General features: G+C 41.6%; 37 protein-coding genes and 2 pseudogenes. 18 read left to right on the forward strand and 21 right to left on the reverse strand.

What is annotated here, in order from left to right:
- Positions 1-92 (forward strand): annotated as a pseudogene (locus tag FTU79_RS14515) (IS5/IS1182 family transposase); the annotation flags it as partial.
- 71 nt (positions 93-163) lie between these two features.
- Here the strand turns inward: FTU79_RS14515 and FTU79_RS14520 are convergent.
- Positions 164-865 (reverse strand): NAD-dependent deacylase, encoded by a 702-nt coding sequence (locus FTU79_RS14520; RefSeq protein WP_180004398.1) that lies wholly within the window; start codon positions 863-865, stop codon positions 164-166.
- Between the two features lie 104 nt (positions 866-969).
- Positions 970-1,905 (reverse strand): LysR substrate-binding domain-containing protein, encoded by a 936-nt coding sequence (locus FTU79_RS14525; protein ID WP_180050982.1) that lies wholly within the window; start codon positions 1,903-1,905, stop codon positions 970-972.
- Between the two features lie 246 nt (positions 1,906-2,151).
- Here FTU79_RS14525 and FTU79_RS14530 point away from each other — a divergent pair, with 246 nt between their 5' ends.
- The 3 genes from FTU79_RS14530 (at position 2,152) to FTU79_RS14540 (ending at position 6,298) form a co-directional block, all read left to right on the forward strand.
- Positions 2,152-3,372 carry an acyl-CoA dehydrogenase gene (locus tag FTU79_RS14530; RefSeq protein WP_180050985.1) on the forward strand — a complete coding sequence of 407 codons (1,221 nt, stop codon included), beginning with the start codon at positions 2,152-2,154 and terminating at the stop codon, positions 3,370-3,372.
- 209 nt (positions 3,373-3,581) lie between these two features.
- Positions 3,582-5,009, forward strand: coding sequence for an MFS transporter (locus FTU79_RS14535; RefSeq protein ID WP_180050987.1), 1,428 nt, complete (start codon positions 3,582-3,584; stop codon positions 5,007-5,009).
- Between the two features lie 50 nt (positions 5,010-5,059).
- Positions 5,060-6,298 carry a CaiB/BaiF CoA-transferase family protein gene (locus FTU79_RS14540; RefSeq protein WP_180050990.1) on the forward strand — a complete coding sequence of 413 codons (1,239 nt, stop codon included), beginning with the start codon at positions 5,060-5,062 and terminating at the stop codon, positions 6,296-6,298.
- A 126-nt stretch (positions 6,299-6,424) separates the two neighbouring features.
- On the opposite strand, the gene FTU79_RS14545 is transcribed toward FTU79_RS14540, so the two are convergent.
- The 7 genes from FTU79_RS14545 to FTU79_RS14575 form a co-directional block, all read right to left on the reverse strand.
- On the reverse strand, positions 6,425-6,709 hold the full coding sequence (locus tag FTU79_RS14545; protein ID WP_257224329.1) for a hypothetical protein: 285 nt from the start codon (positions 6,707-6,709) through the stop codon (positions 6,425-6,427).
- A 71-nt stretch (positions 6,710-6,780) separates the two neighbouring features.
- Positions 6,781-7,560 (reverse strand): 3-oxoadipate enol-lactonase, encoded by a 780-nt coding sequence (gene pcaD / locus FTU79_RS14550; RefSeq protein ID WP_180050993.1) that lies wholly within the window; start codon positions 7,558-7,560, stop codon positions 6,781-6,783.
- A gap of 67 nt (positions 7,561-7,627) precedes the next feature.
- Complete coding sequence (gene pcaF, locus FTU79_RS14555; RefSeq protein ID WP_180050996.1) at positions 7,628-8,833, reverse strand: 3-oxoadipyl-CoA thiolase; 1,206 nt, start codon at positions 8,831-8,833, stop codon at positions 7,628-7,630.
- A 126-nt stretch (positions 8,834-8,959) separates the two neighbouring features.
- The gene (locus FTU79_RS14560; RefSeq protein WP_180051000.1) at positions 8,960-9,610 is read right to left on the reverse strand and encodes a 3-oxoacid CoA-transferase subunit B; all 651 of its coding nucleotides are present in this window, start codon (positions 9,608-9,610) and stop codon (positions 8,960-8,962) included.
- 19 nt (positions 9,611-9,629) lie between these two features.
- On the reverse strand, positions 9,630-10,316 hold the full coding sequence (locus tag FTU79_RS14565) for a 3-oxoacid CoA-transferase subunit A (protein WP_078193765.1): 687 nt from the start codon (positions 10,314-10,316) through the stop codon (positions 9,630-9,632).
- Positions 10,317-10,470: 154 nt separating this feature from the next.
- On the reverse strand, positions 10,471-10,761 hold the full coding sequence (gene catC, locus FTU79_RS14570; RefSeq protein WP_168377484.1) for a muconolactone Delta-isomerase: 291 nt from the start codon (positions 10,759-10,761) through the stop codon (positions 10,471-10,473).
- A 20-nt stretch (positions 10,762-10,781) separates the two neighbouring features.
- On the reverse strand, positions 10,782-11,891 hold the full coding sequence (locus FTU79_RS14575) for a muconate/chloromuconate family cycloisomerase (RefSeq protein ID WP_180051003.1): 1,110 nt from the start codon (positions 11,889-11,891) through the stop codon (positions 10,782-10,784).
- A gap of 103 nt (positions 11,892-11,994) precedes the next feature.
- On the opposite strand from FTU79_RS14575, the gene catM reads away from it, so the two are divergent.
- On the forward strand, positions 11,995-12,918 hold the full coding sequence (gene catM / locus FTU79_RS14580) for a cis,cis-muconate-binding transcription regulator CatM (RefSeq protein WP_180023667.1): 924 nt from the start codon (positions 11,995-11,997) through the stop codon (positions 12,916-12,918).
- 77 nt (positions 12,919-12,995) lie between these two features.
- Here the strand turns inward: catM and FTU79_RS14585 are convergent, their stop codons facing one another.
- Both FTU79_RS14585 and FTU79_RS14590 read right to left on the reverse strand, forming a co-directional pair.
- The gene (locus tag FTU79_RS14585; RefSeq protein WP_180051006.1) at positions 12,996-13,991 is read right to left on the reverse strand and encodes an ABC transporter substrate-binding protein; all 996 of its coding nucleotides are present in this window, start codon (positions 13,989-13,991) and stop codon (positions 12,996-12,998) included.
- 3 nt (positions 13,992-13,994) lie between these two features.
- Positions 13,995-14,582 (reverse strand): ANTAR domain-containing response regulator, encoded by a 588-nt coding sequence (locus tag FTU79_RS14590; RefSeq protein WP_078190882.1) that lies wholly within the window; start codon positions 14,580-14,582, stop codon positions 13,995-13,997.
- A 446-nt stretch (positions 14,583-15,028) separates the two neighbouring features.
- Here FTU79_RS14590 and FTU79_RS14595 point away from each other — a divergent pair, with 446 nt between their 5' ends.
- The 7 genes from FTU79_RS14595 to FTU79_RS16625 all read left to right on the forward strand — a co-directional run bounded on the left by FTU79_RS14595 (position 15,029) and on the right by FTU79_RS16625 (position 26,064).
- Entirely contained in the window at positions 15,029-16,378 is a 1,350-nt protein-coding gene (locus FTU79_RS14595; protein ID WP_180051009.1) for an MFS transporter, read from the forward strand.
- A 66-nt stretch (positions 16,379-16,444) separates the two neighbouring features.
- A complete protein-coding gene (gene nirB, locus FTU79_RS14600) occupies positions 16,445-18,991 on the forward strand; it encodes a nitrite reductase large subunit NirB (RefSeq protein ID WP_218945485.1) in 2,547 nt (848 codons plus the stop codon).
- Between the two features lie 113 nt (positions 18,992-19,104).
- The gene (gene nirD / locus FTU79_RS14605) at positions 19,105-20,715 is read left to right on the forward strand and encodes a nitrite reductase small subunit NirD (RefSeq protein ID WP_180051013.1); all 1,611 of its coding nucleotides are present in this window, start codon (positions 19,105-19,107) and stop codon (positions 20,713-20,715) included.
- A 291-nt stretch (positions 20,716-21,006) separates the two neighbouring features.
- Positions 21,007-23,799, forward strand: coding sequence for a nitrate reductase (locus FTU79_RS14610; protein WP_180051016.1), 2,793 nt, complete (start codon positions 21,007-21,009; stop codon positions 23,797-23,799).
- On the forward strand, positions 23,799-24,422 hold the full coding sequence (locus FTU79_RS14615) for a molybdenum cofactor guanylyltransferase (RefSeq protein WP_373683881.1): 624 nt from the start codon (positions 23,799-23,801) through the stop codon (positions 24,420-24,422). The genes FTU79_RS14610 and FTU79_RS14615 overlap by 1 nt, the downstream gene beginning before the upstream one ends.
- A gap of 356 nt (positions 24,423-24,778) precedes the next feature.
- Positions 24,779-25,816 carry a GTP 3',8-cyclase MoaA gene (gene moaA, locus FTU79_RS14620; RefSeq protein ID WP_180051022.1) on the forward strand — a complete coding sequence of 346 codons (1,038 nt, stop codon included), beginning with the start codon at positions 24,779-24,781 and terminating at the stop codon, positions 25,814-25,816.
- Between the two features lie 2 nt (positions 25,817-25,818).
- Positions 25,819-26,064, forward strand: coding sequence for a MoaD/ThiS family protein (locus tag FTU79_RS16625; protein WP_257224330.1), 246 nt, complete (start codon positions 25,819-25,821; stop codon positions 26,062-26,064).
- A gap of 11 nt (positions 26,065-26,075) precedes the next feature.
- On the opposite strand, the pseudogene FTU79_RS14625 reads toward FTU79_RS16625, so the two are convergent.
- Positions 26,076-26,711 (reverse strand): annotated as a pseudogene (locus tag FTU79_RS14625) (TolC family protein); the annotation flags it as partial.
- Positions 26,712-26,845: 134 nt separating this feature from the next.
- Between FTU79_RS14625 and FTU79_RS14630 the strand changes: the two are divergent.
- Together FTU79_RS14630 and FTU79_RS14635 are read left to right on the forward strand one after the other, a co-directional pair.
- On the forward strand, positions 26,846-27,448 hold the full coding sequence (locus FTU79_RS14630) for a TetR/AcrR family transcriptional regulator (RefSeq protein ID WP_180051030.1): 603 nt from the start codon (positions 26,846-26,848) through the stop codon (positions 27,446-27,448).
- A 283-nt stretch (positions 27,449-27,731) separates the two neighbouring features.
- Positions 27,732-29,057 carry an ISNCY family transposase gene (locus FTU79_RS14635; protein WP_180008153.1) on the forward strand — a complete coding sequence of 442 codons (1,326 nt, stop codon included), beginning with the start codon at positions 27,732-27,734 and terminating at the stop codon, positions 29,055-29,057.
- 303 nt (positions 29,058-29,360) lie between these two features.
- Here the strand turns inward: FTU79_RS14635 and FTU79_RS14640 are convergent, their stop codons facing one another.
- From FTU79_RS14640 to FTU79_RS14670, 7 genes are all read right to left on the reverse strand, one after another.
- Positions 29,361-30,698, reverse strand: a complete 1,338-nt coding sequence (locus FTU79_RS14640; protein WP_180008152.1) for an MFS transporter — start codon at positions 30,696-30,698, stop codon at positions 29,361-29,363.
- Positions 30,699-30,900: 202 nt separating this feature from the next.
- Positions 30,901-31,926, reverse strand: a complete 1,026-nt coding sequence (locus tag FTU79_RS14645; RefSeq protein WP_180008151.1) for an enoyl-CoA hydratase/isomerase family protein — start codon at positions 31,924-31,926, stop codon at positions 30,901-30,903.
- A 23-nt stretch (positions 31,927-31,949) separates the two neighbouring features.
- On the reverse strand, positions 31,950-32,723 hold the full coding sequence (locus tag FTU79_RS14650) for an enoyl-CoA hydratase (protein ID WP_180008150.1): 774 nt from the start codon (positions 32,721-32,723) through the stop codon (positions 31,950-31,952).
- A gap of 80 nt (positions 32,724-32,803) precedes the next feature.
- A complete protein-coding gene (locus tag FTU79_RS14655; protein ID WP_180035213.1) occupies positions 32,804-33,931 on the reverse strand; it encodes an acyl-CoA dehydrogenase family protein in 1,128 nt (375 codons plus the stop codon).
- Between the two features lie 121 nt (positions 33,932-34,052).
- The gene (locus tag FTU79_RS14660; RefSeq protein WP_180051033.1) at positions 34,053-35,708 is read right to left on the reverse strand and encodes an AMP-binding protein; all 1,656 of its coding nucleotides are present in this window, start codon (positions 35,706-35,708) and stop codon (positions 34,053-34,055) included.
- Positions 35,709-35,797: 89 nt separating this feature from the next.
- Positions 35,798-36,691 carry a 3-hydroxyisobutyrate dehydrogenase gene (mmsB, locus tag FTU79_RS14665; RefSeq protein WP_180051036.1) on the reverse strand — a complete coding sequence of 298 codons (894 nt, stop codon included), beginning with the start codon at positions 36,689-36,691 and terminating at the stop codon, positions 35,798-35,800.
- 15 nt (positions 36,692-36,706) lie between these two features.
- Positions 36,707-38,224 (reverse strand): CoA-acylating methylmalonate-semialdehyde dehydrogenase, encoded by a 1,518-nt coding sequence (locus FTU79_RS14670; protein ID WP_180051039.1) that lies wholly within the window; start codon positions 38,222-38,224, stop codon positions 36,707-36,709.
- Between the two features lie 163 nt (positions 38,225-38,387).
- Between FTU79_RS14670 and FTU79_RS14675 the strand changes: the two genes are divergently transcribed.
- Positions 38,388-39,269 (forward strand): LysR family transcriptional regulator, encoded by an 882-nt coding sequence (locus tag FTU79_RS14675; RefSeq protein ID WP_078193328.1) that lies wholly within the window; start codon positions 38,388-38,390, stop codon positions 39,267-39,269.
- Positions 39,270-39,390: 121 nt separating this feature from the next.
- On the forward strand, positions 39,391-39,549 hold the full coding sequence (locus FTU79_RS14680) for a hypothetical protein (RefSeq protein ID WP_168379604.1): 159 nt from the start codon (positions 39,391-39,393) through the stop codon (positions 39,547-39,549).
- Positions 39,550-39,764: 215 nt separating this feature from the next.
- Here the strand turns inward: FTU79_RS14680 and FTU79_RS14685 are convergent, their stop codons facing one another.
- On the reverse strand, positions 39,765-40,580 hold the full coding sequence (locus FTU79_RS14685; RefSeq protein ID WP_180051042.1) for a hypothetical protein: 816 nt from the start codon (positions 40,578-40,580) through the stop codon (positions 39,765-39,767).
- A gap of 197 nt (positions 40,581-40,777) precedes the next feature.
- Here FTU79_RS14685 and FTU79_RS14690 point away from each other — a divergent pair, with 197 nt between their 5' ends.
- Entirely contained in the window at positions 40,778-42,202 is a 1,425-nt protein-coding gene (locus FTU79_RS14690; protein WP_180051054.1) for a PLP-dependent aminotransferase family protein, read from the forward strand.
- 120 nt (positions 42,203-42,322) lie between these two features.
- A complete protein-coding gene (locus tag FTU79_RS14695; RefSeq protein WP_180051045.1) occupies positions 42,323-43,759 on the forward strand; it encodes an amidase in 1,437 nt (478 codons plus the stop codon).
- 107 nt (positions 43,760-43,866) lie between these two features.
- Here FTU79_RS14695 and FTU79_RS14700 read toward each other — a convergent pair whose 3' ends face one another.
- Positions 43,867-45,996 carry a TonB-dependent receptor domain-containing protein gene (locus FTU79_RS14700; protein ID WP_180051048.1) on the reverse strand — a complete coding sequence of 710 codons (2,130 nt, stop codon included), beginning with the start codon at positions 45,994-45,996 and terminating at the stop codon, positions 43,867-43,869.
- Positions 45,997-46,279 lie beyond the last annotated feature (283 nt).

Consider the following 46,279-nt stretch of genomic DNA (forward strand, 5'->3'; position numbering starts at 1 on the left):
TTAGAGGAATTGCCACAAGATACGATAAGCTAAAACGTAACTATCAAAGCACTGTTGCTTTAGCTTGTATATTTATATGGTTGCCTCTTTAGCTCAATTTATCGGCTGTAAATGTCAACACACCCTAGTTTTTTTTGATCAATACTGATGCTAAAATGTGCTTTTATGGCGCAATCAATTGCTGAAAAAGCATTTTCATGCCTTCACTGGCGCCTGCTTTAATCAATTGATATTGCTCAGGTACACGTTGATAATCTGCTTTCGGATCGATATAAAATGCACGGCAGTTGGCAGGGATTTCGTGAATCAATCTAGCCACAGGATAGACAGCCAGACTCGTGCCAATCACAATAAAAATATCTGCCGTTTGCACACTCACACTGGCATCTTCATAGGCAGGAACTGCTTCGCCAAACCAGACCACATGTGGCCGTAAAGGATATCCCTCAGGGCATTTGTCGGTGTCTAAGTTTAAATCTGCACCTTCAATGGGAAACAATTCCTGCGTATATTGCGCCTGAGGGCCAGAGCTTTTTGCGTAACGAATATTTCCATGCAGATGTAGTACATTTTGACTGCCTGCACGTTCATGTAGATCATCAATATTTTGAGTAATGACTTGTACATCAAAAAAATCATCGAGTTCAGCAATTAATTTATGCGCTGCATTTGGCTCTGCGGCTAAAATATGTTTACGGCGTTCATTATAAAAACGCTGTACTAAAGCGGGATCGCGTGCCCAAGCTTCAGGTGTGGCCACATCTTCAATACGATGCTGTTCCCAAAGACCATCACTGTCACGGAAGGTATTGATGCCGCTTTCTGCGCTCATGCCAGCACCTGAAAACACCACAATTTTTTGCATAGATATTTAGCCTTATATTTTAATTGATGAGTCCAATGCGTACGGTTGCATGTATTGAATGGATGATTCAGCGAATTTACTGTACTCAAAATATAGCGATTACTTCAACTTAGTTGATGCAATTCTTGTAGCACCCAATCGACAAATTTTTGTATTTGTGGTGAGCTGTCTTGGCTCGAGTGGACTAAATAATATTTTCGGCTACCGTGCAGTTTTTTATTTGATGCAATCACCAATTCTTTTTTTCTCAGTTCAGCTTCAATCAGCATTTGTGGAATAAGTGCCATACCCATGCCATGACTGGCTGCCACAGAAAGCATGGAAAATAATTCATGTCGCTGACCATCAAATGGTTTGGGATGCTGAAGCTGATGGGCTTGAAACCATTCTTGCCAAATACTTGGACGGGTGGTTTGCTGTAATAAGGGCAATTGAAGCAATTCTTCATCGCTTAAATTAAAACTGTGATCACCGGTCATTTCCGCATGGGGAAAGTTGCTTTTAATCAATTTGGGGGAACAAACGGGAACCACTTCTTCATCCATTAAATAATGCGCTTGAATACCCGGCCAATGCTCAATTTGCTGTTGCGTTCCTGCAAAAATCGCCGCGTCAAAGACATTTTCATTAAACAAAAAAGGTTTGGTACTGGTTTCTAAATGCACGGTAATTTCAGGATGCTGCGCATTTAATTTATGTAATTTTGGCAACAGCCAACGTGTGGCAAAGGTTGGCACAACGCCCAGCTTTAAAGTGCCGCCCAAGCCTTTGTGCATCATAATATCTGAAGTGCTTTTTTCGATACCTTGCAAAAAGGGTTTAATACTTTTTGCATATTGCTTGCCTGCTTCTGTGAGATCGACACCGTGACGTGTTCTGCTAAATAGCATTACACCTAAATATTCTTCAAGCTGTTGAATTTGGCGCGACACGGCACTTTGCGTAATAAATAACTCTTGGGAAGCATGCGTATAACTCGCGTGTTTTGCAGCAGATTCAAAGCAAATTAAGCTTTGCAATGACGGAATATTGCGCCGCATAGATAAAGTCCTTTTTATCGATAGGTATCACAAAATGGCATATAAGAATGATTTTCATATACCACTATAGTCTATAAATAAAGCAATCCGCAGTTCAAATCAGTGGCTAAAGTGCTTAACACGCTGTGAGCCAAGCTTAGGTATGCGAAAGGCGCATATCTACATGCAAATTAATCGTTTGAATGAATCACTTTTCACACATAGCATCAAATAAAACAACGAAAACCTGAAAAAGCAGAGGATGCGATGAATCAAATGGTCAATGTAAAAAAGGCAAAAGTACAATTTAACTGGCAAGACCCGTTTCTTTTGGAACAGCAATTAACTGAAGAAGAACGCATGGTCCGTGATACTGCACATGCTTACTGCCAAGAGCGTTTACAGCCACGTGTACTCGAACAATTTCGACATGAAAAAACTGATGCATCAATTTTCCGAGAAATGGGTGAGCTTGGCTTACTTGGCCCAACGATTCCAGAGCAATACGGCGGCGCAGGTCTAAACTATGTTAGCTATGGATTAGTTGCACGTGAAATTGAATATGTAGATTCTGGCTACCGCTCTATGGCCAGCGTGCAAAGTTCTTTGGTGATGGTGCCAATTAATGAATTTGGCTCTGAAGAGCAAAAACAGAAATACCTGCCAAAGTTGGCAACAGGCGAGTACATTGGCTGTTTCGGCCTGACTGAGCCTGATCATGGCTCTGACCCAGGTAGCATGATTACTCGTGCAAAAAAAGTCGAAGGTGGCTATCGTCTCACGGGTGCAAAAATGTGGATTACCAACAGCCCAATTGCCGACGTGTTTGTTGTTTGGGCGAAAGAAGTATCGCCTGAAGGTAATGTTGGTGACATTCGTGGTTTTATTTTAGAAAAAGGCTGGGAAGGTCTATCTGCTCCTGCAATTCACGGTAAAGTTGGCTTACGTGCATCGATTACCGGTGAAATTGTGATGGACAATGTCTTTGTCCCTGAAGAGAATGCTTTTCCAGAAGTACGTGGTTTAAAAGGTCCATTTACCTGTCTAAATAGTGCTCGTTATGGTATCGCTTGGGGTGCAATGGGCGCAGCTGAATTCTGCTGGCATACAGCGCACCAATACACCATGGACCGTAAACAGTTTGGCCGACCATTGGCAGCGAATCAGCTGATTCAAAAGAAACTGGCAGATATGCAAACTGAGATTGCCTTGGGTTTACAAGTTGCGCTTCGATTTGGACGTATGAAAGATGAAGGCATTGCTGCTGTAGAAGGCACATCACTCATTAAACGTAACAACTGTGGCAAGGCTTTAGATATTGCCCGTGTTGCGCGTGACATGATGGGTGGTAACGGCATTTCTGATGAGTTTGGTGTTGCCCGTCATCTGGTCAATCTCGAAGTCGTCAACACGTATGAAGGAACGCATGATGTACATGCACTGATCTTAGGTCGTGCGCAAACAGGCATCGCGGCTTTTAGTAACTAATTGAATTCAATATCAATAGGGCGCTCTGCATAGAGTGCCTTAGAGACTTTTTATGCAAAAATAAACTTAATCAATAAAGGATTCATCGTGAAACACTCTTGTAACTCTGTGCAATAGCCTGAGCAGTGATGAAATAAAAAGAATAAATAAGGCAAATGTGCAGACATAGGAATGCCGATGACTCATTTGGGAAAATGAGGAACAAGGAAATGAATAACGAAATGCAAAACGGAGCAGGAACGCTCAAATTGCCTTCTAACGTGGGCACGATGCATCGGATTACCAGCAATACTTGGAAAATGGCCTTTATTTTTGCCTTTATTTCCTTGGTGATTGATGGTGTAGACATCATGTTGCTGTCATTCAGTCTCACTAGTTTAAAGGCTGAATTTGGTTTAAGTACATTTCAAGCCGGAATGCTTGGTAGTTCTTCTTTAGCAGGGATGGCGCTGGGTGGTATTTCGGGTGGATGGGCGTGCGATAAATTCGGCCGTGTGAAAACCATTGCTTGGTCGGTCGTATTTTTCTCGATCATGACCTGTATCTTAGGCTTTACCCAAAGCTATGAACAATTTTTAATTTTACGTTTTATTGGCGCTTTTGGACTGGGTTCTCTTTACATGGCGTGTAATACGCTGATGGCAGAATATGTACCAACCAAATACCGCACAACAGTACTTGGGACTTTGCAAACCGGTCAAACCGTGGGTTATATCGTTGCAACGCTGATGGCGGGTGCCATTATTCCAGATCACGGCTGGCGGATGCTATTTTATGTCACCATTATTCCTGCTGCATTTGCCCTTATCTTTATGCGTTTTGTTCCTGAGCCAAAATCTTGGCAGGAAGCAAAAATTGAGCAGATAAAACGCCGTGAATTAAAGCTTGAACCTGTACAGCAGCAAGCTGCAGCCAAGCAAAACGCACCTTCTGAAAGCATTTATAAACGTATTTTTGGACATACCAATCATCGTAAAATGTTCTTCTTTTGGATGTCGACCGCTGCATTTCTACAATTCGGTTATTACGGTGTCAACAACTGGATGCCAACGTATCTAGAAACCGAACTCAGCATGAACTTTAAAGCCATGACAGGCTATATGGTAGGCGCATATACCGCCATGATTCTGGGTAAAATTTTAGCAGGCTATGCCGCTGACAAATTTGGACGTCGTATTACCTTTGTGTTTGGTACGGTAGCTACGGCAGCATTCTTACCGATCATCATTTTCTATAACACACCAACCAACATCGCCTATTTACTCGTAACTTTCGGTTTCTTATACGGTATTCCATACGGTGTAAATGCAACGTATATGGCAGAAAGCTTCTCGACGGATGTACGCGGTACGGCTATTGGCGGTGCTTACAATATGGGACGTTTAGGCGCAGCCATAGCACCAGCAACCATTGGTATGATTGCCGCTGGCGGATCATTCACTATGGCCTTTATTGTAATGGGTGCTGCGTACTTTATTGCAGGTGTTATTCCGGGCTTGTTCATTCGTGAACGTCAATATGATCCCCAGCAAGCATCACTTTCTTCAGATGCGGAAAAAGAAAAACTGGCAAGTGTAGATACATATGTTGATGATGCAGAACAAAAAGCATCTGCAAAAACTGCAACAGTAAAATAATTAAAAGATCTGTGCCATAGCTCAATACTATGGCACATCTGGAGTGAACTATGGGTGCATTAAAAGGAATTCGTGTATTGGACTTAAGCCGTGTTTTGGCAGGTCCTTGGTGCGGTCAAATATTGGCTGATTTAGGTGCAGAGGTAATCAAAATTGAGCGTCCTAAAGTCGGGGATGATACCCGCATGTGGGGACCACCCTGGATGCCAAATCAGCAAGGTCAAGCGACGAAAGAATCAGGCTATTACCAATGTGCGAACCGTAATAAATATTCTGTAGCCATTGATATTTCTAGTGAAGAAGGGCAAGCCCTAGTCCGTGAAATTTCCCAAACGGCAGATGTCGTGATTGAAAACTACAAAGCAGGCTCACTTGCCAAATATGGTTTGGACTATGCATCACTTAGTACGCTAAATCCAAATATCGTATATTGCTCAATTACAGGTTTTGGTCAGGATGGGCCGCGCGCGGAAGAACCGGGCTACGACTTTATTATTCAAGGTATGTCAGGTCTGATGAGTATTACTGGCGAAGCTGATGATATGATGGGTGGTGGAGCACAAAAAGTGGGGGTCGCTGTGGTCGATATTCAGACCGGTTTGTACTCAACCATTGCTATTCAGGCGGCACTGTTGGCGAGGCAGCATACTGGACGCGGTCAATATATCGATATGTCTTTACTCGATGTACAGGTGGCGGCTCTGGCCAATCAAGGTATGAACTATTTAACCTCAGGTAAAGCACCTAAACGTATGGGAAATAATCATCCGAATATTGTACCGTATCAAACTTTTAAAGCCAAAGATAAAGAATTTATTATTGCCTGTGGTAATGACAAACAATTTAAAGACTTGTGTATTGCGATTGGCTATACAGAACTACTAGATCAGCCGAACTATTTACGTAATCAAGATCGAGTGAAGCACCGTGAAGAATTAATTCCATTATTGAGTACTTATTTTCTCACTCAAGATGCTCAAGTTTGGGTCGATGCGATTCATGCGGTAAAAGTGCCAGTCGGTGTAATTAACTCTGTAGAAGACGCATTAAATGAACCGCAAATTCAACACCGTAACATGGTGGTGAATATTCCACATGCTTTAAATCATGATTTTAAAGTGATTGGTTCACCAATGAAATTATCCGATACGCCTGTCGAATACCGTCATGCGCCGCCACAGTTAGGGCAGCACACAACAGAAATTTTATCCCAATTTAGAACTGAAGCTGAACTAAATGAATTGGCAGTACAAGGCGTGATTGATCGACTCAGTCATTCAGCAGCTTAAAATTCCCAGAGATTATTCTTCAAACTATTCTTCAATATCTGGTCTTAAACACCTATGAGGAATGAGTGAAGTTAAAATTTTAGACCGAAGGACTCCAATACTTCGGTCTTTTTTCAATTTGGATATTCATCTATGGAATATTTTTAATATTAATCTTCTTGATAAAGTATAATTTTTAACCAAAGCTTGGGCCTGCAATACGGTCTTTATTTTTTCGTATGAAAGAGATGTCCATACTTTTGTGCCTTGATATTTTTTCTTTAAGCTATAACTTTCAAATTCTGGATTATACACAAACCAATTTCCGCAATGCTGCACGCAATAATCATTTATATACCAATTTTTGATATCTAGTAATTGCACAGAAAGATCATCGATACCACCTCCATTGATGAGAGTATAAGTCTTCAAACGAAATAAAGCCCTGCACAATGGCAAGGCTCTATTTTAATAACATTACATTGAATTTGTTCAGCTGCATATTATTGCTGTATAAAATTCTGCAAAGCCTGATTAAATGCATCTGGCTGTTCAATGTTTGAAATATGCGATGCATTAATTTCAAATAATTGGCTATTTGCAATGTGTTCTTGCATAAATTGACCATCTGCAACTGTAGTTACAGGGTCTTGTTGACCTGCAATAATTAATACAGGTACGTGAATAGACGAGATTTCATTGCGTAAATCCGCTTTAGCCAAAGCTTCACAACAACTTGCATAACCTTCTGGGCTGCCAGCTCCGAGGTCGTTACTCAAAGATTGTACAGTTGCCGTGTTACTTTGGATAAAGGGTTCTGTAAACCATCGTGATGCTGCCGTTTCTGCAATTGGTTTCAGACCTTGTTGACGGACTAACTGTGCACGTTCATTCCAAGCTGATTCTTGCCCAATTTTTGCAGCGGTATTGCATACAATGACATGGTTAAAGCGTTCAGGATGATGTATTGCAAGCCATTGACCTGTTAAACCACCCATCGATATTCCACAAAATGTGGCCTGTTGAATATTTAAATGATCCAATAAATGGATGACATCTGTACCCAATTGATCAAGGCTATATGGCCCTTGAGGGGCAGAAGATGCACCATGACCACGTGTATCATAACAAATGACAAAATAATCCTGCTGCAGCGCCTCTATCTGAGGCTGCCACATGTTGAACTTTGTGCCTAAAGAGTTAGAAAAGACAATCGCAGGTTGTGTGTGGTCACCAAAAGTTGCGTAATTAATCGTTGCATCATTAGATATAAATGTAGGCATGTTTTGAATCCTTAATTTTATAAATCCCCCTAAATCCCCCTATGAGAAGAAGGACTTTTATTGAGGATTAAACACGTTCAATAATCAAAGCGATGCCTTGACCGACACCAATGCACATCGAACAGAGGGCATATTGACCTGAAATTTCCTCAAGCTGATTTAATGCAGTCGTGACTAAACGTGCTCCAGATGCACCTAATGGATGACCCAAAGCAATAGCGCCACCGTTTGGATTAACATGTTTAGCACCATCTTCTAAACCTAATTCACGGGTAACCGCTAAGGCTTGAGCCGCAAAAGCTTCATTCAGCTCGATTACATCCATTTGTTCAAGGCTTAGACCTGTTTGAGCTAACAACTTTTTTATGGCAGGCGCAGGACCAAAGCCCATGATTTTGGGTTCAACACCCACCACCGTTGCCGCAATAATTTTGGCCCGTGGCTTTAACTTAAATTTGTTGACAGCATCATCTGAAGCAATCAGTAGTGCAGCCGCACCATCATTGATTCCTGAAGCATTGCCCGCAGTTACCGTACCATCTGCTTTCACCACAGGTTTGAGTTTTGCCAAACCTTCTGCTGTCGTCGATGCGCGTGGATGCTCATCTGTATCGACTATCAGTGGGTCGCCTTTACGCTGTGGAATGACGACAGGGATGATTTCTTTCTCAAAAAAAACATTGGCTTGTGCAGCAGCTGTACGGCGCTGACTTTCTAAGGCAAAAGCATCTTGATCTGCACGGTTAATATTGAATTGTTCTGCCACATTTTCAGCGGTTTGAGGCATGGTTTCCACGCCATACATTTGCTTGAGTATTGGATTGATAAAACGCCAGCCCATGGTGGTGTCTTCAATCTTTTGACTACGTCCATAAGCGCTTTCAGATTTACCCATTACAAAGGGCGCACGGGACATACTTTCTACACCACCAGCAATAATTAAGTCTGCTTCATTTGCCTTAATTGCACGGGCTGCCATCGCAATTGCATCAAGTGATGAACCACAAAGTCGGTTCACAGTTGTAGCAGGAACTTGAAAAGGTACACCTGCGAGTAGCGACGACATTCGTGCAACATTACGGTTATCTTCACCGGCTTGGTTCGCACAGCCGTAAATCACGTCATCAACAGACTCCCAAGCAATACTTGGATTTCGCTGCATCAGTGCCTTGATAGGTAAGGCACCTAGGTCATCGGTACGTACTGCTGCTAAACCGCCCGCATAGCGACCGAAAGGGGTACGGATTGCATCAATAATATAGGCATTTTTCATTTTATAAATCCTAAAAAACTCAGCTCCTCCCTTTTAACGGGAGGTTGGGAGGGATTTACAGGAAGTTAATTTTTGAATATTAATCCTCCCTAAATCCCTCCTTTAATCAAGGAGGGACTTTTTGCTTTATGCTGTCGTATCTATCAGCTTTGCACTGGTCATTGACTGTAATTCGTCAAAGCTCAAGCCCTCAACTTTTTCAATCACTTTCATGCCTTCAACCGTCACATCAATGACGCACAGATCTGTGTAAATACGATCGACACATTGCAGGCCTGTCGCAGGGTATGACAATTCAGCGACAATTTTCGGTTCACCTTTTTTAGTCACATGGTCTGTAGTAATAAAGACTTTTTTCGCCCCAACAGCCAAATCCATTGCACCACCTACAGCAGGAATTGCATCTGGCGCACCAGTATGCCAATTTGCTAAGTCACCATTTTGGGCAACCTGAAAAGCGCCTAATACTGCAATATCTAAATGCCCACCACGCATCATGGCAAAAGAGTCACCATGGTGAAAAAAGCAGCCGCCCGTTTGCATAGTAACAAACTCTTTTCCTGCATTAATTAACTCAGGGTCTTCTTCGCCTTTAGCTGGAGGAGGACCAAAAGCCAAAAGTCCATTTTCTGAATGTAGAAACACATCTTTGTCTGTTGGTAAATAATTTGAAATTTTAGTGGGTAAGCCAATGCCTAAATTGACATAAGCACCATCTGGAATATCTTGTGCAACACGTTCTGCAATTTGATCACGGGTTAATTTGGTATAGCTCATGGTTCTTTCCTCACGTGATTTATGCAGATTGCTCAAGCTGTGCAGGTTGAACAGCCACAACATGTTGTACAAAAATGCCAGGGGTAATAATGTGCTCTGGGTCCAATGCACCAAGTTCAACCACTTCTGAGACTTGAGCAATCGTCACATCTGCCGCCATGGCCATAATGGGGCCAAAATTACGCGCTGATTTGTTGTAAACCAAGTTGCCCCAGCGGTCGCCCTGATGTGCTTTGATTAAAGCAAAATCGGCCTTAATTGGATTTTCGAGAACAAAATCTTTGCCTTCATAATTGAGTGTAGGTTTGCCTTCTGCCAGCAACGTACCGAAACCAGTTGGTGTATAAATTGGACCCAACCCCATACCTGCAGCCTGAATACGGCAAGCCAAATTACCTTGTGGTACAAGCTCAAGTTCTATCTTTCCTGCACGATATAATTCATCGAACACCCAAGAGTCGGATTGGCGAGGGAAAGAACAAATCATCTTACGGACAGCACCAGCTTTGAGTAATTTAGCAAGTCCATAGTCACCATTACCTGCATTGTTGTTGACGATGATGAGATCTTTGATGCCAAGTTCAATCAGTCCATCAATCAGTTCAGCAGGCTGACCAGCCGTACCGAAGCCGCCGATCATAATGGTTGATCCATCCTTAATTTGAGAAAGTGCTTCTGTTAAGGAAGCGGTACTTTTATCAATCATGCTACGATCCTTCATCAAGAACGATAAAACTATTTACCTGACTAACCACTTCAGTCATGCAAGGCAGATAATCTTTTATTTCAAATATTTACAAATTTAAAAATGCAGATCAATGGATTCCAACTATGTGCTACACAATTGGAATCCAATCGCATCAGCTGTCATCACTACGAACAGAAGAGGGATGACGATTTAAAGCCAAAACTTCAATATTCATATACGGGTAAAGGGGCAACCCTTGTAAAATGTTGTGTAGCTCTTCATTACTTTCAACATCAAAAATACTGATATTTGAATATTGACCAGTAATCCGCCAGATATGGCGCCATTTACCTTGACGTTGTAGATCTTGTGAATAAGCTTTTTCTACAGCTTTAATTTCATTGGCTTTTTCGACTGGCATATCTAATGGAATATTGACATCCATGCGTACTTGGAAAAGCATTTCTCACTCCTAGCTAAATGTTATTTGCGACGTAAGTCATCAATTTTGTTTTCATCAATTTCAATCCCTAAACCCGCTGTGGTCGGAATCTTGAGTTCGAAATCTTGATATTGAAGTGGGGTTTTTAAAATTTCTTCAGTTAGCAGCAATGGACCAAAAAGCTCTGTGCCATAAGCTAAATTGTCAAATGTAGAAAATGCATGTGCCGATGCAATAGTGCCCACAGGGCCTTCAAGCATGGTTCCACCATATAAATCGATACCCGCAAGTTTGGCGATTTTAGAAACCTCACAGCCTTCGATTAAACCGCCAGACTGTGCAACTTTGACTGCAAAAACAGAAGCAGAATTCTGCCGCGCAAGTTGATATGCCGTTTGCGGACCCATCAGTGATTCATCTGCCATAATGGCTATATCAAAACGACGAGTTAAACGGCGCATCGCGTCAATGTTATCGATTGCGCAAGGCTGCTCAATCAGGTCAACACCACCATCTTGTAACAATTGAATGCCTTTAATGGCATCTAATTCAGACCATGCACGGTTGACATCTACACGTATAGAAATGTCTGAACCTAATGCTTTTTTAATGGCTAAAACATGCTCAACATCAGCTTCAACGGGGCGTGAACCGATTTTAAGTTTGAAAATATTGTGTCGTTTTGCCGCAATCATCTTTTGTGCTTCGGCAATGTCTTTTTCCGTATTGCCAGATGCAAGTACCCAAAGAACAGGTAAGCTGTCACGTAAGCGACCGCCCAATAATTCACTCAAAGGCAGATTTAAACGCTGCGCCAAAATATCGAGTAGCGCCGTTTGAATGGCACATTTAGCAAAGCGATTGCCGTTAATATTACGTTTAATAGCTTGCATGGTTTGAGCAACATTCAAACCAGTGAGGGTTTTCAGTAAAGGACTAAAATAAGTTTCAATATTGGTACGAATGCTTTCAGGGCTTTCTTCACCATAGCCTAGACCGCCAATCGTCGTCGCTTCACCCCAACCGATATAACCATCTTCGGTGGTGATTTTAATCAAAACAAGGGTTTGCGTTTGCATGGTTGCAACAGCCATCTTGTGCGGACGGATTGTTGGGATTTCCACGAGCAGGGTTTCAATCGACTTATACATCTTGCGTATTTCTTATCTATCCAACTATTTATATACCCTAATTTAATGTAATATCTTTAACTAGAGCGATTTTGGTATTTTTAGATACTTAAAAGGTATATAAATGGAATTAAGGCACTTACGTTACTTTGTCACCGTGGTTGAAGAGCAAAGTATTACCAAGGCAGCAGAAAAATTATGTATTGCTCAGCCACCTTTGAGCCGCCAAATTCAAAAACTTGAAGAAGAGCTGGGGATTACCTTGTTTGAGCGTGGTTCTAGACCCGTGAAAACCACAGAAGCAGGTATGTTTTTTTATGAGCATGCTGTGCAAATATTGACGCATACCGCCCAGGCCACAACCATGGCACAGCGAATTAATGCCGTCGATAAAACTGTCCGCATTGGTTATGTCAGTTCGCTTTTATACGCATTATTGCCGCAAATTATTTATTTATTTCGACAACGCAACCCAGATATTCATGTTGAACTCATAGAATGTGGTACACGCGACCAGATTGAAGCCTTAAAAACCGGTCGAATTGATATTGGTTTTGGACGACTTCGATTAACAGATCCGTCTATTAAACGTGTTTTATTACGAAAAGAAGCGCTACGTTTAGCTATACATAAAAATCATCATTTGGCTGAATTTAAAGACAAAGGCATTTATCTTTCTCAAATTTTAGATGAACCAATTTTTGCCTACCCTACGACACCTAAACCGAATTTTTCCACCCTCATCCAATCCATTTTTACCGAATTAGGACTTGTGCCTAAACATTTAACCGAAGTGCGTGAAATTCATATGGCTTTGGGCTTGGTGGCGTCGGGAGAGGGCATTTCTCTGATCCCTGAAAGTGCCAGTGATATTGGCATGAAAAATTTGATGTATATCCCAATCTTAGATTTAGAAGCCTATAGTCCAATCTCTTTGTCGGTGCGCAATATGGATCATAGTAATTACATTCCAAAGATACTGGATTGCATTCGTGAAGTCTTTGTTGAAGAAAATATCGATCTGCGCGCCATCGATGCAGATGCATAACTAAGTCAAGATTTCATGGTCGATGTAACACAAGATCCACTATTCAGATGATAGGGTCTTATGGGATATCAATCACTTCAGCCCAAAGCATCCTGATAAATACAAGACTGAGCTATTTCAAAAACCTTTTCATCTTCAATATTCAATTGATCATATTGCTGCATTTTTTGAATCATCCATTCAAAATCTGACGTTTGTGGCGCTTGGCTCTTGCCAAAATTTTGAATGATTCTTTTGATCCGATGAAAAGCCTCGACGTGAATCTGCTCAGAACAATCAAAACGGATGATGTGATATTGCTTTAACAAAGAAAATATTTCAGAAAAATGCGTTTGTTGAAGCAGATCGTTTTGGGCTTTTTGGATGGCAAGATTGATTGCGTTTAAGGTATTAGGATGTTTTTCTGCCCAATCATGGGTAAAAGCCAAAACTTTATCTGGAATATGATCAATAATATCTTGGCTATTGACGATAATACGACTATAGCCTTGTATTTCAGCTTGCGTATTCCACGGCTCTCCGACACAAAATACATCAATTCGTTGCGTTGATATTGCTTCGACCATATAAGGCGGTGGTAAAGTTGAAAACGTTTGCGTTTGAGCAATTTCTGTGTCTGCAAGTGCCAGCCATTCTCTTAGAATATAATGATGAATCGAATGCTGAAAAACATGCGCCAACTGAATCGTTTGATTCTGTTTTATCGCAGATACGATTTTCTCTGCTGAATTAATTGGTAGATCTAAAGCATGGATATTTAATTCATAGCACAGCTTTTGACTCAAACTAATATAAGCGCAGTTAGTACTGAGTGTAAGAGAGGTTTGTAAGGGAATGCCGAGATGGTCTTTGCCCGTCACAGACGCAGGCAGCATGGCCGATAAACAGTGTGCTACATCTAAAAAACCAAAAGCTAGACGGTCGCGTAAACTTGCCCAAGATGGTTCTTGAGTCAGTGTCACATTCAGCCCTTGTTCAGCAAAATAACCTTGATGTTCTGCCCAGAGCAAAGCAACACAGTCAAGTAAAGGAATATAGCCCAATTGAATATCTGTTTTTTCAAGCTTTTGCATGGTTTATTCCTTAAATTGAGACTGTAACAGCGCTTGCGCATCAAGCAGTCGGCGCGCCATTTCACCCATCGTCATACGGTGACTCATGGCATTTTTTCTCAGCAAATTAAATGCTTGATCTTCGGTTAAACCATGCATTTGTATTAAAAGCACTTTGGCTTTTTCAATATCTTTTCGATCGGCCAGTTTGCACTTGGTTTCAGCCAAATCATTCAGCAGTTTTTTATGCTTTTTATATTGTTCAATCGAAATTTCTAAAATGCTATTCAAACGTGCAGGGTCAATACCATCGACAATATATGCCGTGACACCCGCATCAATCGCGCTTCGGATGATTTCAAGACTCGAATTTTTAGTGAACAGAACAGTCGGTAAGTCAAATTGGCTGACACAGCTTTCAATGACATCGCGATGTGGATGATCCATATCCAATAAAATCACATCTGCCTGAATATTTTGCAGATATGACATATTTAAATGATCAATCATGAAACTGGCGACCACATCAAAGTCATGTTGAATTAATGAGGCTTGAATAAATTCAGCGCGTTCTTGATCATCATCAATTAGGGCTATTTTTAGTTTTGGCATGCAAACACTCAGACAGAGCCAAACAAATACGTATTGAGTTTTCTAAGCAATTTAAATGCCAAATTTTAAGACAATACAAAATATAAATCTGCTTCTAAATTTTAGCTTGGTTATATGCACATTTTAAAATTGAACCATTTCCGTGCACTGATCTTGTGCAGGGCTGAACCACGTTTGAACATTCAGCCGCATCTCTATAGGCATATTGACTATCTATTTACCTTAATTCGCTTATTTTCGGATAGATCGGCGCTCAATGCTTAAATATAGAGATGAAATTTACGATTGAAATAAAAACTTGGCACGTATCGTGCTTAATACTTATTGAGTCAAAGAAGACTCTAAAAATTTGTTAGACGGCCAACGACGTCCGTTCTGATCGACTCTGTTATGTGTTAGCGACATAACCGAGTAATTCATGCGTTCAGTTCAGTCAGGAGAAGGTTATGTCTTCAAATTTAAATGCCAAAAAAGCCACAAAAATAAGTCTATTTAATTTTTCTTCAGCAGCAATGCGGGCCTTCCACATGAGTTGGCTCGCATTCTTTGTTTGCTTCTTTGCATGGTTTGCCTGTGCACCGTTGATGCCAGTGATTGCTGGCGAATTTCACCTCACGAAAGATCAAATTGCCAATATTAATATTGCCGCTGTTGCGATCACGATTTTAGTCCGTCTGATCGTTGGTCCTTTATGTGATAAATATGGCCCGCGTAAAACCTATACAGCTTTATTAATCATCGGCAGTATTCCAGTCTTTGGGGTTGCATCTGCGAGCAGCTATGAATCCTTTCTTTTCTTCCGCTTGCTGATCGGCGCGATTGGCGCAAGCTTCGTCATCACTCAATACCATACAAGCATTATGTTTGCGCCTAATGTGGTGGGTACAGCCAATGCTGCAACAGCAGGCTGGGGCAATGCAGGCGGCGGTGCAACTCAAGCCCTTATGCCTTTACTGCTTGGCGCACTCGTTATGTTTGGTGTAGAGCAAGCGATGGGCTGGCGTATTGCGCTGATTGTACCCGGTGTGATGATGCTGATTGTTGGTGCGCTTTACTGGAAGTTCACACAAGACTGTCCGCAAGGCAACTTTAAAGAACTTCGCGAACAAGGCATCAGTGTTGGCAGTGACAAAAAGGGCGGCTTGGCAATTCTAATGCATGCAGCACGCAATTACCGTGTATGGATTCTATTTGGCGCTTATGCAGCTTGCTTCGGCATTGAAATCTTTATTCACAACATTATTGCGCTGTATTACGTCGACAACTTCCAATTTGGATTAAAAGAAGCGGGTATGGCAGCAGGGATCTTCGGTCTATTGGCACTGTTTGCCCGCGCGCTCGGCGGCATTGTTTCAGACAAAGTCGCGACTACCAAAGGCTTGGATGGCCGTACCAAAGTTCTGTTTGCGATGATTCTGCTAGAAGGACTGTTTTTAATACTGTTCTCGCAAATGAGCACGCCAATCTTCGCCATTCTTGCCATGACAGTCTTTGCGCTCTTCACCCATATGGCGTGCGGCGCAACCTATGCCTTGGTGCCATTCATTGACCGTGATGCTTTAGGCGGCGTGGCAGGCATTATCGGCGCAGGCGGTAACGTTGGTGCGGTAGCTGCAGGATTCTTGCTTAAAGGCATGTTGGATATTCAAACCACGCTGATGGTGCTTGGCGGTTTGGTGGTGATTGCTGCAAGCTGTGTGCTGATGATCCGCTTCTCTGTAGAGCATAAAGAAAAAGAACAGCGCTTATTTGAACAAGCTGTGAATGAAAGAAATCTAGCTGAAGTTCAAAACTAATACAAATAGCAGCCTAAGCGTATAGAGGCTTAGGCTGTGCAAAAAAAAATATTGCGGAGTAAGAATATGAAAATCATCATGATTGGACATGGCATGGTTGGCCACAAGTTTATCGAATCTGTACTGGAACACGCAGGTGATGATGTTGAATTAACCATTTTAGCTGAAGAGCCGCGTCTTGCTTATGACCGTGTGCATTTAACTGAATACTTCAGCGGCAAGTCAGCGAAAGACTTAACCCTGTGCCGCAGCGACTTTGCTGATGCATACGGTATAGATTTACGCCTGAGCACCAAAGCGGTTGAAATTGATCAGCGTAATAAAACGGTCACGACCAATCACGGTGATATTCTTTCTTTTGACAAGCTGGTGCTCGCAACAGGTTCATATGCATTTGTGCCGCCAATTCCAGGCAATGAGCGTGAAAACTGCTTTGTGTACCGTACCATTGAAGACTTGGATGCCATCCGTGCCGCAAGCTTGAATGCTAAAACAGGTGTGGTGATCGGCGGCGGTTTATTGGGTTTAGAAGCAGCAAAAGCGCTGCGTGATTTAAACTTAGAAACCCATGTTGTTGAATTTGCACCACGCTTAATGGCAGTTCAGATTGATGATCTAGGCGGTAAAGTTTTACGCTCGAAAATTGAAAATCTAGGTGTTAAAGTCCATACGCAAAAAGCAACATCTTGCATTGAAGACGGTGCAAATGCGAAGTATGTAATGAAGTTTGGTGATGGTTCTGAACTGGAAACCGACATCATCTTATTCTCTGCAGGTATCCGCCCACGCGATGAATTAGCGCGCCAAAGTGGTTTAGCCATTGGTGAGCGTGGCGGTATTGTAATTAACGATTATTGCCAAACTTCAAACCCTGACATTTATGCCATTGGTGAATGTGCGCTTTGGCAAAATAAAATTTATGGCTTAGTTGCGCCGGGCTATGACATGGCACGTATTGCAGCAAAGCATGTGATGGAACAAAACTGCACGCTTTTCGCTGGTGCAGATATGAGCACCAAGCTGAAACTGATGGGAGTTGATGTTGCATCTGTAGGCGATGCGCATGCAATGACACCAAATTCTTTAAGCTATTTCTATGCAGATGAAGCAGCTCAGGTTTATAAAAAAATTGTCGTGAATGCAGAGAAAACTAAGCTGCTAGGTGCAGTATTGGTGGGCTGTGCTAAAGAATACAATGACCTGCTGCAAATGATGCTGAATGGCTTAGAAGTTCCAGAAAGCCCAGAAAGCCTAATCATGCCTGGCTATGCACAATCTGCAGGTAAATCGGGCGGAAGCGGTGTCGATCTGCTGCCAGACAGCGCAACGATTTGTTCATGTAACAACGTCTCTAAAGCAGATATTTGTTCAGCCATTGCTGACGGATCGACTTCTTTAGGCGCATTGAAAAAATGTACTAAAGCTGCAACAGCTTGCGGCGGCTGTGCGCCATTAGTCACTCAAGTACTTAAATCGGAGCTTCAGCGTCAAGGTGTAACTGTAAATAACCATTTATGTGAACACTTTGCTTATTCACGCCAAGAGCTCTATCACTTGGTACGTGTGAACGAAATCAAAACCTTTGATGACCTGATTCAACAGCATGGCCATGGTTTAGGCTGTGATATCTGTAAACCGACGGCAGCCAATATCCTAGCGTCATGCTGGAATGACTTTGTACTTAAACCAAGCCATGCGGGCTTGCAAGACAGTAATGACTACTACCTCGGCAATATTCAAAAAGACGGTTCATATTCAGTAGTACCTCGTATGGCTGGCGGTGAAGTTACTCCGGACGGATTAATTGCCGTGGGTCAAATTGCCAAAGAATATGGTCTATATACCAAACTTACAGGCGGTCAGCGTGTTGATATGTTTGGTGCACAAGTGCATCAACTACCTGAAATCTGGGAAAAATTGATTGCTGCTGGTTTTGAGTCTGGTCATGCATACGGTAAATCATTGCGTACAGTGAAATCATGTGTCGGCAGTACTTGGTGCCGCTATGGCGTAGACGACTCTGTGGGTTTGGCGATTTTCCTAGAAAACCGCTACAAAGGCCTTCGCTCACCGCACAAACTGAAAATGGCTGTGTCGGGCTGTACCCGTGAATGTGCTGAAGCGCAAAGTAAAGATGTTGGCGTGATTGCGACTGAAAAAGGCTGGAACCTTTATGTATGCGGCAACGGCGGTATGAAGCCGCGTCACGCAGAGCTTTTGGCATCAGACTTAAATACGCAAACATTGATCAAATACATTGACCGTTTCTTTATGTTCTACATTCAAACAGCAGACCGTTTGCAGCGTACTTCTGTATGGCGCGACAACATGGAAGGCGGTTTAGATTACCTGAAAGATGTCGTTGTGAATGATTCGCTTGGCGTAGCTGCTGAACTTGAACGCCGTATGAGCCATGTTGTGGGTACATATCAAGATGAATGGCGTACTGCTGTAGAAGATCCTGAAGTACGTAAACGCTTTGTGACTTTCGTGAATGCAAAAGCAGAACAGCAAAATGATCCGCATATTCAGTTTGCATCCGTTCGCGGTCAAATCAGACCCAAAACAGAAGCTGAACGCGATACGACACGCATTCCAGTGGTTGAAGCTTAAGAGAATAACGAATTTAAAACTTCTTTTATTTGATTTACATCCTTATTCGGTTTCTCGCTAAGGCGAAAATGAAAAGATAGTGATCTAAAAGAAGTTTAAAAAGGATCAAGAATATGACAATTTTAAAAGAAATAAATGATTTAGACTGGTTTGATGTTTGTGCATTAGATGATATTACGCCAAATACAGGTGTGGGCGCACTGATTGAAAATCAGCAAATTGCGATATTCCGTGTCGGTGAAGAAAAGCGGGTTTATGCGCTCAGCAATCAGGACCCATTTAGCCAAGCCTATGTTATGTCCCGCGGTATTATTGGTGACTTGCAGGGTGAGCGTGTTGTGGCATCACCCATTTATAAACAGCATTTCAGCCTTGCTACTGGACGCTGCTTAGAAGATAAAGACCAAAAACTCTTGGTTTTTCCAAGCAAAATTGAAAATGGCCGTGTGCTGATTAGTCCAACTGCTCAAAAAACCTATATTACCAATAACGCGCCATCGTCTGAGTTGATGAAACTGGTTTTGGTCGGCAATGGCTTAGCAGGTATGCGTTGCTTAGAAGATCTGCTGGATATGGCACCAGAGCGTTATGAAATTACGGTCATTGGTGAAGAACCTTGGGGTAATTACAACCGAATTATGCTTTCACCTGTGCTTTCAGGTGATAAAACCATTGAAGATATCATGCTGCATTCACATGCTTGGTATAAAGACAAAAATATCCGTTTTGTAGCAGGTGATGCGGCGGTACGCATAGACCGTCCGCGCAAGCAGGTATACACAGAAAAAGGCTTGGTCATCGATTATGACCGTCTGATTTTAGCGACAGGTTCTAAGCCATTTATTCCGCCTATACCGGGAACTGACTTAAAAGGTGTTCTCAGCTTCCGTGATATTTATGATGTAAACCGCATGCTGGATTACTGTAAATCTAAGCAAAATGCAGTGGTGATTGGCGGCGGTTTACTTGGCCTAGAGGCTGCGTATGGCCTGAAACAGCGTGGCATGAATGTCACAGTACTGCATTTGATGGATCGTATTATGGACCGTCAGTTAGATGAAAAAGCCAGCTTAATGCTCAATCATGCGATTGAACAAAAAGGTATAAAAATCATGACCGCAGCAAATACCCAAGAGTTGATGGGTGAAGATGGCCATGTGAAGCAGCTGCGTTTGCAAGACGGTACTGTTTTAGATGCAGATCTTGTGGTTTTTGCGGTGGGTATTCGTCCGAATATTGAGCTTGCGCAAAGTGCAGGACTGCGCTGCGGCCGCGGTGTCATGGTGAATGACACCATGCAAACTTTTGATCCGAGTATTTATGCGGTGGGTGAATGTATTGAACACCGAAGCCAAACTTTCGGTTTAGTTGAACCGCTTTGGGGACAGGCATTCATTTGTGCATCGCATTTGGCCGAACATGGCAGCTTAACCTTCAAAGCGCCTACGGTTCCGACGCAGTTAAAAGTCAGCGGCTGTGATGTTTTTTCTGCAGGCAACTTTGAACCGTTGGATGATTTTGAAGACATTATTTTGAATGATGAAAAACGCCAAATCTATAAACGCATTATTATTCAAAAAGATAGAGTGATTGGCGCTGTGCTGTTTGGCGATACTGAAGACGGTGCATGGTATGCAGAATTGATTTCAGATCAAACTCCAATTTCAAGCATCCGAAACAAATTGCTGTTTGGTAAGGATTTTGCATTAAAGAAAGCAGGGTAACGGAATCGCCCTGATAAAAAAAGATACAAGATTTAAATCGTCATTGGATACGCGATAACGTCATCCGCTGTTGTTTAAGGCAGGATTGCAGATGAATAGTCATGTATTTGCAATACATCTGTTAGAAGCCGGTAGTGGACGAGTTCAGCGGATGACAATGGTTTTGCCTACTTTTCCCGAAAGAAAAGTAGGTCGAACCGAATGTTGACCTTTAAATATAAACGTAAATGAAAAGACACCGATTCGAGCGTGTTAAGTGTTTAAAAAAGTTTGGAAAAGGAGCCAGCAGAAGTGAATAGCATCCCAATAGTGGAACTGCATAGCTCCACAGAAAATAAAATTAAAACAACGCAAACCACTTGTCCATACTGCGGTGTCGGTTGCGGCGTGAGCGCAACAGTTGAACAGACAGCTTTAGGGCAAAAAGTGAGCGTAACTGGCGATGCGAACCATCCATCAAACTATGGCAAGCTGTGCATTAAAGGCAGTAACTTAGCCGATACGATGGGATTAGAAACACGTGTTTTACAGCCGATGCTTGGGCGTCAAACATCACCATTTCATACTCGTCAGGCTACAGATTGGAACACAGCAACAGCACTGATTGCCGAAAAATTTCAGCAATGTATAGATCTTTACGGACGTGAAAGCATCGCTTTTTATGTGTCGGGCCAACTGCTGACGGAGGATTACTATGCCGTTAACAAATTTGTCAAAGGCTATTTAGGTACTGCAAATATTGACACCAATTCACGGCTTTGCATGTCATCGGCTGTGGCGGCACATAAGCGTGCATTTGGTGAAGACCTTGTACCAGCTAGCTATGAAGACTTTGAACATACAGATATGGTGGTGTTGGTCGGTTCAAATACGGCGTGGTGCCATCCCGTGCTGTATCAACGCATTATGAAAGCCAAAGAAGAACGTGATTTGTTCGTGGTGGTCATTGATCCGCGCTTTACCAGTACCTGTGAGGCTGCAGATTTGCATTTGCCGATTTTACCGGGGCAAGATGTCGCACTGTTCAATGGTTTGCTGCAGTATTTAGTACAAAATAATCATAGTGATGTAGATTTTATCGCCAAACATACTCAAGGTTTGGCGCAAGCGCTGGAGCAAAGTACAACAGAAGCTTCTATGACAGCAGTTGCTGAGCGTACAGGTATTTCTTTAGAAAAATTACAGCTATTTTTTGAAAAATTTGCGCAAACTGACAAAGTTATGACGCTATTTTCGATGGGGGTTAATCAGTCTTCGCGCGGTGTAGACAAAGCCAACAGTATTATTAACTGCCATCTGCTGACTGGCAAAATCGGAAAATTAGGCGCAGCGCCATTTTCTATGACAGGTCAACCAAACGCGATGGGCGGCCGCGAGGTTGGCGGTTTAGCCAATATGCTGGCTGCGCACTTAGATGTCGATAACACGGCGCATCAGGCATTAGTACAAGCGTTTTGGCAAAGTCCATTTATTGCCAATAAAGCGGGATTAAAAGCGGTTGATCTGTTTCAGGCGGTCGAAAGCGGGAAAATCAAAGCCATTTGGATTATGGCTACTAATCCTGTAGTTAGCTTGCCAGATGCAGATCAAGTCAAACGTGCTTTAGAACAATGCGAGTTTGTAGTGGTGTCGGATATTTGCAAAGACACAGACACAGCAATATATGCAGATGTGCTTTTACCTGCATTGGGCTGGGGTGAAAAAGACGGAACCGTTACCAATTCTGAACGCCGTATTTCACGTCAAACTGCTTTTTTAGATGCGCCGGGTGAAGCCAGAGCAGACTGGTGGTCTATTGCACAAGTTGCGAAAAAGATGGGTTATAGCGGTTTTGACTACAGCAGCAGCTATGACATATTTATTGAACATGCAAAATTATCTGCTTATCAAAATGCGCCTTTAGATCAACGTGATACCACTGAGTCTTTTCGCTACTTTAACTTGCAGGGTTTAAGTAAGTTATCTGCACAAGATTATGCTGAATTAAAGCCCGTGCAATGGCCAGTTTGGCAGTTAGATCAGAGCGCTGATGCAGTCAGCCGTTTGTTTGCAGCAGGCCAATTCAGCCATGCCGATGCCAAAGCTAAGTTTGTAGCAACAACCGCTATTGACCCTTTGAACAAGATTTGCGGCGAATATCCGCTGGTTTTAAATACTGGCCGTATCCGTGATCAATGGCACACCATGAGCCGTACGGGTTTATCTGCAAACTTGAGTACACATATCGCCGAACCATTTTGTGAAATACACCCGCAAGATGCACTGAAGTTTGGTGTTAAAGATGGTGAACTGGTTGAGGTGAAATCTAACTGGGGCTTATGTATTTTACGTGCACAGGTCAGCAGTAAAATTCGACGCGGTCAAATTTTTGCGCCAATTCATTGGAATGACCAAGTCGCATCGGATGCGCGTATTGGCAAAGTGGTGAATCCTGTGGTCGATGCACTATCTGGTGAGCCTGAATTTAAACATACACCTGTATTTGTACAGCCGTTTTATACACAGTGGCAAGGTGTACTGTATGTACGTGACGGCTTTGAGCAAATGGTGCAAAACACCATTCACAACACGGTGTGGTGGACCAAAATTAAAACAGCGAAAGCGACACGTTTTGAGTTGGCAGATCGTAAAAAATTTAGAAACACGGTTCAGCAGCTGAAAACATTACTGCCATTTACCGATGAAAGCTTTGAATGGCTGAATTTGGAAGATCAAACTGCCGATTTGAGTCATACCGTGGTGCTGCAAGATGGGCATTTAATTGCCAGTCTATATATTGCGCAACGCTCTATGCTGCCAGACCGTGATTGGATTGCTGGCATGTTTAAGCGTGAACGACTAAGCGCAATGCACCGCAAAGCGCTGCTTGCAGGTCAGCCGATGAACATGACCAACAGTGCAGGTCCGCTGGTGTGCAGCTGCTTTAAAGTCGGTAAAAATACCATTATCGAAACCATTAAAGAAAAGAATATTAGCCATGAAAAACAAGTCACAGCATGTTTAAAAGCCGGCGGTAATTGCGGTTCGTGCTTAGCAGAAATACGGGGTTTGATTAAAGCCTGTCAGACGGAGTACGCAGAATGATGAAGAAAATCACCAAATCAGTAGGCTATCCAGAAACAGACTTGGTTATTTTGGCGGGTGGTCAGGCCCGCAGAATGAACGGAATGAATAAAGTGCTGCAAAAATTTGATAATGAAATTCAGCTGATTAAGATCCATCAGCAGTTGAAATCACGGGTTGAAAATGTCTGGATCAACAGCCATCGTGACCATTCGATTTATAAACGGCTCATTCCCTCGATCCGCTTTTATCAAGATGATGAAGCCGGATTTTTAGGGCCATTGATAGGGATGAAAAGCGCGTGGTCACATGTTGAGTCTGATTATGTTTTGTTTGTCCCGTGCGATGTGACCTATATCCCGAAGAAAGTGCTTTCGAGATTGCATCAGGCCATGCAGCGGGATCCCTTGTGTGAAGTAGCTGTAGTGGAAATTAATGGCAAAGCGCTGTATCCATTTTGTTTGCTGAAACGAAGCAGTCTCACAATGCTGCAGGTGCATCTTGATCAAAAACAGCGCAGTTTGAAGGGGTGTTTTAGTAAAATGCACATGCAAGTTGCACGTTTTCAAAATAATGCACTCTTTTTTCACAGCATTAACTCTCTAGATGAGCTGCAGCAGCACCGTCAGCTGAATTTTCTCTAAAAGCTGTACCTTTTGCGGAGCTTTCATTTCAAATAATGAGCCTAATGTGCTGTTTTTGAACCCAGAGAGAAAATCTACAGCCAATATGAAGCTTTTGAGCATGATATCTAGAGATAAAACAGACTGCTTTTATACCTTAGATAATGGGCTTAACGGCAATTTATATTTTTAATTGCTATTAGTTATTTATAAGTTATTGATTTTGTGTGTCAAAAAAACAAACCAAATCCTCTAAAATAAATATTCAAAAAAGCGCAAAGTTGGAACACTTATTGCAATTTTTACTGCAAGAAAAGAGGGCGCAAAATTTGTACTGAGCTAAGACAGGGCAAATGACAGCACCATGGAAGATAAACATGAACAGCATGACACAATTACAGCCAGCGACCATTTTTAAGGATCAGTTTGGCCGTGAAAAACGCAAATTGCGCATTTCAGTGACAGACCGCTGTAATTTTAAATGTGTCTATTGTATGCCTGAACATCCTGAATGGATGAAAAAACATAATCTTCTTAGTTTTGAATCACTTTACAATTTTTGTGAGTTTATGGTGCTGCGCGGGATTGATCAGATCCGGATCACGGGCGGCGAACCTCTCATGCGTCAAGGCGTTGTGCATTTTATTCAACAGCTGCAGCAGTTGAGAAAGCTAGGCCTTAAACGTATTTCCATGACCACCAATGCGCATTACCTGAAGCAATATGCACACGCCCTAAAACAAGCAGGACTAGACGGCATAAATATCAGCTTAGACAGTTTGGATGAAGCGCAATTTTTCCAGCTGACACAAAAACAATTACAGCCTGTATTAGACGGGATTGAAGCAGCTCAGCAAGCGGGCTTTGAAATCAAAATCAATTCCGTGTTAATCAAAGGTCTAAATGAACGGCAAATCATTCCATTAACAAAATGGGCGCTGCAACAAGGTTTCGAACTGCGGTTTATCGAGTTTATGCCGTTGGATGGCGATCAAAACTGGTCTAAAGCTGCGGTTGTTACCGAACAAGACATACTGGATAAATTAAAGACTGTTTTTGAAGTGCAAACACTGCACGGTCAAGGTGCGTCACCAGCCAGATCATACTTAATCAACGGCTTGCCTATAGGTATTATTTCAACCATCAGCAATTCTTTTTGCGGCAGCTGCGACCGTTTGAGACTGAATGCGCAAGGCGAGTTTTTTAACTGCCTGTTTGCCCGAAAAGGTTTAAATCTCAGCCATGAAATTCAGCAGCTGAAAAGCAGTAAAACAACAGAGTTAATGCCGCTCGATGCAATGGCTTTGCAGCAAAAATTAGGCGGTTACATTTGGCAGAAGGAACAAGGCTTTCATGCCATAACTACCCAATCCAGCCCATCTAGAAAAATCAGCATGCATATGATTGGAGGTTAAAGATGACTCATATCACCATCAAAATAGAATCTTTTGGCGCTATTGAACGCCTGCTGCCAGAGAATTTGAGTCTGACTTGCTTCGCACAGCAGTCGATTGCAGAGGTTTTGCAGCAAGTTACAGATCAATTTCCGGAGTCGTTCAGCATGCTTGAACGCTGCGCCTGCGCTATGGGAGAAGACATTGTGCCAAGGCAAACCGCATTGATGCACGACGATTTAATTAAGATTTCACACTGTTTATTTTGATTTATGCTGTTCGAGCGTGTGTTTTCTAAATTTGCCACGATAAGGGTGTGATCCATAGGGGCTGTAAACCCAGCTTTAACTAAAAGGGCAGTGGCTTTTTCAGTTTTTTGAATGGAACTTAATTCTGTTGAGTACACCCGTTGCATCGAACGGCAAGCTAAATACTGCGTATAGTAATCCGCCATCTCAGCTGCCAGAGAAATCTGCATGCTGTGCATATCTGCAGTACGCGCTTGTAAACGTGCAAGTGCTGCATCACTTTGATTTCGATACTTTCCCCATAAATCAATTTCCCAACTGGCATCTAAGCCAATCGAGTTTTGATTAGATTGACCACTCGCATCTTTAACACGGCTGACAGAGCCATTTCCAGACAATGTAGGGTATAAGCTGGCACGTTGCGTGGTTAAATTTGCACGGGCAGCGTCAATATTGGCTAAAGCCTTGACTAAACTTTGGTTGTTTTCAAGAGTGGTACGAATCAATTGTGTTAAAGCAATATCATGAAATGATTGCCAAAATTGGGTTAACTCAACACTGTTTGAAGTTGGATCTGGTGATGAATTCCACTGAGCTGATACTTTTGCAGCGGGCGCTTGGTAGCTTCCCGAAGCAATACATCCATGCAGTAAAGGAAATAAAATCATCAGACAGCCAAACTTGGTCTGACTTGAAATATTCAAAATAGCACCAATAACTAAACTAGACGGTTTAGTTTAGTTTGACAGTTTAACACTGTCAAACTTAGACTACGCTATGAAATTACTTAAGGGGTGGCTGAATGGCTAGAGCAAAGAGTGAAATAACCAAGCAAAAAATTTTAAAAGCTGCTTTATCTGCTTTTAAAAAACAAGGTTATAGCTCGACCAGCATGGATATGATCCGTGATGAATCTGGTGTATCCAAAGCCACACTTTATAACTATTTTCCATCTAAAGAAGAATTATTTTTAGAAGTTATGATGTATGAAATGGTACAGCAGCATGGCGTGCCAGAATTTGATTTATTTGAAAAATACGAACTAACAGTTGCATTAAAAATTTTAGCAAAACAAATGATTACTGTAGCTTATTCAAAAAATATTATTGCTACGCGTCGTATGCTTGTGGCAAATGCATCGCATAAAAATCTAGGACAGCTGTGTTATGAAAAAGGACCCAAGCGTGGTGAACGCATGATGTGCGATGTTTTTCAAAAAGCGATGGATGATGGTATTTTGATGAAAGCTGAACCACGCGTTGTAGAGGCACATTTTCGTGCATTAGTGGATTCAGAATTTAGTCAAATTTTTACATTTAGTTTAGAGAATAAAATTACTGAAGAATGGATTAAGGCGGCAACGGAAAGAGCAGTTGATGTTTTAATGCGTGCATATCAAATTTAAATTATATTTTTTCTCTTCATTTCGATGAAGATGTATGGCGTTAGCTCAGCAATATTAAATTAATGACGTTGGGCTAATTTTTTGAGCACAATGTGCTGAAGCTAAGTAATAGGTGTTTATTCCTCAGAATTAAATAATATTCTATTTAACATAATATATATTATACGAAATGCCTCTGTAACTCCAAAATAGAAATGTCCGGTTTCTCCAAAGTAAAAATGTCCGCTTTTAGAATATGCACTTCTGCAATTTCCTTAGCGGACGGTTTGATATGTTGGTGTCTATGTCGGATAAAGAACTTAAACGATTGTCGGTCTTGCAGGAAACCTGCGATCAACGCATAACTCAATCCCATGCTGCTCAGCTACTTCATATTTCAGAACGTCAGATCAGACGCTTACTGCAGAAATACAAAGCCCAAGGTCCAGTTGCATTAGCCCATGCCGGTCGTGGCCAAATCAGCAATTCTAAACTTCCTGAAGAAATCAGACTCAAGTGCCTCAATATTGTTTCAGATCAACTTTATGGTTTCGGACCCACTTTAGCGCATGAAAAGCTCACTACCGTACATGGATTCGATCTTTCAGTAGAAACCCTGCGTTCTTGGATGATTGCAGCCGATTTATGGATCCCTCGCTGCAAGCGCCTGAAACGCCCATATCAGCCTCGATATAACCGAGATTGTTATGGTGAACTGGTACAAATCGATGGCTCACACCATGACTGGTTTGAAGGAAGAGCCGCTAAATGCTGTCTGCTAGTCTTTATCGATGATGCCACAGGCAAATTGCAGCATTTACGCTTCTGTGAATCAGAATCAGCCTTTGACTATATGATTTCGACACGCTTGTATGTTGAACAGCATGGTAAGCCTTTAGCGTTTTACAGCGACAAACATTCAGTCTTTAGAGTGAATCAAAGCAGCAAGAAAGACACCAAGATTACCCAGTTTGGACGTGTACTCAGCACCCTGAATATCGATATCATCTTCGCCAATTCACCGCAGGCCAAAGGCCGTGTAGAACGGGCCAACAGAACCCTTCAGGACCGTCTGATCAAGGAGATGCGCCTGAAAGGCATCTGTTCGATTGAGCAAGCGAATGCCTGGCTACCCTGCTTCATTGAGCAGTTCAATCAGAAGTTCGCCAAGATGGCTTTTAATCCTAAGAATCTACATCGGCCTATCACTGAAACAGCCGAAGAGTTAGATGATATTTTTACTTGGCGTGAACCCCGCAGAGTCACGAATAGCCTGACGATTACTTATGATAAATGCGTATATCTCTTGGAAAACACCGAAGAAAATCAGAGGTTGATCGGTAAGTATCTTGAGTTCCTGGAATACCCGGATGGTACTGTAGCCATCATGCATAATAGCCGAAAGATCAATTACAGCCTCTTCGATAAATTAAGTCAGCTGAATCAGCGAGAGATCGTTGAGAATAAACGGTTGAGTGCTGTTCTGAATCATATCCAACAACAGCATGAAGAACTGGAACAACAAAACAAACGCAATCGTTCTCAAAAGATGCCAAGTAGACGTGCACAGAAAACAGCGATTGAACAACGAAATCTGAATCCTGTGCTTGACTTGGAAATGCCTGTATAGGACATTTCTATTTGGTTTTAAGGTAGGACATTTCTACTTGGGAATAACAAGTATAATTAAGACTTTGATATTTAATATTTTTTAATTTATTGGTGCTTAAATCTTTCATTTGTGTAACAAACTTGATTTGTTGCTCTTACACATCAAACATATTTTGTGCCGCCAAGATCCTACGCAATACTGACAATATTATTTGTCCTGCTACAATCCTCAGACAAGAAAAAAGCCATAACAACGATTGCTATGGCTAATTCACATTAATTTCTATATTTAAATCAGCCTACTGTTTACCTGATTTTTGATTTATGAAGATTTAATTTCTTTACTGCTAAATGCTTTTGTTTTTTGCTCTATTTGATCCGGCTTTAAAAATGACGACGCAATAATCGCAATCACTGCAAAGCCTGAAATATAGGCAATAATTAAATTGGGGCTTCCATCACCAATACTCAACAATTTCGTCGCGATTAATGGAGCTAAACCACCACCTAGCACGCCTGCAAATTGAACTGAGATTGAAATACCGCTATAACGTATTTCTGCTGGAAATTGGCGTGAAAATAACTGTGACTGCGGCGCATACATCAAAGGAAAAACTACGCCAATACCAATCACAATGGCCGTCCAAACCAATACAGGATCCTTGGTATTTAACATTGCAAAAAATGGATAGCTGTATAAAGCCAGTACGCATAAACCAAATCTGAACATGTTTTTTTGCCCAACTTTATCAGACAAATGTCCAAAAATTGGCGTAATAACCATGATGACTGCAGCACCACAAATCGTTGCAAACAAGATATCTTGCCTAGGAATATTTAGCTGTGTGGTGGTATAGGCTAAAGCAAATGTCGATGCCAAATAGAACCAAGCATTTTCAGCAGCACGAGATAAAATAATCGTAATCAACTGCTTAGGATGATTTTTAAACACTTGTTTTGCTGGAACTTTAATTGTTTCGGTTTGAGCTTTAACTTTTTCAAAGTCTGGAGACTCAGGCACCTTTACGCGAATATACCAACCTACAGCCAGTAAAATAATGCTGGCTAAAAATGGTAGACGCCAACCCCAGCTAAAAAGTGCTTCTTCAGGCAACATTGAGACTAAACCTAAAGCCACCGAAGCGAGCAATAAACCACCACCTGTACTGGCTTGCGGTAAACTTCCCCAAAAGCCTTTTTTACCCGCTGGCGCATGTTCTACCGCCATGAGGACTGCTCCGCCCCATTCTCCACCCATGGCCATGCCCTGTATAAATCTTAAAATAATTAAACAGACCGTTGCCCAATAACCAATGGTTTCAAAAGTCGGTAACAACCCAATCATAACCGTTGGAATACCCATCAACATTAGTGTGACCAATAACATTGATTTACGACCAATTTTATCGCCAAAATGGCCAAAAACAATGCCACCAAGTGGTCGACCAATAAAGCCTACAGCATAGGTAGCAAATGCTGCCAATACGCCAGTTAAGGGATCAAGATTTGGGAAAAAAAGTCGATTGAAAATGAGTGCTGCGGCAGCACCATAGATAAAAAAGTCATACCATTCGATGGTTGTACCCACCATGCTGGAAATACCCGCTAAACGATGCGAGGACTTAGCTGGTGGAGCTGTGTTTCCCTGTACATTTTGCATTGTTATCTTCCTTATTCTGCAAGATATTTCTACGTTGCATTTTCACGATGCTTGATTTGTATGATGATTTTCTTCATGAAAATCAATATTTTTAGATCTTATATGTGTTTAATTTACGCTGAGTCACTGGTTCATATCGAACATAAAATCAAATATGAATATTGACCAAGGGTTTGAACCGTTAAAAATATAAACCTACTGATTAAATAGATATTTCCTCCATTATTTTGTCTAAAGTCGGACTAGACTGTTGCCACTTTGGCTGTTTGTCTTTATCCACAATTAATGCACGCACACCTTCGACAATATCGCCATGTTGAAACCAAACGTCTTGTAAATGTCGTTCAATTTGCATGCATTGCTTTAGTGAAAGACCTCGACCTAAATGTTGGAGTTGCAAACTGATCCTTTTCGCGATTGGAGATCGTTGTTCCAAGGTATTGCGTATTTTTAACGCCCACGCTTGAGCATCATTATGCTGTTCATTTTCAAGACTATTTTCAATGGCATCAATGCTCTCAAAACCAAAATGCTTACGAATTAAATCTGCATTTTGACTAAGTTCACTTTCCGCTGGTCGAGTAATATATTTCGCAATCAATTGTTCAATATTTTCTTTGCTGAGATGCTTGGAATTTCTTAAATCTTCTTCTAATTGAACAAGTTGCTCACTCGGAACATGGTAGTCAATCAAATCTAGATACAACGCATCGCTAGCACTGATTTGATCGCCCGTAGTTGCCATGTACACACCAATATCATCTAAACGGGATAAAAAGTGTGTCGCAGCCACATCTGGGAAAAATCCAATGGCAGTTTCAGGCATGGCAAATCTAGACTTTTCGCTGCTGACAAGCACATGACATGCTTGGGCTAAGCCAAATCCACCGCCAAGTACATAGCCATCAAGTATGACAATAATGGGTTTTTCATACGCACGAATGGTATTCAGCATTTCATACTCAGCTTGAAAATAAGCTTGATGATCTTCTTTACCATTCATATAACTATCATAGAGATAGCGAATATCTCCACCTGCACAAAATGCTTTGGGACTATTTGAGCGAATAAGTACGGCATGAATATTGGTTTGATCAGCCCATAGTGCTAATTGCTGTTGAATCCCTTGGATCATTTCTAAAGACAAGGCATTTAAACTTGCCACGCGATCTAAACTGATTTGGCCTAAATGTCCATGTTCTTCAATCATTAAGTTATTTGTACTCATATCCATATCATCCTTTTTTATTTTTAATTGTCTTTAAAATTGGCTTGGCGCTTTTCAACAAATGCTTGCATGCCTTCTTTTTGGTCTTGAGTTGCAAAAATCGAATGGAATGTTCTGCGTTCAAAACGCAAACCTTCTTGCAAACTGACTTCAAATGCACGGTTAATTGACTCTTTGATCATCATGGTTGCCACCACAGATTTTTCGGCTATTTTTTTAGCAGCATTTAAGGTCTTTTCGACTAACTCCTCTTTAGGGAAGACTTGCGCAACTAAACCACTCTGCTCTGCTTCTACTGCGCCCATTTGTCTCGCAGTCAGACACATTTCCATGGCTTTGGCCTTACCTATAGCAAGCGTTAAGCGCTGTGTCCCACCTATCCCGGGAATTACTCCCAAAGTCACTTCTGGTAAACCGAATTTTGCATTATCGGCACAGTAAATAAAGTCACACATGAGCGCTAACTCACAGCCTCCACCTAACGCATAACCACTGACAGCTGCGATTAGAGGTTTACGGCGCTGAGCAATTCGATCTGCCAGATGAAAAAAATCATCCAAATAAATATTTGGAAAACTCAGTTCAGCCATTTCTTTAATATCTGCACCAGCGGCAAAGGCTTTTTCTGAACCTGTAATAACCATACAGCCAATGGAAGAATCTCTGTCTAAATCATCTAAGGCCAAATTAAGGTCTTGAATTAATGTGCTATTTAACGCATTTAAGGCCTGAGGACGATTTAAAGTAATGAGTCCAACACCCTTGTTCTTTTCGAGTAGAATCGTTTCAAATTGCATGTAATATCCCTATATTTGTTCAATATTTATAAGTAGGCTTCGTCTGAAGCCTTGTCGTTTTAAATGTCTTAATGACCACGTTATAAGCTGCGAGCAATCACTAAACGTTGGATATCACTTGTGCCTTCATAGATTTGGCAAATACGTGCATCACGATAAATACGCTCTATAGGGAAATCTTTGAGATAGCCATAACCTCCAAAGACTTGTAATGCTGCGGAGCAAACTCGTTCTGCCATTTCAGATGAAAAAAGCTTGGCCATAGACGCTTCATTTAAGCAAGGTTGTCCTGCTTCTTTTAAACGTGCCGCGTGATAGACCAATTGGCGTGCAGCTTCTATTTCTGTTGCCATACTTGCCAATCGGAACGCAACAGCCTGATGTTCAAAGATCGGCTTTCCAAAAGTAATACGCTCTTTGGCATATCGGGTTGCTTCTTCTAATGCTGCACGTGCAAGACCGACTGCTTGCGCTGCTATACCAATACGACCGCCTTCTAGATTTGATAAGGCGATTTTCAAACCTTCACCTTCTTTTCCTAACATTAGGCTTTCATGCACACGCACGTCTGTGAGTGCGATTTGGCAGGTATCGGAAGCATGTAACCCAAGCTTTTCTTCAGTACGAATCACTTCATAACCAGGTGTTTCTCTTGGGACAATAAAAGCACTCATGCCTTTTTTCCCTGCACTTGGGTCAGTCACAGCAAAGACAATAATGACCCCTGCATTATGACCAGAGGTAATAAACTGCTTAGCACCATTAATCACCCATTCATTGCCATCTTTTACTGCACGAGTTTTAATGGCAGCAGCATCTGAACCTGTATGCGGCTCAGTTAATGCAAATGCACCGATCATTTTGCCTTGGGCTAAAGGCACTAAATATTTCTGCTTTTGTTCTTCTGTACCAAATTTAGCAATAGGAACACAGCCTACCGAGTTATGTACACTCATAATGGTTGAGGTTGCCCCATCGGCCGCGGCAATCTCTTCTAAAGCCATAACATAGGCAAGATTACCTGTATCTGAACCACCCCATTCATCTGATACCAGCATGCCCAATAAACCCAGTTCACCCATCTGTGCTAAAGCCGCTTTGGGAAAGGTACCGTGTTTATCCCATTCGGCCGCTTGAGGTTTAATTTGTTCCTGTGCGAAACTGCGTGCCATGTCCTGAATTAATAATTGTTCTTCGGTAAATTGCATCTTATCTTCCTGTACATCAATCAATTGCTTTCATCCACTTTGAAAATGATTGGAACTGAATGAAAGCTTGATTCCTGATCCTGATTGTTCGGCATTAATTAAGGGTTAATCGTTGCGTCTTTTAACTTGCATGCTGCGTAGATTGTTTTGCAATCTCTTGATTTCTTAATAAGAAACGCTGAATTTTTCCACTTGGAGTCTTCGGCAGTTCTTGAACAAACTCCACCAATCGTGGATAAGCATGTGCGGATAAGCGCTTTTTCACAAATTGCCCTAGCTGCTCTGCTAATTCTTTGGACGCTGTGACATGCTCAGCTAAAATTACAAAAGCTTTTACGATTTCTGTCCGATCTGGATCAGGCACACCAATGACCGCAGCTTCAATCACTGCATCATGCTCAAGTAAAGCGCTTTCTACATCGAATGGCCCGATACGATAACCTGATGTGGTAATCACATCATCATTACGACCAACGAAGCTCATACTGCCATCTGCGTGTAATTCTGCGGTATCACCCGTGAGGTAATAATGCTTTACAAAGGGTGACTTACGACTTTCTTTATAGCCACCAAACCACATCATCGGTGATTGACTAATATCGACAGCCAGTACTCCTGGCGTTCCTGCAGCTAGCTCTTGCCCTTGTTCATCAACAACCGCCACGCGATATCCCGGACTGGCATAACCTGCGACACCTGCGCGAATATCATGTTGTAAACCATGGTGATTACACACCACCATACCAACTTCAGTCTGACCATAATGGTCAAAGATCGGTGCATCGAGGACTTGTTTAAACCAACGGAACACTTCAGGGTTAAGCGGCTCTCCAGCACTACTCACGACTCTAAATTTCCCTTTGAGTTTTGCCATTTGTTCAGGATCAGCCGCCATCATCATTCGATACGCTGTCGGTGCGCCTGCAAGGTTCGTCACCTTGTAGTCATCTACGATCTGACACAAACTATCAATGCTAAAACCACCTTCGTAAAAGAGTGTTGCATGTCCAAGTAAAAGTGGCCCAGTGATTCCATAATACAAACCATAAGCCCAACCCGGATCGGCAATATTCCAAAACGAATCATCTTCACGTAGCCCTACCGCATTTTTCATATATTGACCAAAAGCGATCAAAGCTTTAAGCGGGACTTCTAAGGGCTTTGCAGGACCTGTAGTACCTGAAGTAAACATCAAAAGAAATGGATCATTGATGCTCTGTAGGACAATTTCACAATCTGTAGACTGTGCGTTTACTTCATCCCAAAAGTTTAAATCTCCCTGTTGAATTCCTTGACCCGCTCGAACTGCAACAGTAACGATTTGGGGACAATGTGCAACTTCATCTAATTTACTGCGATTACCAACATCGCTAATCACCAATTTGCTTTGTGCAAGGTGTAAACGATGTTCAATGGCTTTGGGGCCAAAGGCGGTAAATAGCGGTTGATATACAGCACCTATTCGCCAAGCCCCTAAAATCACCACAAGTAATTCAACTGTACGGGGTAATAAACCCGATACACGATCACCTTTTTGCACACCCTGTGACTTTAAAAAATTGGCAAATTGGCTCGACCACTGTTGCAGCTCTGCAAAGGTATACTGTTCTTTCCGCCCATCTTTACCTTGCCAATACAGTGCGACCTTATTTTGATCAATCGCATGACGGTCGCAGCATTCATAACATGCATTTAATTGCTCTAAAGAGCCTGATAACATTTCTTTGGCAGCATGATTTAAGTCAAATGCCTTAGCAACATCTTGATAATTCGACATCTTCTCTACCTCAGTCTCAATTTATTGTTATTCCGACACGAGTGTTTGTATTGTTAGCCATCCCTAGGCCTGATTGGTGTTCAATGCGATTATTCAGCATCCTTAGGTAAATATTGCTGCACGATGCTTGAAAAATCTAAGTGTGCATTACCTTGTAAACACAGCTGTTGATACATCTGCTGAACCAGTCCGCCTAAAATAATCGGCTGTTTGACTTGTCCTGCGGCTTCTACAGCTAATCCTAGATCTTTCAACATCAACTGCGTTGCAAAACCATCGGTATAGCCACGTCCCGCAGGTGCATTTGCTGAGATACCCGGCCATGGATTACATACATCCGAACTCCAGCAACGTCCGCTCGAACTATTCACCACACCTGCTAAGGCTTGAGGATCAATCCCTAGACGCGCACCGAGCGCCATACCTTCAGCAACGGCTGCCATGGAAATACCAAGAATCAAGTTATTGCAAATTTTCGCAATTTGACCTGCACCCACATCACCACAATGCACAATGTTTTTACCCATGTGGCCCAATACCGCTTTGGTTTTTTCAAAGGTTTGATCATCCGAACCGACCATAAAGGTTAATGTACCTGCCTGAGCACCAATAGTTCCGCCTGAAACAGGTGCATCACAGATTTTTATCTGATGTGCAGCACCCGCCTCGGCTATATCCTTAATGGTTTGCGGATCAATGGTACTGCTATCGATACATAAGCTTCCTGCTTTCATTACCGCCAATACACCATTTTCTCCCAAGTACACCTCTTTGACATGCTTGGCAGCAGGCAACATGCTAATCAAGACATCTGCTTGTTTCGCGGCATCTTGTGGGCTGTGGCAAACGATGCCACCTGCTTCAGTAAAATGCTGAATCGCAATTTCACTTAAGTCGAAACCGTAAACCGTAAAACCTGCTTTGAGTAGGTTTTGGGCCATTTTTCCGCCCATGTTTCCTAAACCGATAAAGGCAATATTCATCCTTGAACTCCTAAATTAACGTAGGTTAATGGTGGTATTCACTTCACCTTTTTCTTGTGTATCTTCGAACCAACGACTGGTGATGGTTTTAGTTTGTGTATAGAACTGAACTGCTTGCTTACCATATGGACCTAAGTCACCCAGTTTTGAACCACGCGATCCTGTAAAACTAAAGAAAGGTACAGGTACAGGAATTGGAATATTGATACCCACTTGACCAATATCGATATCACTTTGGAATGTACGAGCAACTGCACCACTTTGTGTAAACAGTCCAACACCGTTGCCGAATGGATTAGCATTAATCAATTCAATCGCCTGCTCCAAAGTATCGACATGAATAATGGCTAAAACGGGCCCAAAGATCTCTTCGGTATAGATGCGCATATCGGTTGAAACTTGATTAAAAATCGTCGCTCCGACAAAGTTTCCTTGCTCATAGCCAATGACTTGAACATCACGACCATCCAGCAACAGTTCTGCGCCTTGTTCTACACCGCTTTGAATTAAATCCAATACACGTGCTTTTGCGCGAGGTGAAATGACTGGGCCAATATCGGTATTCGGTTCATGGCCTGCATTGACCTTCAGAGTTTTGGCTTTTTCAACCAGTTCATTAACCCATTCTTTACTTTCACCAACCATGACAGCAACAGACAAAGCCATACAACGCTGACCTGCTGCACCAAATGCTGCACCAACGAGAGCATTTAAGGTTTGTTCTTTATTGGCATCTGGCATCACCACCACATGGTTTTTGGCCCCCATCATCGACTGCACACGTTTTCCATGCTGTCCTGCAAGGTTATATACATGTGTACCAACGGCTGTAGAGCCTACAAATGAAATGGCCTTAATAGCTTGATGTGTGCATAAACGATCAACAACGTCTTTACCACCATGCACTACGTTTAATACACCTGCTGGAATACCGGCTTCAATCGCAAGTTCGACAAGCATCATGGTCGATAATGGATCTTGTTCAGATGGCTTTAAAACAAAGGTATTTCCACAGACGATGGCCATTGGGAACATCCACAGTGGAATCATCGCAGGAAAGTTAAATGGCGTAATTCCTGCACATACACCCAAAGGTTGCTGCAAGGTATAGGTATCCACACCACGTGCAACACCTTCTATATATTCGCCCATTTGAAGTGTGCCAACCGAACACGCATGCTCAACGACTTCTAAACCACGTTGAATATCACCTTCAGCATCTGCAAGCGTCTTTCCTTGCTCAGCCGTCAGTACACGGGCAATCTCTTTCATATTGCTACGGATGAGATCTTGTAGCTTCAGCATAATGCGCATACGTGCTTGAACAGGCGTTAAGCGCCAAGTTTTAAACGCCTCTTGCGCTGAAGCAATCGCTGCATCCACTTCTTCCATAGTCGCCATTGGAACACGACCCAAAACCTCTTGAGTTGCAGGATTTAGAATGTCTTGCCACTCTGTAGTGTTTGACTCTACAAATTTACCGTTAATTAATAATTTAGCCGTCGCTGACTGAATATTTGACATTGTGTTCATGACCTCTCCATAGGCACTTATTGTTTTGTACTGACTTAGAAAATATCCAAAAGCCTTATATTTATATTTTCCAATTCACTTCAAACTAGCAAAGAAAATTTTGACTACCAATAGAGATTCACGCACGATTGATGTGCAAATATGCACAGGGATGACAATAACAATGAAAGTAGACTGGGATCATTTACAGTATTTTTTGGTTTTGGCTCGTGCGAAAACCTTAACCAATACTGCACGAATTATTGGTGTGGAGCATAGTACGGTTTCTCGACGTATACATGCGCTAGAACTGGCTTTAGGCACGCCATTATTTAAACGTGAAGCCACAGGTTATGAGCTTACCTTAGAAGGTTTGGCACTGGTTCCTCGAGTTGAACAAATGGAACAGGCTTTTTTACAAATCGAAAAACCTAACCAACCTATGCAAGGTCGTGTGCGAATTGGCACACCCGAAGGATTTGGAACAGCATTTTTGACACAGCTCTTGGCAGAATTGTCCAAAAAATATCCATTGCTGACAATCGACCTTATTCCTGTGCCGAAAATGATCAAGCTTTCACATCGTGAAGCAGATATTGTTATTTCCATTGATCGACCGAAATCAGGCCCCTATATCATTACTCGACTGGCAGACTATTGTTTAAAGATTTATGGCAGTAAGGAATACTTAAAAAACACGCAACCCATTCATACATTAGAAGATTTAAAATCACACACTTTTGTGAACTATATAGATGATTTGGTCTATAGCCCTGAACTGTATTGTTTAGAGCGCTTACCTATTCAGCTCAATGCCAACTTTAGAAGTAGTAGTATTTTGGCGCAACAAATTGCCGTGAGTGCGGGTGCAGGATTGGCAATATTGCCCAAGTTTTTGGCCGAGGAAAAACCCGAATTAGAACAAGTCTTGGCGCAAGATGTTCGTTTTGTGCATACCTTTTGGATGCTAACCTTAGTTGATTTACAGCATGAGCCGCGTATTAAACTGGTTTGGGACTTTTTGAGAAAAAGAACCGACCAATATCATAGTTTATTAATGGATTAAGAAATGAAGCTACCTTCCAAACTATAACTGTTATAGAAATTTAGATGAATGTTGTATCTATGCTTTCAAGTGATATACCCCAATAATCACCTATAACCACTAGGGATTTAGAGTACATCTTATGAGCAATCAAGAGCCTAAAAAACCGCAAAAATATGCAGACAGTGAAATTTCAGATAAGGCCTTTAAACGTGCCATTATTTGGTTCTCGATCTATGTGCTTTTATTCTGTATTGGTGTAGCGTTTGTCGTTGGTGCAGATAATTCCTATCTACCTTAAGCGATAATCTATTCGCTTATTGCAACTTGCTATTGCATGTATATCTTACATTTCATGTTCGCTCATGATCAGCTCATAATGAATTGATCATTAAGCCAAATAAATTGGTTTAAATTTGAATTTTAAAAAAGCTTGTAAGTCTAGATTTACAAGCTTTTTGCATTTTTAAAATGATCAAATCACAGCTATAAAAATTACTTTCCCCTCTGAATCACTTATGCAGGACTCTGCTTTTTCACTTGGTGCTGAAGATGCGTTTGAATGTATTCACCGTAGACCGACATTTTTTCGAAGATATGCTCTGAATAAAACATGTCTTCTACCAAGACTTGCGCACCGTCAAACTCATATAAACCCAATCGTTGTAAAATTTTGGCATTAATAAACGAAAATTTTTGGCATAAATCGATATATTGTTGATCTTTGTCTTTAAATAGCAGCTTTAACATATTGATTTTACTTAAATCAAAGTCGATCGATTCAACTTTATCCGCCAAGACATAAATTTCAACATCTAAAAATTCAGCGAGCTGTTTTAATTTTTCTAAGTTGATATGTAGATGTGTAATACAAATGATTTTGGAAACTTTCGGATTACATAAGCTATTGATCAAACCAAAATAGAAGTATTCTGCTGGCGATAGTTGTTCTTTATGTAGCTCAATGTAGACATTTAGTCCCGATAAAACATCATCAACTTTAAATGCGCTAAGTTTAGCCTCCGCTTGATAATAACGATTTAATATCGCAACATTTTCAGGGCTTTGCGGTGTAGCGTAGATCACCTTCTGATTCAAATTCGCTAGGATAAATGGTGCAAATAAGAAAGCCGCATTTTCAGCCTTGGCTTGCATATGCTCCTGACAAATACTGACATAGCCCACTTGCTGTACTTGTCGTAAAATTCGACTGCGTAAAAGTACTGCTTCTAAATTAGTATGCTGTTGTTGCAACAGATGCAGCGTTGAATCTGTCAATGGAACACCCACCAGTAAATGTTGTAACAGTTCTAATTCACTGGCTTTAAACATAGTCAACTCCCTAACTTCCATACCATTTGACGCCACAAGTGTTGTGGTTAATGCACCTTATAAAAAATTCAAGCTTAAAACTAGATACAGTGAATTTGAAAAAACATATAACAGTACCGACCCATCTGTTATAAAAATATAATGCTGGGAAACTTTTACTGATATATTTATAACAGAATCTTGACTTGTTGATGACTATGTATAAATCGGAACAGCTTGCTCAGCACTTACGTCAACTGATTGAAAATGGCACTTTAAAAGCGCACGAAAAACTTCCGTCTTTACGTGAACAAGTGCAGTTGTCCGGCTTTAGTTTAATCACGGTCATGAATGCCTATCAGGAGTTGGAATCGCGTGGCTTAATCTATGCACGTGAAAAATCAGGCTACTATGTGGCGCAAGGCTTAGTCGAAATAGAAGCTGAACACACTCAGATCGTGTCCTTAAACACACCGGTTGAAATTAACTCTCTGGTCTTTAAGTATTTAAAATCAATACAAGATGAAAAAATCGTTCCCTTGGGTTCAGCTTTTCCAGCTCAAGACATTGTTTTTTCTAAAAAGTTAACCCAAATCATGGGGCAAATTTCCCGAAATCCCAAAAGTTACGATGCCATTGATAATCTTCCACCCGGAAATTTAGCCCTTCGTAAGTTGATTGCACAGCGTTATTGCATGCAAGGCATTGCCACAGATCCAGAGGATATTGTGATTACCTCAGGCTGTATGGATGCGCTGAATCTTTCCTTACAGGCCATAGCCTCACCGGGTGACTATATTGTGTTACAGCAAAATATTTTCTATGGCGCCTTGCAAGCTGCAGAGCGCTTAGGCCTTAAAGTGGTGACCTTACCTGAACATCCACAAGACGGTTTTGATTTAACCGCGTTTGAACATATTTTAAAAACTTATCCCGTCAAGATCTGTTGGCTGATGCTAAATTCACATAATCCTGTGGGCTTCACAGTGAGTGATGAAATCAAGCAAAAAATTGCCGTGCTCTTACACCAATATCATGTGCATTTAATTGAGGACGATGTGTATGAAGAAATGCATTATGCGTCTAAGAAACCCGTATCAATGAAATATTTTGACCAAAATAATATGGTCTTACATTGCTCATCTTTTTCTAAAACGTTGGGCGCTGCATTTCGAGTGGGTTGGGTACACGCCGGTAAATACTCTCAAGCGATTCAACACTTACAACTCATGAGCACTATTTCCGTCAATACCTTATTGCAAAATGCCTTGGTGGAATTTATTTCAAATTATCATTATGAAAAACATTTACGGGTCTTAAGAAAAAGTCTACAGCAACATAAATTACAGTTTTACCGTTATTTAGAAAGCCGCCTACCGACTGGATGCAAATTACAATATCATCCAAGTGGTTATTTTCTTTGGTTAAAACTACCAGAAAATATTGAAAGCATGGCGGTCTATGAAGCCTTAATTCAACAGCAGATCGGTGTTGCTCCAGGCCGTTTATTTAACGTATCAGAAGCCAAAACTCAATATATCCGTTTAAATTGTTCCTTTGCATGGAAGGATGAGATTCAAAAGACTTTAGATGCCCTCCTTAGTACAATCTCTGCACTTTCCTCAGATCAGATGAATATTTGACAATTTTTATTGTCATTATTATGCTCAAACAGATATTGTTCAAATACATATATTTGTTGTTGAGATAACAACGAATTCATTCAATATTTACCAAAATTCAAAAAACAAATAGGTTCGTTCATGGAAGATCAAAAACACAGTCAACGCATACATGCCTTTAGTTCGGATGTACTCACAGATCTGGATGCTGTGGGGATTGCACAGCTCATCAAATCTAAAGAAGCCTCTGTACAGGAAATTACACAAGCGGCCATTGCACGTGCGGAACAAGTCAATCCGCATCTAAATGCCATTGAACTGGACTGTTTTCAACGTGCTTTAGAGAAAAATCAATATGTTGAACATGGTCTATTTGCGGGCGTCCCTTTTTTCTTTAAAGATAATCTAGATTATCAAGGATTGCCCTCACGCCATGGTTCAAAGGCCATAGGTTTAAAACCAGCCGATCGTAATCCTCAAATTAGCCAACAAATCTTAGATCAAGGGTTTGTCGTATTAGGAAAATCCAAGCTCCCTGAATTTGGTCTAAATGCCAGCACCGAATATAAAGATGGATCAGCCACCTATAACCCTTGGCATTTAGGTTATTCCTGCGGTGCATCTTCAGGGGGTTCCGCAGCTCTCGTTGCAGCCGGTGTAGTTCCGATTGCCCATGCCAATGATGGCGGTGGTTCGATTCGAATCCCTGCTGCATGCTGCGGTTTGATTGGATTAAAGCCTAGCCGTGGCCGTACTTATGACAGTGAAGCAGCAGGTTCTCTTCCGATTAATATCATCAGTGAAGGTGTCCTAACCCGTAGCATACGAGATACTGCGCATTTCTATGCAGGAATGGAGTCAAGTTATTATAATAAAAAGTTGCCACGCATAGGCATGATTCATGGGCCTTCTAAACGTCGACTACGCATAGGCTTAGTCCCGCAATCGATTACAGGGCAAATAGATAGCGAAACAACTGCAACGTTAATGCATAGCGCAGCACTCTTAGAAAAATTAGGCCATCATGTTGAAGAACTTCAATTACCTTTTTCCTTAAGCTTTGTTGAAGATTTTAGTGAATATTGGGGGATGTTATCCTTTTTACTGAGTACCTTTGGCAAGAAAATCTTTGGCGCTGACTTTAATCCCAAAGAGTTAGATCACTTAACCGTTGGTTTATCGAAGTTGTATAAAAAGAACTTTTATAAAACCCCGCTGTTTCTGTATCGATTAAAGAAAATGCAGCAACAATATCGTGAAATCTTTAAGCATTATGACGTTTTGCTATCGCCTGTACTTGCACATACCACACCGAAAATCGGCTATTTATCACCTCAATTACCGTTTGACCAGTTATTTGAACGTATACAGAACTATGTGACTTTTACCCCCATCCAAAATGTTGTTGGTGCGCCAGGTATGTCGATTCCTATGGGAGAAACCCAAAACGACGGACTACCGATCAGTATGCAAATATCAGCCGATGTCGGTGATGAAAAAACCTTGATCGAACTGGCGTATGAAATTGAAGAAGCTCAGCCATGGCGACGTATTCAGGATATGCCTCGAACTGCTTAACAGCCCAATCAAAGGTTTAAAAAAGGGAGCTGATTGGCTCCCTTTTTTATTTTCAAATCCGCAGCATAAGGCTTTGCAAGGGATAACTGTATTTGAATACAAGATACTTAATTAAAATGATACGTTAGTCCTGCATATACCGCCCGACCTTCACCCGGTGTTAAACGAGCAGGATCTTTGCCGGCATCGTTATAGCCCGGTGTCACGGTAGATGCATATTTTTTATTGGCCATATTTCTGAAATCCAACCAAGCCAAATACTGTTTTTGTGGTTGCATATAGCCGAACGATGCTCCCCAAATTTGCCAATCTTTTGCGTAGAAACTATTGGCATAGTCGGTTGCGACCTTTGCGGCATAAAGTGTATTCACCGCAGCATAAAAGCCTAAAGGATGTTCGTATTTCAGTTCAGCCTGATAGATGTGTTTTGGTATACCTGCCAGCTCATTTTTTCCAAATACCGCATCATTTTTATAGTGAAAATCATTCAAGGTATAGGCTTGTTTTAGTTGAACCTGTCCATATGTATCATTTTGCCAAAGTGAACTGTTTAAACCGACTTCAATCCCTTGATGGATGGTGTCTGAAGCATTCGATTCGTAAATTATCGGATTAGGCTCTGGTTGGATTTCAACAGCCAACAGTTCATTTTTAACCTGTGAATAGTAATATGCAATATTCCACTCACCCAGTGCATGTTGACCACGCCCACCTAGTTCAAGAGTATTCGCTGTCTGACTATTCAAATGAATCGGAGCATTTTGGCGTCCCGTCGCTGCGCCACTTTCATCGGGGAACTTTTGATCCGAACCCCAAATTAAAGCCCAAGGATGTGGTGCTTCTAAGCTTCGACTGACATTGGCAAAGAGCTGTGTTTCAGGTTGGATTTGATATCGAAAACCTAGCGATGGCAGGACATTCCATTCACGAATATTTTCTTTATGACTTTGCACAGGCCATGTCACTTCACTTTCACGATGGGTGTACGCCAATGCAACTCGACTATCGAGCCAAAACTGTGGGTGTAGTGCCAAGGCATTGGCATAATGTAAAACATAGTCACCACCTTGGTAGGTATAATGCCGCGTTTCTGTACCCGCAGCATAGGCGCCTTGCGCTACACGCAAGCGTTCAACGACCTGACCATCTGGCAAATGCGTGGTACTACGAAAACCTAAAGTATTTTGGCTTTCATGCCCCCATAGCGTTCGGTCAAATTGGTAGTTAAATAAGGTAATGATATCGTCATAGTCAACATCGGTACTATACAAACCTTCTTGCAAATCCATCGGATAATGATGATAGGCCAGACCCAACTGTAAACGATCGCCCGAGTCCAAAGTCATATTGGTTTTATTCGCCAACCAAAGACTTCCCGGCTGCGGACGATTATTATTCAGCGAGATATTTTGGGCTACTGCTTGTTTTGGATTTTGTTCAATCTGTTGTTGGGTTAGACGTCCCGGCGTTTGGTGTTCAGTCTCTCGGTAACGCAGATAAAAACGTGTATCTAGGTTTGGATTTATTTGATATCCCACATTGGCCGATATACCTTTACTCTGGCTTGAAGCATGATCTTGAAAACCATCATCATCACTTTGCGTTAATGAAACATAATAGTCTAAGTCACCGATTTGTTGTCCTGAGCTGATTTCACTTTTCTGATAACCGTGGCTACCCATTTCATGATGCACTGACAGTTTTGCTGCATTTTTTCCAGTTGGGCTATCATAGTTAATTAGACCACCCAAGCTTAATGCACCACGTGTTAAACCATTAGCCCCCCGTAAAACCTCTATATGGTCTACCCACAGCGGCTCAAGCAGTTCATAAGGTGTTCCACCCGGCCCTGTAAATGGCAAATCATCTAAGGTCACATACAACCCTGAAGCATGCGCCCCCGGTGCACGATTGATCCCGGAGCCACGTATCGACAGTTTCACCCCTTCATTTCCAGAAGATGCTGCGTATATCCCCGGTTGATTTTTAAATAAATCAGCATTTGTTCGCTTGGGTACATCTTGAATGTCTGCTGCAACGATCGCATTGGTTGCACCATTTACTTTAGTCAGTGCTTTTTTTATTTGATCATCCATTGAACTTTGTTCAACGTTAATGGTGATTTCAGGTAATACATTGCTATCTGCAACACTATATTGTGCCATTGCAGTAAGCATCATTAGGCTTAAAAGCTTAAGTGACGTGTTGTTATATTTGGAAAATTGAGGGACATCCATGATTGCGTCTTCTAAGTGAAACGAATTTAACGGCAAGGATTGTAGTGTGTTTTATCATCATGTATGTATCAAAATATTTCAAAATTCATGATTTTTATTAATATTCTTCTTCGTATTTTTATATTCAAATGATTTGTTAAATGAAATAAAACAGATAATTAGATCTCTTTCATAAATCAAAAAACGATCTTCTTTTTGGTTAATATTTGCACTCCGGATTTCTTAGCATTCGTGCATAATCTGCGGATGAAATACATCGATTCAAACAAGCTTTCTGATCCTC

Origin of the sequence: Acinetobacter sp. YH12144 (assembly GCF_013418345.1) — a bacterium.
Taxonomy (GTDB): domain Bacteria; phylum Pseudomonadota; class Gammaproteobacteria; order Pseudomonadales; family Moraxellaceae; genus Acinetobacter; species Acinetobacter amyesii.

What these genes read in the sequence shown, in the direction of transcription:
- FTU79_RS14530 (WP_180050985.1), top strand. Translation starts at nt 2,152, where the DNA reads ATGAATCAAATGGTCAATGTAAAAAAGGCAAAAGTACAATTTAACTGG.
- FTU79_RS16625 (WP_257224330.1), top strand. Translation starts at nt 25,819, where the DNA reads ATGACTCATATCACCATCAAAATAGAATCTTTTGGCGCTATTGAACGC.
- FTU79_RS14645 (WP_180008151.1), bottom strand. Translation starts at nt 31,926, where the DNA reads ATGAGTACAAATAACTTAATGATTGAAGAACATGGACATTTAGGCCAA.
- FTU79_RS14615 (WP_373683881.1), top strand. Translation starts at nt 23,799, where the DNA reads ATGAAGAAAATCACCAAATCAGTAGGCTATCCAGAAACAGACTTGGTT.
- FTU79_RS14630 (WP_180051030.1), top strand. Translation starts at nt 26,846, where the DNA reads ATGGCTAGAGCAAAGAGTGAAATAACCAAGCAAAAAATTTTAAAAGCT.
- moaA (WP_180051022.1), top strand. Translation starts at nt 24,779, where the DNA reads ATGAACAGCATGACACAATTACAGCCAGCGACCATTTTTAAGGATCAG.
- FTU79_RS14675 (WP_078193328.1), top strand. Translation starts at nt 38,388, where the DNA reads ATGAAAGTAGACTGGGATCATTTACAGTATTTTTTGGTTTTGGCTCGT.
- FTU79_RS14640 (WP_180008152.1), bottom strand. Translation starts at nt 30,698, where the DNA reads ATGCAAAATGTACAGGGAAACACAGCTCCACCAGCTAAGTCCTCGCAT.
- FTU79_RS14535 (WP_180050987.1), top strand. Translation starts at nt 3,582, where the DNA reads ATGAATAACGAAATGCAAAACGGAGCAGGAACGCTCAAATTGCCTTCT.
- FTU79_RS14695 (WP_180051045.1), top strand. Translation starts at nt 42,323, where the DNA reads ATGGAAGATCAAAAACACAGTCAACGCATACATGCCTTTAGTTCGGAT.
- FTU79_RS14585 (WP_180051006.1), bottom strand. Translation starts at nt 13,991, where the DNA reads ATGCAAAAGCTTGAAAAAACAGATATTCAATTGGGCTATATTCCTTTA.
- FTU79_RS14700 (WP_180051048.1), bottom strand. Translation starts at nt 45,996, where the DNA reads ATGGATGTCCCTCAATTTTCCAAATATAACAACACGTCACTTAAGCTT.
- mmsB (WP_180051036.1), bottom strand. Translation starts at nt 36,691, where the DNA reads ATGAATATTGCCTTTATCGGTTTAGGAAACATGGGCGGAAAAATGGCC.
- FTU79_RS14680 (WP_168379604.1), top strand. Translation starts at nt 39,391, where the DNA reads ATGAGCAATCAAGAGCCTAAAAAACCGCAAAAATATGCAGACAGTGAA.
- FTU79_RS14525 (WP_180050982.1), bottom strand. Translation starts at nt 1,905, where the DNA reads ATGCGGCGCAATATTCCGTCATTGCAAAGCTTAATTTGCTTTGAATCT.
- FTU79_RS14520 (WP_180004398.1), bottom strand. Translation starts at nt 865, where the DNA reads ATGCAAAAAATTGTGGTGTTTTCAGGTGCTGGCATGAGCGCAGAAAGC.
- FTU79_RS14660 (WP_180051033.1), bottom strand. Translation starts at nt 35,708, where the DNA reads ATGTCGAATTATCAAGATGTTGCTAAGGCATTTGACTTAAATCATGCT.
- FTU79_RS14540 (WP_180050990.1), top strand. Translation starts at nt 5,060, where the DNA reads ATGGGTGCATTAAAAGGAATTCGTGTATTGGACTTAAGCCGTGTTTTG.
- FTU79_RS14650 (WP_180008150.1), bottom strand. Translation starts at nt 32,723, where the DNA reads ATGCAATTTGAAACGATTCTACTCGAAAAGAACAAGGGTGTTGGACTC.
- FTU79_RS14575 (WP_180051003.1), bottom strand. Translation starts at nt 11,891, where the DNA reads ATGTATAAGTCGATTGAAACCCTGCTCGTGGAAATCCCAACAATCCGT.
- FTU79_RS14685 (WP_180051042.1), bottom strand. Translation starts at nt 40,580, where the DNA reads ATGTTTAAAGCCAGTGAATTAGAACTGTTACAACATTTACTGGTGGGT.
- FTU79_RS14655 (WP_180035213.1), bottom strand. Translation starts at nt 33,931, where the DNA reads ATGCAATTTACCGAAGAACAATTATTAATTCAGGACATGGCACGCAGT.
- FTU79_RS14565 (WP_078193765.1), bottom strand. Translation starts at nt 10,316, where the DNA reads ATGATTGATAAAAGTACCGCTTCCTTAACAGAAGCACTTTCTCAAATT.
- pcaF (WP_180050996.1), bottom strand. Translation starts at nt 8,833, where the DNA reads ATGAAAAATGCCTATATTATTGATGCAATCCGTACCCCTTTCGGTCGC.
- FTU79_RS14560 (WP_180051000.1), bottom strand. Translation starts at nt 9,610, where the DNA reads ATGAGCTATACCAAATTAACCCGTGATCAAATTGCAGAACGTGTTGCA.
- pcaD (WP_180050993.1), bottom strand. Translation starts at nt 7,560, where the DNA reads ATGCCTACATTTATATCTAATGATGCAACGATTAATTACGCAACTTTT.
- catC (WP_168377484.1), bottom strand. Translation starts at nt 10,761, where the DNA reads ATGCTTTTCCAAGTACGCATGGATGTCAATATTCCATTAGATATGCCA.
- FTU79_RS14690 (WP_180051054.1), top strand. Translation starts at nt 40,778, where the DNA reads ATGTATAAATCGGAACAGCTTGCTCAGCACTTACGTCAACTGATTGAA.
- catM (WP_180023667.1), top strand. Translation starts at nt 11,995, where the DNA reads ATGGAATTAAGGCACTTACGTTACTTTGTCACCGTGGTTGAAGAGCAA.
- nirD (WP_180051013.1), top strand. Translation starts at nt 19,105, where the DNA reads ATGACAATTTTAAAAGAAATAAATGATTTAGACTGGTTTGATGTTTGT.
- nirB (WP_218945485.1), top strand. Translation starts at nt 16,445, where the DNA reads ATGAAAATCATCATGATTGGACATGGCATGGTTGGCCACAAGTTTATC.
- FTU79_RS14595 (WP_180051009.1), top strand. Translation starts at nt 15,029, where the DNA reads ATGTCTTCAAATTTAAATGCCAAAAAAGCCACAAAAATAAGTCTATTT.
- FTU79_RS14635 (WP_180008153.1), top strand. Translation starts at nt 27,732, where the DNA reads ATGTCGGATAAAGAACTTAAACGATTGTCGGTCTTGCAGGAAACCTGC.
- FTU79_RS14670 (WP_180051039.1), bottom strand. Translation starts at nt 38,224, where the DNA reads ATGAACACAATGTCAAATATTCAGTCAGCGACGGCTAAATTATTAATT.
- FTU79_RS14590 (WP_078190882.1), bottom strand. Translation starts at nt 14,582, where the DNA reads ATGCCAAAACTAAAAATAGCCCTAATTGATGATGATCAAGAACGCGCT.